This window comes from Methylorubrum sp. SL192, from assembly GCF_026672325.1.
GTDB lineage: Bacteria > Pseudomonadota > Alphaproteobacteria > Rhizobiales > Beijerinckiaceae > Methylobacterium > Methylobacterium extorquens.
The window spans coordinates 5,073,432-5,127,500 of record NZ_JAPPQV010000003.1 but is presented as its reverse complement, the minus strand read 5'-3'; the positions used below and the strand labels follow the sequence as shown (position 1 = coordinate 5,127,500).

46 protein-coding genes and 2 tRNA genes are annotated in these 54,069 nt (G+C 68.9%); 21 read left to right on the top strand and 27 right to left on the bottom strand.

Annotation, left to right across the window (positions count from 1 at the left end; all coding sequences use genetic code 11):
- Nucleotides 1-203 precede the first annotated feature (203 nt).
- The 3 genes from OVA30_RS24885 to OVA30_RS24875 form a co-directional block, all read right to left on the bottom strand.
- Nucleotides 204-2,348, bottom strand: coding sequence for a helicase-related protein (locus tag OVA30_RS24885; protein ID WP_268177322.1), 2,145 nt, complete (start codon nt 2,346-2,348; stop codon nt 204-206).
- Between the two features lie 1,072 nt (nt 2,349-3,420).
- Nucleotides 3,421-4,071: a hypothetical protein gene (locus OVA30_RS24880; RefSeq protein WP_268177320.1), complete on the bottom strand. Its 651-nt coding sequence runs from the start codon at nt 4,069-4,071 to the stop codon at nt 3,421-3,423.
- Nucleotides 4,072-4,194: 123 nt separating this feature from the next.
- Nucleotides 4,195-6,345: a methyl-accepting chemotaxis protein gene (locus tag OVA30_RS24875; protein WP_268177535.1), complete on the bottom strand. Its 2,151-nt coding sequence runs from the start codon at nt 6,343-6,345 to the stop codon at nt 4,195-4,197.
- Between the two features lie 508 nt (nt 6,346-6,853).
- On the opposite strand from OVA30_RS24875, the gene OVA30_RS24870 reads away from it, so the two are divergent.
- Entirely contained in the window at nt 6,854-7,048 is a 195-nt protein-coding gene (locus tag OVA30_RS24870) for a hypothetical protein (RefSeq protein WP_268177319.1), read from the top strand.
- Nucleotides 7,049-7,078: 30 nt separating this feature from the next.
- Here the strand turns inward: OVA30_RS24870 and OVA30_RS24865 are convergent, their stop codons facing one another.
- From OVA30_RS24865 to OVA30_RS24850, 4 genes are all read right to left on the bottom strand, one after another.
- Complete coding sequence (locus OVA30_RS24865; RefSeq protein WP_003603222.1) at nt 7,079-7,360, bottom strand: hypothetical protein; 282 nt, start codon at nt 7,358-7,360, stop codon at nt 7,079-7,081.
- A gap of 390 nt (nt 7,361-7,750) precedes the next feature.
- Nucleotides 7,751-7,840, bottom strand: a tRNA-Ser gene (locus tag OVA30_RS24860).
- Between the two features lie 158 nt (nt 7,841-7,998).
- Nucleotides 7,999-9,534: a heme biosynthesis protein HemY gene (locus OVA30_RS24855; RefSeq protein WP_268177318.1), complete on the bottom strand. Its 1,536-nt coding sequence runs from the start codon at nt 9,532-9,534 to the stop codon at nt 7,999-8,001.
- Between the two features lie 117 nt (nt 9,535-9,651).
- Nucleotides 9,652-11,322 (bottom strand): COG4223 family protein, encoded by a 1,671-nt coding sequence (locus tag OVA30_RS24850; RefSeq protein WP_268177317.1) that lies wholly within the window; start codon nt 11,320-11,322, stop codon nt 9,652-9,654.
- Here OVA30_RS24850 and OVA30_RS24845 point away from each other — a divergent pair.
- On the top strand, nt 11,273-11,968 hold the full coding sequence (locus OVA30_RS24845) for a hypothetical protein (RefSeq protein ID WP_268177316.1): 696 nt from the start codon (nt 11,273-11,275) through the stop codon (nt 11,966-11,968). The genes OVA30_RS24850 and OVA30_RS24845 overlap by 50 nt on opposite strands.
- Before the next feature lie 106 nt (nt 11,969-12,074).
- Here OVA30_RS24845 and OVA30_RS24840 read toward each other — a convergent pair whose 3' ends face one another.
- Complete coding sequence (locus tag OVA30_RS24840) at nt 12,075-12,785, bottom strand: uroporphyrinogen-III synthase (protein WP_268177314.1); 711 nt, start codon at nt 12,783-12,785, stop codon at nt 12,075-12,077.
- Between the two features lie 177 nt (nt 12,786-12,962).
- On the opposite strand from OVA30_RS24840, the gene tsaD reads away from it, so the two are divergent.
- A complete protein-coding gene (tsaD, locus tag OVA30_RS24835) occupies nt 12,963-14,006 on the top strand; it encodes a tRNA (adenosine(37)-N6)-threonylcarbamoyltransferase complex transferase subunit TsaD (protein WP_268177534.1) in 1,044 nt (347 codons plus the stop codon).
- A gap of 16 nt (nt 14,007-14,022) precedes the next feature.
- Here the strand turns inward: tsaD and OVA30_RS24830 are convergent, their stop codons facing one another.
- Nucleotides 14,023-15,498 (bottom strand): methyl-accepting chemotaxis protein, encoded by a 1,476-nt coding sequence (locus OVA30_RS24830; RefSeq protein WP_268177313.1) that lies wholly within the window; start codon nt 15,496-15,498, stop codon nt 14,023-14,025.
- A gap of 545 nt (nt 15,499-16,043) precedes the next feature.
- On the opposite strand from OVA30_RS24830, the gene OVA30_RS24825 reads away from it, so the two are divergent.
- Nucleotides 16,044-17,069: an NAD(P)H-dependent glycerol-3-phosphate dehydrogenase gene (locus OVA30_RS24825; RefSeq protein ID WP_268177312.1), complete on the top strand. Its 1,026-nt coding sequence runs from the start codon at nt 16,044-16,046 to the stop codon at nt 17,067-17,069.
- 101 nt (nt 17,070-17,170) lie between these two features.
- Nucleotides 17,171-17,593 (top strand): EVE domain-containing protein, encoded by a 423-nt coding sequence (locus tag OVA30_RS24820; RefSeq protein WP_268177311.1) that lies wholly within the window; start codon nt 17,171-17,173, stop codon nt 17,591-17,593.
- 15 nt (nt 17,594-17,608) lie between these two features.
- On the opposite strand, the gene OVA30_RS24815 is transcribed toward OVA30_RS24820, so the two are convergent.
- A complete protein-coding gene (locus tag OVA30_RS24815) occupies nt 17,609-18,799 on the bottom strand; it encodes an acyltransferase family protein (protein ID WP_268177310.1) in 1,191 nt (396 codons plus the stop codon).
- 382 nt (nt 18,800-19,181) lie between these two features.
- Between OVA30_RS24815 and OVA30_RS24810 the strand changes: the two genes are divergently transcribed.
- On the top strand, nt 19,182-19,799 hold the full coding sequence (locus tag OVA30_RS24810) for a ParB-like protein (protein WP_268177309.1): 618 nt from the start codon (nt 19,182-19,184) through the stop codon (nt 19,797-19,799).
- Here the strand turns inward: OVA30_RS24810 and OVA30_RS24805 are convergent.
- Together OVA30_RS24805 and OVA30_RS24800 are read right to left on the bottom strand one after the other, a co-directional pair.
- Nucleotides 19,763-20,275 carry a disulfide bond formation protein B gene (locus tag OVA30_RS24805; protein ID WP_253399385.1) on the bottom strand — a complete coding sequence of 171 codons (513 nt, stop codon included), beginning with the start codon at nt 20,273-20,275 and terminating at the stop codon, nt 19,763-19,765. The two genes, OVA30_RS24810 and OVA30_RS24805, sit on opposite strands and share 37 nt — an antisense overlap.
- Nucleotides 20,272-20,853 (bottom strand): YqaA family protein, encoded by a 582-nt coding sequence (locus OVA30_RS24800; RefSeq protein ID WP_003602707.1) that lies wholly within the window; start codon nt 20,851-20,853, stop codon nt 20,272-20,274. The genes OVA30_RS24805 and OVA30_RS24800 overlap by 4 nt, the downstream gene beginning before the upstream one ends.
- Before the next feature lie 210 nt (nt 20,854-21,063).
- On the opposite strand from OVA30_RS24800, the gene OVA30_RS24795 reads away from it, so the two are divergent.
- Nucleotides 21,064-22,290 carry an FAD-dependent monooxygenase gene (locus tag OVA30_RS24795; protein ID WP_268177308.1) on the top strand — a complete coding sequence of 409 codons (1,227 nt, stop codon included), beginning with the start codon at nt 21,064-21,066 and terminating at the stop codon, nt 22,288-22,290.
- Between the two features lie 147 nt (nt 22,291-22,437).
- Nucleotides 22,438-22,522: transfer RNA gene (locus OVA30_RS24790), tRNA-Leu, on the top strand.
- A gap of 20 nt (nt 22,523-22,542) precedes the next feature.
- On the opposite strand, the gene OVA30_RS24785 is transcribed toward OVA30_RS24790, so the two are convergent.
- On the bottom strand, nt 22,543-23,454 hold the full coding sequence (locus OVA30_RS24785; protein WP_268177307.1) for an AraC family transcriptional regulator: 912 nt from the start codon (nt 23,452-23,454) through the stop codon (nt 22,543-22,545).
- 148 nt (nt 23,455-23,602) lie between these two features.
- On the opposite strand from OVA30_RS24785, the gene OVA30_RS24780 reads away from it, so the two are divergent.
- Entirely contained in the window at nt 23,603-24,619 is a 1,017-nt protein-coding gene (locus OVA30_RS24780) for an aldo/keto reductase (protein ID WP_268177306.1), read from the top strand.
- A 1-nt stretch (nt 24,620) separates the two neighbouring features.
- Here OVA30_RS24780 and OVA30_RS24775 read toward each other — a convergent pair whose 3' ends face one another.
- Nucleotides 24,621-25,313, bottom strand: coding sequence for a glutamine amidotransferase-related protein (locus OVA30_RS24775; protein WP_268177305.1), 693 nt, complete (start codon nt 25,311-25,313; stop codon nt 24,621-24,623).
- A gap of 612 nt (nt 25,314-25,925) precedes the next feature.
- Nucleotides 25,926-26,246, bottom strand: coding sequence for a metalloregulator ArsR/SmtB family transcription factor (locus OVA30_RS24770; RefSeq protein ID WP_268177304.1), 321 nt, complete (start codon nt 26,244-26,246; stop codon nt 25,926-25,928).
- A gap of 90 nt (nt 26,247-26,336) precedes the next feature.
- On the opposite strand from OVA30_RS24770, the gene OVA30_RS24765 reads away from it, so the two are divergent.
- Nucleotides 26,337-27,263 (top strand): acyl-CoA desaturase, encoded by a 927-nt coding sequence (locus OVA30_RS24765; RefSeq protein ID WP_268177302.1) that lies wholly within the window; start codon nt 26,337-26,339, stop codon nt 27,261-27,263.
- A gap of 204 nt (nt 27,264-27,467) precedes the next feature.
- Here the strand turns inward: OVA30_RS24765 and eat are convergent, their stop codons facing one another.
- From eat to OVA30_RS24740, 5 genes are all read right to left on the bottom strand, one after another.
- Nucleotides 27,468-28,844, bottom strand: coding sequence for an ethanolamine permease (eat, locus tag OVA30_RS24760; protein ID WP_268177301.1), 1,377 nt, complete (start codon nt 28,842-28,844; stop codon nt 27,468-27,470).
- Nucleotides 28,845-29,074: 230 nt separating this feature from the next.
- Entirely contained in the window at nt 29,075-29,563 is a 489-nt protein-coding gene (locus tag OVA30_RS24755; RefSeq protein WP_003602697.1) for a hypothetical protein, read from the bottom strand.
- Nucleotides 29,564-29,580: 17 nt separating this feature from the next.
- Nucleotides 29,581-30,072, bottom strand: coding sequence for a hypothetical protein (locus OVA30_RS24750; protein ID WP_253399372.1), 492 nt, complete (start codon nt 30,070-30,072; stop codon nt 29,581-29,583).
- Nucleotides 30,073-30,141: 69 nt separating this feature from the next.
- The gene (locus tag OVA30_RS24745; RefSeq protein WP_244413927.1) at nt 30,142-31,761 is read right to left on the bottom strand and encodes a chromosome partitioning protein ParA; all 1,620 of its coding nucleotides are present in this window, start codon (nt 31,759-31,761) and stop codon (nt 30,142-30,144) included.
- 429 nt (nt 31,762-32,190) lie between these two features.
- A complete protein-coding gene (locus tag OVA30_RS24740) occupies nt 32,191-33,375 on the bottom strand; it encodes a ceramide glucosyltransferase (RefSeq protein ID WP_268177300.1) in 1,185 nt (394 codons plus the stop codon).
- Between the two features lie 115 nt (nt 33,376-33,490).
- On the opposite strand from OVA30_RS24740, the gene OVA30_RS24735 reads away from it, so the two are divergent.
- The 4 genes from OVA30_RS24735 to OVA30_RS24720 all read left to right on the top strand — a co-directional run bounded on the left by OVA30_RS24735 (nt 33,491) and on the right by OVA30_RS24720 (nt 37,709).
- Nucleotides 33,491-34,384 carry a histone deacetylase family protein gene (locus OVA30_RS24735; protein ID WP_268177299.1) on the top strand — a complete coding sequence of 298 codons (894 nt, stop codon included), beginning with the start codon at nt 33,491-33,493 and terminating at the stop codon, nt 34,382-34,384.
- A gap of 60 nt (nt 34,385-34,444) precedes the next feature.
- Entirely contained in the window at nt 34,445-34,876 is a 432-nt protein-coding gene (locus OVA30_RS24730) for a DUF1810 domain-containing protein (RefSeq protein WP_076641115.1), read from the top strand.
- Nucleotides 34,877-35,347: 471 nt separating this feature from the next.
- Entirely contained in the window at nt 35,348-36,190 is an 843-nt protein-coding gene (locus OVA30_RS24725; RefSeq protein ID WP_015821114.1) for an ATP-grasp domain-containing protein, read from the top strand.
- 208 nt (nt 36,191-36,398) lie between these two features.
- Nucleotides 36,399-37,709 carry a GNAT family N-acetyltransferase gene (locus OVA30_RS24720; RefSeq protein ID WP_268177298.1) on the top strand — a complete coding sequence of 437 codons (1,311 nt, stop codon included), beginning with the start codon at nt 36,399-36,401 and terminating at the stop codon, nt 37,707-37,709.
- Nucleotides 37,710-37,728: 19 nt separating this feature from the next.
- On the opposite strand, the gene tsaA is transcribed toward OVA30_RS24720, so the two are convergent.
- Entirely contained in the window at nt 37,729-38,235 is a 507-nt protein-coding gene (gene tsaA, locus OVA30_RS24715; RefSeq protein WP_268177297.1) for a tRNA (N6-threonylcarbamoyladenosine(37)-N6)-methyltransferase TrmO, read from the bottom strand.
- Nucleotides 38,236-38,399: 164 nt separating this feature from the next.
- On the opposite strand from tsaA, the gene OVA30_RS24710 reads away from it, so the two are divergent.
- On the top strand, nt 38,400-39,887 hold the full coding sequence (locus tag OVA30_RS24710) for an AMP nucleosidase (protein WP_003605238.1): 1,488 nt from the start codon (nt 38,400-38,402) through the stop codon (nt 39,885-39,887).
- Between the two features lie 113 nt (nt 39,888-40,000).
- On the opposite strand, the gene OVA30_RS24705 is transcribed toward OVA30_RS24710, so the two are convergent.
- From OVA30_RS24705 to OVA30_RS24695, 3 genes are all read right to left on the bottom strand, one after another.
- On the bottom strand, nt 40,001-41,698 hold the full coding sequence (locus OVA30_RS24705) for a methyl-accepting chemotaxis protein (RefSeq protein WP_268177296.1): 1,698 nt from the start codon (nt 41,696-41,698) through the stop codon (nt 40,001-40,003).
- A gap of 206 nt (nt 41,699-41,904) precedes the next feature.
- Nucleotides 41,905-44,397, bottom strand: a complete 2,493-nt coding sequence (locus OVA30_RS24700) for a PBP1A family penicillin-binding protein (protein ID WP_268177295.1) — start codon at nt 44,395-44,397, stop codon at nt 41,905-41,907.
- A 250-nt stretch (nt 44,398-44,647) separates the two neighbouring features.
- Nucleotides 44,648-45,148, bottom strand: coding sequence for a winged helix-turn-helix transcriptional regulator (locus tag OVA30_RS24695; protein WP_268177294.1), 501 nt, complete (start codon nt 45,146-45,148; stop codon nt 44,648-44,650).
- A 107-nt stretch (nt 45,149-45,255) separates the two neighbouring features.
- On the opposite strand from OVA30_RS24695, the gene OVA30_RS24690 reads away from it, so the two are divergent.
- The 3 genes from OVA30_RS24690 to OVA30_RS24680 are packed head-to-tail and all read left to right on the top strand — an operon-like array spanning nt 45,256 to nt 47,884.
- Nucleotides 45,256-46,473 carry an MFS transporter gene (locus tag OVA30_RS24690; RefSeq protein ID WP_442786127.1) on the top strand — a complete coding sequence of 406 codons (1,218 nt, stop codon included), beginning with the start codon at nt 45,256-45,258 and terminating at the stop codon, nt 46,471-46,473.
- A gap of 59 nt (nt 46,474-46,532) precedes the next feature.
- The gene (locus tag OVA30_RS24685; RefSeq protein WP_268177292.1) at nt 46,533-47,762 is read left to right on the top strand and encodes an MFS transporter; all 1,230 of its coding nucleotides are present in this window, start codon (nt 46,533-46,535) and stop codon (nt 47,760-47,762) included.
- On the top strand, nt 47,759-47,884 hold the full coding sequence (locus OVA30_RS24680; RefSeq protein WP_265223212.1) for a hypothetical protein: 126 nt from the start codon (nt 47,759-47,761) through the stop codon (nt 47,882-47,884). The genes OVA30_RS24685 and OVA30_RS24680 overlap by 4 nt, the downstream gene beginning before the upstream one ends.
- 108 nt (nt 47,885-47,992) lie before the next feature.
- Here OVA30_RS24680 and cydB read toward each other — a convergent pair whose 3' ends face one another.
- Together cydB and OVA30_RS24670 are read right to left on the bottom strand one after the other, a co-directional pair.
- Nucleotides 47,993-49,036: a cytochrome d ubiquinol oxidase subunit II gene (gene cydB / locus OVA30_RS24675; protein WP_268177291.1), complete on the bottom strand. Its 1,044-nt coding sequence runs from the start codon at nt 49,034-49,036 to the stop codon at nt 47,993-47,995.
- Nucleotides 49,037-49,187: 151 nt separating this feature from the next.
- Nucleotides 49,188-49,520: a hypothetical protein gene (locus OVA30_RS24670; protein ID WP_268177290.1), complete on the bottom strand. Its 333-nt coding sequence runs from the start codon at nt 49,518-49,520 to the stop codon at nt 49,188-49,190.
- 378 nt (nt 49,521-49,898) lie between these two features.
- Between OVA30_RS24670 and OVA30_RS24665 the strand changes: the two genes are divergently transcribed.
- Genes OVA30_RS24665 through OVA30_RS24655 form a run of 3 tightly spaced genes read left to right on the top strand, consistent with a single transcriptional unit; the run spans nt 49,899 to nt 53,029 of the window.
- Nucleotides 49,899-51,839: a PAS domain-containing sensor histidine kinase gene (locus OVA30_RS24665; RefSeq protein ID WP_268177289.1), complete on the top strand. Its 1,941-nt coding sequence runs from the start codon at nt 49,899-49,901 to the stop codon at nt 51,837-51,839.
- Nucleotides 51,840-51,882: 43 nt separating this feature from the next.
- Nucleotides 51,883-52,635, top strand: coding sequence for a peptidoglycan-binding domain-containing protein (locus OVA30_RS24660; protein ID WP_268177288.1), 753 nt, complete (start codon nt 51,883-51,885; stop codon nt 52,633-52,635).
- A 52-nt stretch (nt 52,636-52,687) separates the two neighbouring features.
- Nucleotides 52,688-53,029 (top strand): DUF1491 family protein, encoded by a 342-nt coding sequence (locus OVA30_RS24655; RefSeq protein WP_012252440.1) that lies wholly within the window; start codon nt 52,688-52,690, stop codon nt 53,027-53,029.
- A 15-nt stretch (nt 53,030-53,044) separates the two neighbouring features.
- Here OVA30_RS24655 and OVA30_RS24650 read toward each other — a convergent pair whose 3' ends face one another.
- Entirely contained in the window at nt 53,045-54,031 is a 987-nt protein-coding gene (locus OVA30_RS24650; protein ID WP_268177287.1) for a hypothetical protein, read from the bottom strand.
- Between the last annotated feature and the right edge of the window lie 38 nt (nt 54,032-54,069).

The window sequence follows — 54,069 nt, the reverse complement described above, 5'->3', positions numbered from 1 at the left end:
CCGCCCGACGCGGTCAGATCACCTTGCACCACGCCGCCGTCATCGGCAGGGGAGGGGGCTTCGCAGCAAGCTGGAACCCGAACAGCCGTCAGACGCAGGGAAGGGGAGAGGCCCAGAGCTCCCTCGAAACCGACGCGGATCAAATCAGCTGAGCCGCAGCTCACCCGCTCCCCCGAGCTAGGCCTGATCTCGCCAAATCGCGATCACCGCGTTCCCCCGGCCCGCCTTCCCCGACGCTCCGCCTTGCGCGTCGCCGTCTGCTGCAAGTGATGCTCGATCGCGTCGTTGGCGTAACGGCGCATATGCCGGGTCGCCTCGATATCATCGAAAGTTTCGGGAAAACGCAGCGCCAGCCATAGATAGGCGCTGGCGAGTTTCACCGTCCGCTCCTGATAATCGAGTTCGCCGGTCACGCTCGCCCGCAGGGCGGGGACGGTTGTCCCGGCCGCGCGAACTTGGCTCCAGCGCTCCAGCATACCCATCGCAATCTCGTCGCGCCGATTGATCGGACAGACAGAGAAGATGAACTTTTCCTCGATCGGCAGCCGAGCCCGGTCGATGATCCGCGCGATCTCGAGAACCTCTTCGAGCGCCGATGGCTGGAACGGCGAGCCGGCGTAGAAAGTGGCGCGCGCGAAATGCGTCATCACTTCATAGAGGCTCGGCGTCTGCATCTCCTCGGCCACGGAGCGGATCGCAGTCAGATCGGGACGCACGTAGAAGCGGGTGTCGGCCGCCGGCGCCGTTGGTGCGCCGGCCAGGGCGGTTCGGATCGGCTCGATGGCGGTCGGCTCGGTCGCCGCCACATAGCCGACATCCTGATGCCCGTAGCGCCCGGCCCGACCGGCGATCTGCCGGATCTCGGAATTGGTGAGCACGCGCTCCTGGACGCCGTCCCACTTGCGCACGGTCGAGAAGACGATCCGCTTCAGAGGCCCCAGATTGAGGCCCATGCCGATCGCATCCGTCGTCACCAGAACGTTGGCCTCGCCGGACCGGAACCGTGCCGCTTCGGCGCGGCGAACCTCCGGCGACAGAGCGCCGTAGATCGTCGCCACCCGGTGGCCCCGAGCGACGAGGATTTCACGATTCTCGTGCACGGCCCGGCGGGAGAAGGCCACCACGGCATCACCCGGCTCGACTTTCTCCAGGGGGACGGGTTCGTCGAGAAGCACGAGCGGCGATTTGCGCTCGAAGTTGATGACTTCGAGCGACTCGTTGGCCGCCTCGGCGGCGCGGCGCACGTAGGAGAGCGCGTCGTCCGATCCGCAGACGATGACGGTCCTGGCGGGAACACCGAACAGGGCGTTCGTCCAGGCCCAGCCGCGGTCCGGGTCCGAGAGCATCTGGATTTCGTCGATGACGGCGACGTCGATCGGACGGGTTAGGTCGGCGGTCTCGATCGTCCGGGCCGTGTGGGTCGGGTCGAGCTCGCCCAGCACTTCCTCGCCCGTGACCATGCCGGCCCGAAGGCCGCGCTCGCTCAGCGCCTCGTAGTTTTCCAGCGCCAGGAGCCGCAGCGGTGCGAGGTAGGCGCCGGTCGGGGCGGCGCTCAGCGCCTGGAGAGCCGCATAGGTTTTTCCCGAATTCGTGGGCCCCATGTGAAAGAGGATGCGCCGGTTCAGACGGCGGGCGGCGGCGAATTTCTCGATATAGGCACCGAACCCGACTTGATCCCGCAGGCGCCGCAGGCGCGAGCCCTCGCGTGCCACGGCTTTTGCACGCTGGCGGACCGGCGTCAGGGCATCCGCGAGGGAGCGCGCCAGCCTCGGACTGAAGTTGAACGGGCGGGAGCGCAACGAGCGGTCCAGATGCTCGAGATAGGCCGCCGCATCGGCGCCTACCTCGCGAAGATCGACGAGGATCTGAGACCTGAGCCGATCGACCGGCTTGCGCAGGTCGCGCGTGGTCTGGACCGCCAGCTCCGTCACGGCGGCGCGCAGTTCTTCCAGCCGACGCGTCGGATCGTTCCGCGCCGCCATGCCCTGGAGGATCTCGGCGATGATCGGGTCCGGCGCGGCAACGATACGCAGGTCCATGCGACCGGCATCGAGCAGCGGGATGCCGACCCGGATGGTCCACCGGATGCTTTGGTCCTTGGCCACCACCGCCCTGAGGGCAGGGACCGCTCGCTTCAGGGCCGGAATGCCGGTCTCGACGAAGGCACGCGCCGTCTTCATCTCGCGCAGAGCGTGCGCGACACGCTCGTCTTCGACCGCCGCACCGAATTCCGGCAGTTCGAGGTGGATGCGCAGAGCCTCGACATCGATCTGTGCCGGGGACAGGCCGAGACGGCCGACAGCCTCGATCAGGCTTTCGGCTGTGGGGCGGAGACGCTTGCGGGCCATGCACTCACTCTCGACGACGTCTGTCCCGAAGCCGGATCTCCCAGCCTCACCTTGCTCCGTTCATAACCCGTTTCGGCCGGGGTGTTCTCCGGAGTGACGGAAGAAGGTGCCGCGGATAGCAGGTGCCTCGAAAGAGTGATTCTCGGAAAGATCAGCTGCTCGACCGGAGCCGTATTCGTAAGCTGCCACCCGCGTGCGGAACCGCAGCCTGGAACAGGTGCTCGATCCGCCGCCAAAAGGGGGTACCGGTGACGAAGCTCGTCCTTTCGCAGAATTCAGATGGTCTCTGGACGGTTTCGACCGCGGGGCTTGTCGTCACGGGCTTGCGTCGACACGAGGCGGAGGCATTCATCGCGTCTTATGAGCGTTGTTCGGCTGTTATGAACAGCTGACATTGTTGCGGTGCTCCTGCCGATGATTTGCTTTGATTGGTCGATTTCAACCGGCGCGCCCGTGCCCTTTTGGTAACAGTGCAGTTAACCCTTTTCGCCTAAAAGGCCTGTTCACACCGATGGACAAGCCTTCATGACGAGAACCGCTCCGAAGCCGGTCGCCCGCAAATCCGACGCTGCGAAGTCTGCGTCTTGGAGCGATTACGACCCGTACTTCACGCCCCGGAAGGCGCCGGCCGGCTCACAGGGGAACCCGACCGCTCCTGCTCTGAACCGCAGCAACAGCCCGTATTTCCCGAGACTGCCAGGCGTATCACAGGGCTGAGCGTTGGCTTGAGGCGGCGGGCTGTCTCCGTGTTGTCGGAGACAGTGATGCCCATGAGCGCAGCACGTACGCATCGCCCGCGTCGTGAAGCCTCGCCACCAGGACGCTGACAGAAAAAGCCCCGCCGCGGCTGGGCCGGGCGGAGCAAAGTGGGATTTACGAAACCCGCTGGAGGCGGGCATGAGGTAGACGGGCGGTCAGCGGCGTTCAGTCCGGCGGCTCTGCCCCGCGCTCAACGCACGGCGCTCGCATCCCTCCGGAATCATGCCGCCGCCGACCAACCGGTCCATCGCCCCCACGAGCCGTATTGAGTCCGGCGATCAACGCCCGCTGCGACGCGGTCAGCGGCACCACCCTACCGGACCACGCGCCCCGGCCGAATGTCGGCCTCAGGAGCGGCCGCGTCCCATAGGCGGTCTTGCTCCCGCAGCAACTCGGCACGCTCGCGCGCACGCGTTGTCTCCGGCGTCGCGTCACCCTCGGGCGCAGCCGCAACGGAGGGCACCCGCGGCAGTTCCGGCAACAGCGCTCGGGTGAGTGCCGCGGCGATCCGTTCGAGGTCGGCCGCGGGGATATCGAGTTCAGCCCTGATATCGACGCACCGCTTCACGGCCAGATCGGCGCAGGTCTCGCCGGCCCAGCCGAATCGTTCGCCCGGCATGGCGCGCAGCCGCTCCAGGCGCCGCCGGTCGGTTGCGCTGCTGTCGTGGTCGGCTCTCGCGCCAGGGACCAGCCGCGCGAGTTCTCGGAGCAGATGGGCCCGGATTGCGGACACCCGCACCGGGCCGATCTTGCGCACTGCCATCAACTCGACCGGCGACGCGAGCGCCAGCGCGGCCATATCGGCGAAACCGGCCTTGCGCAGCCGGGCCCGGAGCGAGGCCGTCAGCAACCCGCGCCCGTAGCCGCCGGCCGCGAGGCGTTCGGCGGCTTCCTCTGACAGGCCGTCAAAGAGCGGCAGATGGGCGGAGACCGCGTCGAAGAGCGTGGGCTGGAACGTTCTCATGCCTGGGCCGGATCGTTTCACCCGCTCCTACAGCGACCGCTCGTCGATGTCTGCGGCGTTGCGCTCCGCCCGAGGCTGATGCTCGTTGCCCTTTGTCGCCCTTGGACGCGTTCGTTTGTCGCCTTATGCGGCCCGGACGTTGGCCAGGAACTTCTCGACCTCGGATCGCAGAACGGCTGACTGGTCCGCAAGGCCATCGGCGGCGGTTGCGACCGCGCGAGCGGCCTGTCCGGCGCCTTCGGCCTCCTGTGCGACCTCGGCGATGTTGGTCGTCACCTCCACGGTTCCCGTCGAGGCCTGAGACATGCTGCGTACGATCTCCTGGGTCGTCGCACCCTGCTCCTCGATGGCGGTCGCGATGTTCGTCGTCACGCTTCGCATCGCCTGAATCTGCTGTGCGATGTCCTGGATCGCCTGCGAAGCACCTTCGGTTGCGCCCTGGATCGCGGTGATCTGCTGGCCGATCTCGTCGGTGGCCCGCGCCGTCTGGCTGGCGAGTTCCTTCACTTCGGACGCCACGACCGCAAATCCGCGCCCGGCTTCGCCCGCACGCGCCGCCTCGATCGTGGCGTTGAGTGCCAGAAGGTTGGTCTGGCTGGCGATGGTCGAAACCAAACCGACGACATCCCCGATGCGGGTCGCAGCCTGGGCGAGCGCGGCCATCGTCTCCTCGGTGCGGGAAGCCGCCTGCACGGCCGCGGCGGACATCCCGGTGGCCTGCTCCACTTGCCGGCCGATCTCCTGGACGGTCGCGCCGAGTTCTTCCGCCGCCGCCGCCACGGCATTGACGTTGCTGGCCGTCTGCTGGGCGGCGCCGGCGACGCTGGTCGAGCGTTGCGCGGTCCCCGACACCGCGTTTTGCATCGTCGCGGCCGAGCCCTGCAGACCCGCGACGGCGTGTGCCACCCCGGCGACGATGCCACCCACGGAGTCCTCGAAGCGGTCGGCGAGGTCGCGCAGAAGGGTGCGGCGCGCCTGCTCTTCGCGCAGCCGTGCGGCTTCCGTCGTCTGAAGCTGCTGAGCGGCCTCTTCCAGCGACATGTCGCGGATCGTCACCACAGCGCGGGCGATGTCGCCGATCTCGTCCCGGCGTCGGCTGCCCGGCACCTCAGCCAGCGTCTCGCGAGCGGCGAGCGCGCTCAGGGCTTGGGTCAGCGCGCTGAGCGGCCGGACGATCGAGCGGGCGAGGAGCAGCCCGAGGATGGCCGTTCCCAGGAGCACGACGAGCGCGGTGAGGGCGAGGGTGCGCGAAAGGGTCTGCACCGCACCGACGGCTTCCGCCTCCGTCTGCTCCGCCACCACCGTCCACGGCGCGCCCAAGACCGAAACCGTGGCGCTCGCCGCCATGTGGCGTCCGTCCGCCGCCGGATAGGCGAAGCTTCCGCCGGAGAGTTGCGATGCGGAGAAGCCGAGATCCGAGATCGGCGCGCCGGCCTTCACGGCCGGGTTGAGGGGAGGATTCGAGCGGAGGCGGCCATCGGCGCCCGCTGCCAGGATTTGCCCGGTCTCGCCCAGACCTGCCCTTTTGGCGAGAGTCCGGTCGAACAGAGCAGGGGTCACGCGAAGGACGACGAAGCCGATCCGCTCCACCGCCTGGGCGGTGCCCATGGCGACATTGGCTCGCTTGGTCATGGCCCGGCCGATGAAGGCCGAGGGTCCGCCGACCGGATAGGATGCGAAATCCTCGAACGCCGTCGCCCCCGGATCCTGGCTCTTCAGGCGCTCGACGAGGCGCGCGAGCCCGGTTTCCTTAAGGCTCGGATCGTCGAGCGACTTGGCGAAGTCGTTGCCTTTGGTCGTCGTGTAAACAACGCGTCCGCTTTCATCGAGAAAGATCAGATCGGCATATCCCGGCTCGGCGACGATCCGGCGGGCCACTTCCTGCACCTTGACGTGCCGTCGACCGTACATCGCGGTCGCGGGCGTGCTGTCCAAAGCAATGCGCGCTTCGACCGTCGGGGGGCTCTGGAAAGCCTCGACGATGCCGGCAAAATCGGGCTTCGAAGGGTCGAGGGTCTCGACCAGATCGGGGAAGTTCGAGACGATCTGCGGGTGACCGGCGGCAGCCAGAAAATCGGCCTGCATTCTGTCTGCCACAAGCTCGATACCGTCGCGTCGAGCAGCCGCAGCAAGCTCAAGCCGAGCCCCGGCCGCTTCGATGAGGCCCGACTTGGCCGATGACCAGCTCAAACCCCCCATTGCCGCAGCGCTGAGAAGCGCGAGACCAATGGTCATTGCGGGCAGACGGACCCCAAGACGGGACGCAGCGATCATAATTCGGCAGACCAAGTTGCAGTTTTCAGCGCAAAGCAGTGCCGTGCCAAGACTTAAATTTTTATAACGGAAGGACGGCCGGCCCATTAACGGAGAAGTGGGGCGCCAAGATTTCTGTGAGTTCCGCGCGATGCCTGCAACTCAGGGTTCGGACATCCTTGTTGGAAACTTAGAAACGTACATCCCCGGAAGGCAATACGGTATCCCTGCCGCACGACCTCCAAACTGTTGGGTTCGCAGCGCCTGCTGCAACGCCACGGCGGCGTGTGTCCTGGTACTGCCTCGCTGCAGGGTGTCGCTTGATCCGTCCGACGCGGCCAGCGTCTCGGCAGGCGTCGAGGTTGTTCGAGCTGGGTCAGGTCCACTTGGCTCGGCGCTGTCCGGCATCTGCTACGGGCCGAGATGCGGGCGGGGCCTCGACAGGGCCACACTGCTGCAACAAACGCCGCCCCTCGTCAGATTGAGAGGTCGAGCATGGTGTGCGCTGGCCGCAGCGCGAGCGGATGCGGTGGACGTGCTCGTCGAGCGGTATCTCGACACGTCGAACGGCAATGCCGTGGCTGCCCTTCGACAGGCCATCTCGGACGCACTGCAGGACGCGGTCGAGTGCCGGCAGAAGCTGGAGGCCGCCGAACGGGCGGCTTCGCGCGGATTCAGGCGGCAAATGCCGATGCCGCGCATGACAGGGACGGCCTTCCAGTAGGCGGTCCGTCCCTTCGATAGGCGACGGGCGCTAGCTTGCTGCCCGGCCGAGGTTGCGGTCGTTGATCGCGGTGCCCATCACGACCTGCCCGGTTCGGCCGCCCTGCGTTCTGCCCGCCGATGCCTGTCCTCGAGCGGCGCCGAACGACAGCGCTTCGACCTTCAGACCCCGGCGCATGTTCTCCGGAAGATCGGAGTGGTCGTAGTAGCCCGCGTCATGGGCCATCGCATCCATGGCCTGGATTTCGTTGGCGGCCGCGCCGGTCCAGAGGATCGCGCCCGTTCCGCCCTGGCGAATTTGGAAAACCGACATTGTCGCGTCCTCACTGGGTGTTCCAAGATGAGACGCGCGAGTCGGGTCGTCGTTCCCCAATCGACGTGGACCGACGGCCCGTTGTGCACCGGTCGGCTGTCCCACGCTGAAGGAGCGCTGGTCGCGCCGTATCTGAGGCTGGAGTGCGGGGTTGACGGTTGGGACCCCAACAACGCGCCTTCCTCGAACAGCGCATGAGGGAACGCGGAAGCGGCGGACGCTCTCTAAGATTCGGTCTCAGAAGACGTGATCGCGGTCCGGCACGTCAGAGAATTCCCACCGACGGACGATGGCATCCAGCCGATCTGAGAAGCTGGCGGAGAGGTCGCTTGGGCAGGCAGCGCGCCGCTCCAAGAGACGAAAGCAGCTTTCATGGTTTTTTGGAATTTCTGGCGGAGGGAGCGGGATTCGAACCCGCGATACCGTTTCCGGTATACACACTTTCCAGGCGTGCGCCTTCAACCACTCGGCCACCCCTCCGGAACCGGCCGGGGACCGACGCGGGCGCGGGGCGCGGGCGGTGGTCTCTTGCGGCAGGTGCGGGTCTGTAGCCGGGGCGTGGGCGTCTGGCAAGGCGAAGAATGCCACAGACGCACGCGTTGTGCGCCGCCCGGCTCCGGTCCGGGCGGCGTGTGGGTTCAGGCGATGCGGCGCGGACGGTCCGCAGCGGCGGCCTGCGTGGCCGATGACGGGCCGGTGGGGCCATTGACCGGAGCGGGCGTCGGCGGAACCGAGGGGGTGCCTGCACCGGTCTGGAGGAAGCCGGGCGTGGACGGGGCCGGGCTGTCCGTGGTGACCGGAGCCGGTACGGACGTGGTCGGGATCGCCACCGGAGCAGCGGGCTCGGCCGGAGCCGGGGCCGGGGCGTCGTCGTCCTCGGGCCCGGCCAGGATCTCCGGCGGGGTCTTCCACACGAAGGCGTCGAGACGGCCGGAGACCGGCGAGACCGGCGCCCAGCGCTCGGAGATGATGCCGTCGGCGACCCAGGCCGGGTCGCGCGGGGCGCGGGCCGCACGGGCGAGCCACTCGCGGGAGCGTCCACTCTCGGCGCCGTGCTCGGCGGCCTCGATCCGCGCCATCATCCGGCAGACGCGCGCCGTCGGCCGGTCGTCGGTGAGCGGCGCCAGCGCCTCGCGGGCGCGACCGAAATCCTTGGCCTCGGTCGCGGCCTGGGCGATCACCAGACGCGATTCCGGCTCCCAGGACGAGAGCTTGGCCAGATTTTCGGCGCGGGCCAGCCGGTCGCGGGCGGAGTCGCCTGTGCGCAGGTTGAGGTAGACCTTGGCGAGTTCCGGATGCGGGGTCGCCTTCCACGCAGCTTCGATGATCTTGGCGGCCTTGCGCAGATCGTTGCGCCGGGCGAGCAGCCGGCCGGCAATGACGGCCGCCGGCACGAGGTCGGGGGCGAGCTTGACGGCCTTGAGGGCCTGCTCGGTGGCGGTATCGGGCTCGCCGGCCTCGTGGCGCTGGGCGGCTGCGGTGAGCAGCACCGCGCGCTGGCGGCGGGCGGCGTGCTTGTCCATCAGCCCCAGCGCCGCGCGGCGCTCCACGGTCTCGGTCGCGGCAGACCACTCGCCGTCGGCGCATTGCGCTTCCAGCACCGCTTCGTTCGCCCAGGTGACGCTCGGCGCGAGTCGGGCAGCCTCGGAGGCGTAGGCGCGGGCAGCGCCCTCGTCCTCACGGCGGCGGGCCTCGACGAACAGGCCGCGCAGACCCAGCACACGGGTCTCGGGATCGTCGGCCATGCGCTTGAACGCCTGTTCGGCCGCGTCCCGGTCTCCGGAAATCTGCGCCGCCTGGGCCTTGAGGAGGAGCGTCAGCGGCTGGCTGCCGAGCAAACGCTCGGCGTCGCCCGCATGGCGGCGGGCCGCGAGCGGGTCACCGGAGCCGACGGCGATCATGCCCCGCGAGAGCGAGGCGAGGCCCTTGTTGCGGCGGCGCTCGCGGGTCGAGCGGCTGATGCTGGCGGGCAGGCCGATCACGCCGGTCACGACCGCCCAGATCAGGCCGAGGACGATCGCCGCCACCAGCACACCGGTGAGGGCGATGGCGAGGCTCATGCCGATCTCGTAGCCGTTCCAGACGACGGTCACGGTGCCCGGATGGTCGGCGATCCACACCGCGCCGTAGGCGGCGACGGCCAGGAGGGCCAGGAAGACGAGGGCGCGCCACATGGGTCAGGGCCTCCTTGGGAGCACGGGGAGCGGGCGCACGCGGCCCGGGCAGAGTGGAAGGGGGGAACGCCGCGCGGGGCGCGGCTGGTTCGTCGTCATCGATGGCGGTCCGGGCCGTCAGCGTGCCGGCGGCAGGCCGGTGAAGGCATCGGCCAGCAGCGCCTGGGCCGCGCGGCCCGCCTCGGCGCGCGCCGAGAGCCGCGTTCCGAAATCGCCGCCCTGCGCCCGCGCCTCCTCCGGAAGGGTGGCGTAGGCCTTGGCCGCCTCGGCGAGGTCGCCACGGTCGAGTGCCGCCTGAACCTGCGCGGTCGAAGCCGAGCTGCCGGCGGCCTGGGTTCCGCCCGCGGTGGGTCCGTCGGCGCGCTTCACCTGCACCAGGGAACTCGCCATGTTCATCAGACGGTCGCCCACGCTGCCGGTCTCGGCGACGGATTTGGCCTGGGCCGCGCGCTTGGCCTCGGCGATTTTCTCCGAGATCCGACGGAACTCCGCGGCGAGGCCTGAAGCGGTCGGCGCGCCCTTGTCGGCGAAGGGGCCGAGCGCGTCGAGGCGCTTGGAATCCGCCGGTTCGAGGTTGCGCAGGCTGGCGAGCGCATCCGGGTAGGGTTGGCCCGCCTCCAGCGCCGAGGCGATCCGGTCGGCCGCGACGATGCGCAGGGCCGACTGCACGGTCGATTGCTTGGCGCTCTGATCGACCGCCTTGTCGAGGCCGGCAATCCGCTCCGACTGTTCCTGAAGCTTGCGCTCCAGGCCCTTCACGGCTTCGTCGGCGCGGGTCTGGGCGGCGTCGGCGGCCTGCTTGCTCGCCTGCGTCGCCTCCTGCACGGTCTGGGTCGCGGCGGCGATGCGCCCGTCCAGCGCCTTCTGCACCTCGTCCACGCGCTTGCCGAGGGCGGCCTCGGCCGCTTCGTCCGCCTTGGCACGGGACGCGACATCCGCCTGCAGCGCCGCGATCTTGTCGGAGAGATCGGACGCAGCACTCTTGCCGCCGTTCGTTTCGAGCGCCTTGAGCCGGTCGTCGAGGGCGGCGAGGGCGGCCGGATCCATCGTCTGGGCGGTCTTCACCTCGGCCGTGCCGTCGCGGCCGGGCTCCTCCTGCAGCGCCGAGACGCGCTGATCGAGGGCATCGAGACGTGCGGCGATGTCGGCGGGGACGGCCGGCGCGGGAGCCGAACCGTCGGCCGAGGGGGCCGTGGCGGGGGCGACGCCCGCCTTCTGCAGAGCTTCGTTGGCGCGGTCGGCGGCGGCCTTGGCCGCGGTTTCCGCGCGGGCGACGGCGTCGGGCAGGGGCTTCAGTGCCTGCTCATTGGCAGCGAGGCGCTTGTCGAGCCCGGCTACGGAATCCTTCGTGGCAAGGCTCGCCAAGGACTTGTCGAGATTTGCAAGGCGCGGATCGGCGCCCCGCTGATAGGTGGTGACGCCGTAGAGGAGGCCGGCGCCGATCAGGCCGCCGATCAAGCCCGAGGCGGCCACGGAGCCGAAGCCCGCGCCGCCGCGCGCCGGTGCCGCCTTCGCGGTGTCTTTGGGCGTTTCCTTGGCGGCGTCCTTGGCCGAAGCGGATGCGCCCGCGCTCTCCTTGCCGGCATCGGGTTTCGCGCCCGGCTTGGCGGCATCCGCCGCATCGGACAGGCGCTTGGCCTTGAGATCGAGGATCGGGCCGTCGGTCAGCGAGGCCGCCTCCGTCACCCGCGTGGCGCCCGGCGCCGCTCCCGGCTTGGCTCCCGAGGTCGCATCCGGCTTGGCGCCGCTGGAGCCAGCGCTTCCGGAGGCCGGTGTCTCCGGCTTCACCGTGCTGCTGCCGGTCGTGCCGCCCTTGGCGGACGTGTCCGGTCTGGCATCGGTCGCCTTAGCGCCGGCCGGATTCGGCGGAATTGCGCTGCTGCCGGTGGCGCCCGGCTTCGACGGTGCATTGCCTCCCGGTATGCCGGAGGCAGCGGCCGGCGCGCCGGACGGCTTTCCGGGCTCGGTGGGTTTGTTGGACATCGTTCCTGCGCTGGTCGAGGCGGCCGACGGAGGGACCGCGCTGCTGCCAGTGGCGCCGGGCTTCAACGGCGCGTCTGCTCGAGCGTCCTGCGGGCGCGCGGAAGACCCAGGCGCATTGCTACCGGCCAGGGCGCTGCTGCCGGTCGGACCCGCCTTTGCGGGCTCGGACTTGACCGGCTCCAACGCCGCTGGCCCCGACCTGGCCGGCTCGACCTTCGGGGTGGAGGCCGCTGCGGACGGCTCGCCAGGCTTGCCCATCGCCTTGTCGGCGGGCCGGGACGAATCCTTCGTCACGTCCCTGGCCGCTTCCCGGGCCTGCTCCGGCGACTTGCCTTGTTCCGAAGACTTGCCTTGCTCCGGCGACTTGGCGCCATCCCTGGCGCCGTCCTTGGGTGAAGTCACGGGCGTTCGCTCCATTCAGCCGCCGCACCGGCGCAGTGTGCTCCCATAGAAGAGCGAACCGGCGCCGTCATCCATCGGAACCGCTTCCGGGTTCCATCTCCGACGCTCCGACACGCTCTCGCGTCCCCACCGGCCCGCGGGGGCGACGAGGCCGTTCAGTCCGAAGCCGCGAGACCGGCAAGGAGAGCTTCCTCGCTCGGGCGCGCCGCTACAAAATGGGCCGCGACGCCGAGCTCGACCAGTCCCAAGGCCACGTCCGGAGACAGGCAGTAATGCGCCAGCGCCCGAAACGCTCCGCCTAGACCGGCTTTGACGGACAAATGCACCGCGATTTCGGCGCTCCGTCGCGAAAAATGCAGGGCCGCGGCGAGCGGCGCGCCGTCCCGGCCCATCAGCCCCTGCACCACCGGCTCCGGCAGGGCTGCCTCGGCCAGAGCGGCGTAGGCGGTCCAGGTCGTGACGCCGTAGCCCACGGCCGTGAGGCTCGCGGCGGGCTCGGCCTTGCGGTCCTCGCCGGCCGCGTGGAGGAGAGTGCCGCCCGGCCGCACATGCGCTGCGACGAGCCGGGCCAGGCTGACGGCGTCCCCGTCGGCGCAGTGCACGGAGCGCAGGCCCGCTCGGTCCGCCCGCTCGGTGGTGCGGGTGCCAACCGCGAAGACCGGTGCCTCGGGAAGGCCGGCCGCGGCGAGCGGCGCGGCGGCGTTGGCGCTCGTCAGGATCAGCCCGTCGAACCGGCCGGTGGGCGGCGGCCCGTCGCTCGGCGCGATCCGCAGCACGGGCGCCACCAGCGCCGCATGGCCGAGCTCGGCCAGCCGCCGTGCCGTGCGGCTCGCGCCCGGCTCGGGCCGCGACACCCAGATCCGCATGCGCCCTTCTCCCTCACGCCATCCACAGCGTCCGTCGGCGTCGAGCCTCACCTGTATCCGTCGGCGGTTTCGTCGTAGACGTGGTGTCGCGACCGGTCTGACCGAGCTTTCGCGAGATATGGAGTAGGCGGGCCGGCCCCCGGCACGCAACGGTGCGTGGACGTCAGCGTGACACTCATGAAGATCCTCGGCATCGAGACCACCTGCGACGAGACTGCCGCCGCCGTCGTAACGCTCGGTGAGGGGGAACGCGGACAGATCCTCGCCAACGAGGTGCTGAGCCAGATCGCCGAGCACGCAGCCTATGGCGGTGTCGTGCCCGAGATCGCCGCCCGCGCCCATGTCGAGGTGCTCGACCGGCTGATCGCCCGGGCACTTCAGCGGGCGGGGACGACGCTGAAGGAGATCGACGGAATCGCGGTTGCCGCCGGACCCGGCCTGATCGGCGGCGTGCTGATCGGCCTCGTCACGGCCAAGACCCTCGCCCTCGTCGCGCGCAAGCCGCTCCTCGCGGTCAACCATCTCGAGGCGCACGCGCTGACGCCGCGGCTCACTGACGGGCTCGCCTTCCCCTATCTGCTGCTGCTCGCCTCCGGCGGGCATACGCAGCTCGTCGCGGTGAAGGGGGTGGGCGATTATGTCCGGCTCGGCACCACCATTGACGACGCCATCGGCGAGGCCTTCGACAAGGTCGCCAAGCTTCTCGGCCTCGGCTATCCCGGCGGCCCCGAGGTGGAGCGGCAGGCGGAGAGTGGCAATCCGGAGCGGTTCGCGCTGCCCCGGCCGATGATCGGGCGGCGACAGGCGGATTTCTCGCTGTCGGGCCTGAAGACGGCCCTGCGCATCGAGGCCGAGCGGCTCGAACCCCTCGCCTCGCAGGACGTGGCCGATCTCTGCGCGAGTTTCCAGGCGGCGGTGGTGGATGTGGTGGTGGACCGCGTGCGCGTCGCCCTGCGCGCCTTCGCGGGCGTCGCCGGGCATCCGACAGCTCTGGTCGCGGCAGGCGGCGTGGCCGCCAACGGAGCGATCCGCCGGGCGCTCGCCGCACAGGCCGGGGAGGTGGGCTTGAGCTTCGTCGCGCCGCCGCTGCCGCTCTGCGGTGACAACGGCGCGATGATCGCCTGGGCGGGGCTGGAGCGCCTGCGCCTCGGCCTCGTCGACGATCTCACCGTGCCGGCCCGCGCCCGCTGGCCCTTCGCCGAGGTCGCGCCGGCCGCGTGAGGCCGGTGGCCTGAAATCAGGCCAGCGCGCGGGCGGAGGCGGTCACCTTCTGCACGGAGAGATCGACCTCGTTCGCCGCCTGCGCGATCCCGTTGGCGTTGCCGCGCACGGCGTCGACGCTGCGTGCGGCGGTCTGCATGTTGCTCGCGATCTCCTGCGTGACCGCGGCCTGCTCGGTGACGGCGGAGGAGACGCTCATCGAGATCTCGCTGAGATCCGTGATGGTCGAGACGATGGCGCGGATCGCCTCGACGGCCCGGGCCGAGGAATCCTGTACGGCGGCGATCTGCTGGCCGATATCCTCGGTGGCGCGCGACGACTGACTCGCCAGCGCCTTCACCTCGGTGGCAACCACGGCGAAGCCGCGGCCGGCCGCGCCCGCGCGGGCCGCCTCGATGGTGGCGTTGAGCGCGAGCAGGTTGGTCTGGTCGGCGATCGAGCGGATCACGGAGACCACCTCGCCGATCCGCTCGGCGGTGGCGGTCAGTCCGCTCACGATTCCGCCCGCCTCCTCGGCGCGGCTCACCGCCGCGTCGGCGGCGGTCTTGGCCTGCGAGGCGTGGCGGCTCAGTTCTAGGATCGAGGCCGCGAATTCCTCGGCGCCCGCGGCAACCGACTGGACGTTGTCGGAGGTGACGGCCACCGCGGCCGCCGTCTCGCTCGCCCGACGGCTGACATGCGACATCGCGCCGGTGATGGTGCCGAGATCGGATTCGATGGCGCGCTGCCCGTTCGCGCGCCGGAGGCGGTCGGCCACGGCCTGCGTGACGTCGCTGGCGAACTTCACGATGGCGCAGGGACGCCCTTCGCTGTCGAGAACTGGATTGTAGGAGCCGTAGATCCAGATTTCCCGTCCGCCCTTGGCGAGCTGCCGGAACTCGCCGGCCTGATAGGTGCCGTTCGCGAGCGACCGCCAGAACTCGGCATAGGCGGCGCTCTTCACTTCCTCGGGATCGACGAACAGGCTGTGATGCCGGCCGCGGATTTCCTCCAGCCGATAGCCTACCGCATCGAGGAAGTTTGCGTTGGCATCGGTGATCGTGCCGTCGAGGCCGAAATGGATCACCGCCTGAGACCGGTTGATCGCGGCGATCTGGCCCTCATAGCTCGCGTTGCGCTGGGTCTCGGCCGTGATGTCGGTGGCGAATTTCACCACCTTGTAAGGCTGCCCGCGCCGGTCGAGAATCGGGTTGTAGGAGGCCTGGATCCAGATTGAGCGGCCGTCCTTGGCGATGCGCCGGAACTCGCGAGCCTGGAACTCGCCACGGCGCAGAGCCTCCCAGAATGCCTTGTATTCGGGGCTCTCGCGCTGTTCGGGGGGCATCAGCATCGCGTGTGAACGTCCACGCAGCTCATCAAGGGTGTAGCCGACGAGGTCGAGGAAGTTGGCGTTCGCATTCGTGATGGTGCCGTCCATTGCGAACTCGATACGGCCTTGAGCACGATCGACGGCCGCAAGGATGGAATCTTGTTCCGAATGGAAGATCGCCACGGCTGAGGGCTCCAGGCATCATGAATTTCGATGAAAGTTGGTTTCCTGCAATATATTTAATCAACCGTTAATCTCATACCAAATGACTAGTATGGACCGTATTGGCGCGCCGAATGAACGACATTTCATCAGGATTAAAAAGTAATGCAGCTATCGAGACTTATTTTCCGAAATTTCAAACAAACCGAAAACAAAAAAAATTGAAAGGCAAGCCTGAGAGGGTATGAGGTAGGAAGGCGAAAGTTGAATTCACGCAGCCGGCGAGAAGATGTTTCCGTTTTTGCCCGAATTTGTGGCAGGTAGCGGTTTTTTGTGTCGGACCTGGTCGGAAATGCTTCGACAGGTCGACCTCACCTTGGTCCGTTCTCGCAAAATATTGCAAACAGGACAGGTGAGCACGCGCCATTGCCCGGGTTCGGGCCTCTTCGTCACAGGATCGCGGATCGGTACTCGCTCTTCTGCCGGTAGGTCGTTATCGCGAACCTGACGATGTGGCTCCGGGTCCGCACCTTGGCCGTAATGAGCCGGGCTGCACGAGGTTCCCGATGGAGGCGGACATGAAGTCAGGCACGCAGCGGCGGGACGAGGTCGTGGCCGTCGTCGGCGGCGGATCCTGGGGCACGGCTCTGGCCAACGCCGCCGCCGCGGCGGGGCGCCCGGTCACGCTCTGGATGCGCGATCCCGAGGCGGCCGCGCGGATGGAGCAGGCGCGCGCCAACGAGCGCTACCTCCCCGGTGTCGCTCTGCATCCGGGCGTGCGCGCCACGGCCGAGGCAGCCGCGCTGGCGTCGGCGGGCACGGTGCTGCTCGTCGTGCCGGCCCAGACCCTGCGCTCCGTGCTGGCGGCGCTGGCGCCCTCGCTGGCGCCCGGGGCCGCGGTGGTGCTCTGCGCCAAGGGGATCGAGCGGGGCAGCGACGCCTTCATGAGCGCGGTGGCGGCGGAAGTGCTGCCGGCCGGCTCCCCGGTGGCGGTGCTGTCGGGTCCGAGCTTCGCCTCCGACGTCGCCCGCGGCCTGCCCACGGCCGTGACCCTCGCCGCAGCGGACGGGGCGCTGGCGGCGCAACTCGCCGGGCTGCTCTCGGGGCCGGCCTTCCGGCTCTATCACACCGACGACGTGCGCGGCGTCGAGGTCGGCGGCGCGGGCAAGAACGTGCTCGCGATCGCCGCCGGCATCGTCGCGGGCCGCGGCCTCGGCGAGAGCGCCCGCGCCGCGCTGATCGCCCGCGCCTTCGCCGAGCTGATGCGCTTTGCTCGCGCCTGTGGCGGCCGGGCGGAGACGCTGATGGGGCTGTCGGGCTTAGGCGACCTCGTGCTCACCGCCTCCTCGCCGCAATCGCGCAACTTCGCCTTCGGCGAGCGTTTGGGGAAGGGCGCCTCGCCCGAGGAGGCCGCGGGCGGCAAGCTCGTGGAAGGTGCCTTCACCGCGCAGGCGCTGGTCGATCTCGCCAGGGCGAGGGAGGTCGAGATGCCGGTGGCCGAGGCCGTCGCCGCGGTCGTGGCCGGAGCGCTGACGGTCGATGCGGCGATGACCGGCCTGCTGTCGCGGCCGCTCAAGGCGGAGACGGCGTGAACACCCGTCGATGGGTTGAAAGCGGAGCGGTCCGCGCCCTTCAAGAGCGGCCGGATTTTCGATAAGCGAGGGCGCCTTTCCCGACGGAGCCGTCCCGCGCCATGGCCTACTGGCTGTTCAAGTCCGAGCCCTCGACCTGGTCGTGGGACCAGCAGGTCGAGGCCGGGGAGGGCGGCACCTTCTGGAACGGGGTGCGCAACCACCTCGCCAAGAAGCAGATGCAGGCGATGCAGGTCGGCGAGCGCGGCTTCTTCTACCATTCCAACGAGGGCAAGGCCGTCGTCGGCATCGTCGAGGTCATCAAGCCCTATTATCCCGACCACACCGACGAGAGCGGCCGTTTCGGCATGGTCGATGTGCGGGCGGTGGCGCCGATGCCGCGCCCGGTCACTCTCGAGGCGATCAAGGCGGCGACGGCGCTCAAGGACATGGCCCTCGTCACCAATTCCCGCCTCTCGGTGCAGCCGGTGACCGAGGCGGAATGGGCCACGGTCTGCGCCATGGGTGGCTACGGCGAGCGCTGAGCGGCGGCCGACCGCTCAGCGGGTGAGTGCACCGGGCGCCGGGCCGCTTCTGCGCAGCCGGGTGCCGACGCTGTGGAGAGCGCGTCCCAGACCCGCGCGCAGGGGCGGCTCGATCCGCTGCGACACCAGCAGGGATGCGGTGACGGCCGTCAGAATGCCGCCCGTCAGGCTCGCGGCCGGGGGGAGCCCGGAGACGGCCAGGAACCGCATCGCCAGGGCACCGACGAAGGTGTGCAGCAGGTAGAGTGGGTAGGTCGCGAGACCGAGATCACGGAAGCGCCGCCCGAGGCCGGGAAAAGCGTCGGTCAGCGCCGTGTTCGCGCGGATCGACAGGCAGAACAGGGCCATGAAGACGGCGTAGAGGAACCAGGCCATCGCAGGGCTCCGGTCGAGGCCGAGCAGGACGCCAACAAAGCCGGCATCGTAGCGGATCTGCAGGAAGCCCCCCGTCAGGCAGATGGCGAGGCCGGCCAGGCGCAGCGCCGTCAGACCGTTCCGCACTGCGCTCCACAGCAGCACGCCGATGGCGAAGTGGCAGCCATGGGTGAGAAGGGCGAGCTTGGCGATCCGCGTGCTGATGATCCGGTCGAGGTCGGGCCAGAACGGCGTCGCCGCGAGGCACCACGCGAGCGCGCTGATGACGCCCACCGCCAGGATCACCGGCTCCAGCCGCTCGAACCAGTTCAGAAACAGCAGGGCATAGACCAGACCGTAGAACATGATCTCGATCCCGAGCGTCCAGTAGACGCCGTCGATCCAGCGGGGGACCGGGAACAGGACGAGGGTGCGGACGTAGCGCTCGAACAGGACTCGGGTGGTCTCAGGGTCGAAGAGCAGCGCGAGCCCGAAGGAGACGGTGGCGCAGAACCAGATGCCCGGCACGAGGCGCAGGATCCGCCCGGTGAGAAAGCGCGACGCGCTCGCCTGTGAGGCGGAATAGGCGATGACGTAGCCCGAGATCACGAAGAACATCGGCACGCCGACCCAGCCTTGTGAACTGACGGGCAGCAGGATCGGAAACGGGATCGACTGCCCGACGAGGGTGGCGGCCTCGCTCGACGGGACCATCCAGGCGGTGCAGGCGAGGTGATACAGCACGACGAGGCAGGCCGCGCCGAAGCGCAGCAGGTCGAGGCCGATCAGGGGCCGGGATGCGTGCGGGCGCGGCGCGGCCGAGGTCTCGCTGGCGGTCGGGACGATTGACATGCCTGTGGTCCTGGTGCCGGGACGATGCCGTCTGTCGGACAATCATCCGGCAACGCGATGCTCGTCTGTTGTGTCTTCGGGCAAACACGCGCGCGGGACAACGGCATGAAAATACTGATGCCGCCCCTTTCTCCGTGACATTTTCCAATTGGGCTAAGAAAGCCGAAATCCAGTCTCACGGATCTGTGAGGCTCGAGCTTGTGTCCGGCACCCGGCGAAATCCGTTCCGCTTCGCATCGATTGACGTTCCGTGAGATGCCGGCCCGGTCGCCGACCGTCTGCAACGTTCCTCGAAGCCGGCTTCCGCGTTTCGGAGGGTGGATCGGACGGCATCGTTGATCCGGCGCCGTTCCGGGCGCGCTCGAAACGAACGGGAGACTTCATGGCACCGCGCGAACCCCTGCTCATCTCCGTGCCGATCGCGGAACTGCGCCCGACGCAGATCACGGTGGGCTACCGTGAGGTCGAGGAGAAGCGCCGCCGCTGGCGGGCGCACGATCCCGAGAAGAAGGCGGAGTTCCTCGGCTCGCACATGATCCCGGTGCTGCTGGGCCCCAAGAAGAAGCACTACGTGATCGACCACCACCACCTCGCCCTCGCCCTCCAGGAAGAGGGCGAGGAGAACGTGCTGGTGACCGTGGTCGCCGACCTGCACAAGCTCGACAAGGATGCCTTCTGGACGGTGGCCGACCACAAGGCCTGGGTCCATCCCTACGACGCCGCCGGTCTGCGGGTCGGCTTCGACGACATCCCGAGGGTGATCGCGGATCTTGCCGACGACCCGTTCCGCAGCCTCGCGGGCGAGCTGCGCCGGGCCGGCGGCTTCGCCAAGGATACGACGCCGTTCAGCGAGTTCCTGTGGGCCGATTATCTCCGCCGCAACCTGAAGCGAAAGCTGATCGAGAAGGATTTCACCCAGGCGCTCGAGCAGGCGCTGCGCCTCGCGAAGGCGCCGGATGCCGGCTACCTGCCCGGCTGGTGCGGGCCCCTCGACGGCTGAGCGAGCAGCGCGGCCGCGGCGGCCAGAAGGCCGAGGCCGGCTGCGATCAGCGCGTTCCAGCCGGCAAGCGAAAGGCCGAGGAAGCGCCACGCGGCGGCCGTGCAATCCACCGGCCGCACGTTCTCGAGGTTCTTCAGGAAGTCGGACACGTCCGCCGGTCCGGCTCCGGAGCCGCCGCCGCAATCGCTGGGGCCCGGCCAGAACCCCCATTCCGCGCCCGCGTGATAGACGCCGAGACCGGCGCCGTAGATCAGCACCAGCGCGACGAGCCCGAGGACGAAGCGCGCGGGCCGCGGCGGGAGCCCGGCGGCGATCAGGGCCAGCGGCGCGGCGAGGTAGTAGGGCACCCGCTCGGTCAGGCAGAGCTTGCACGGCACGTAGCCGAGGCCGTGCTCGAACACGAGGGCGCCGCCGACGGTGAGTGCGGCGCCAAGCGCCACGGCGAGCGCGGCGGCCCGCAGGGTGAACCGGCTCACAGCATCACCTTGAAGGCGACGAAGCCCAGGATCACCACGGCCGCGAACAGCCCCGCCACCACGTTGAGGTGCCGGTCGAGCACCGCGCGGATGCCGATGCCGTAGCGCCCGAGCAGCCATGCCAGCAGGAAGAAGCGCGCCCCGCGGGTGATGACCGAGAGCAGCATGAACCAGAACAGCGAGTAATGGGCGAAGCCCGAGGTGATGGTGACGAGCTTGTAGGGGATCGGGGTCAGGCCCTTTAGCAGGATCACCCAGTGCCCGTAGGTGGCGTAGGAGGCCTGGAAGGTCTCGGCCTTGTCGGCGAGCCCGTAGAGATTGAACAGCCACAGCCCGACCGAATCGAACAGCAGCGCGCCGATGGCGTAGCCGAGCAGCCCCCCGAGCACCGAGGCGACAGTGGCGATGGTGGCGTAGAGCCAGACCCGGTCCGGCCGGCTCACCGCCATCGGCACCATCATCGCGTCCGGCGGTACGGGAAAGAACGAACTCTCGGCGAAGGCCACCGCTCCGAGCGCCCAGGGCGCGGACGGCTTGGCGGCGAGCGCGAGTATCCACTCGTAGAGCCGGCGGATCATGGGGCCTCTTTGGAGTGCGGGAAGCGGTGCCCTTTCAGCACAGATGCGCCACGGAGGCGAGGGCGGAGGCGCTTGACCGCAGGCAACCGCACCGCGAGCGATGTCGTGAGCGCTTAGGGCGGGTTCGCGCTGGGCCTCTGTCCGCGGCCGCCCATATCTCCGAGGCCGGGGCGGCGAGCGCTGCGGATCGATGGGAAACGGGTTCTGCCGATGTCGCGCCGCGTCTTGATCACAGGGGCCAGCGTGGCCGGCAACGCCGCCGCGTTCTGGCTGGGACGTGCGGGCTTCGACGTCACCGTCGTCGAGCGCGCCGCCGAATTCCGCGGCGGCGGCCAGAACGTCGATGTGCGCGGTGTCGGGCGCGAGGTGATGCGGCGGATGGGCCTGGAGCGGGCAGCTCTGGAATGCGGCACCGGCGAGGAGGGGACCGCTTGGATCGACGGACGGGGGCAGGTCGCCGCCCGCTTCGCCACGGCAGACATCGACGGGGACGGCCCCACCGCCGAGATGGAGATCTTGCGCGGCGATCTGGCCCACCTGCTCTACGAGGCGGCCCGCACGCACGCCGCTTTCCGCTTCGGCGACCGCGTGAGGCGCATCGAGCAGGACGCGGACGGCGCCACGGTCGGCTTTGCCGGTGGACGGACCGAGCGCTACGACGCCGTGATCGTCGCCGAGGGCGTCGGATCGTCGACCCGCGAAAGTGTCTTCCCCGGGGAGAACGATCCGCGCTGGATGGACCTGACGATTGCCTATCTCACGATACCCAGAACTGCGGACGACGACCGGATGTGGCGCTGGTACAATGCCACGGAGGGCCGGGGCGTATCTCTGCGCCCGGATCGCCACGGCACGACGCGGGCGATGCTGATGATCCAGCAACCGCCGGGCGGCGAACAGGATTGGGCGCCCGACCGGCAGAAGGCCTTCCTGCGCACGCGGTTCGCGGATGCCGGCTGGGAGGCGCCGCGTGTGCTCGCCGCTCTGGACGAAACTGACGATTTCTACTTCGACGTTCTGCGACAGGTGCGAATGAAAACCTGGTCGAAGGGACGTGTCGTCCTGACGGGCGATGCCGCGTGGTGCGTCACGCCGCTGGCCGGCATCGGCACCACTCTGGCGCTCACCGGGCCCTACGTTTTGGCCGGCGAGATGGCCCGCAATGGCGATGTCGTCGGCGCCTTCGCAGCCTATGAGCGGGCCATGCGCCCGATGGTGAGCAAGGCCCAGGGTGTCCCGAAGATCGCGCCGCGGTTGATGAACCCGCACAGCCGCCTCGGTATCCGCCTTCTGCACACCGCCCTGCAGGTCGCGAGCAATCCGAGCCTGCGCAACCTTGCCGCTCGGGCGTTCGCCCGGCCGCCCGTGGTGCCGGATCTGTCACCCTACCGGGCGATGGAGACCGTCCGCGTCGAATCTCCGAGCCTGTCGAATTGAGTTAGGCCGACGGAGCCATGGCTCCTCACGCGGAGGGTCTGGGCGCATGCATGGCCCCGAAGCACCCTGGTCCTGGTGCAACTGGATCGTCCGGCAAAAATTCGCTCTGGCCCGTCGCCCCGGCTTGTGCCAAGAGGCGCGTGCGTCGCGGGTATGGCGGAATTGGTAGACGCGGGCGACTCAAAATCGCCAGCCGAAAGGCGTGGGGGTTCGATTCCCTCTACCCGCACCAGCTCTCCCCAACGGAAGCGATCACGGCAGCGTCGGCTCGGCGGTGAGACGCGCGCGGATCGCGGCGCCGTCCCGGCCCGGCGGAGCTCCGAACAGACGGCGATAGTCGCGGCTGAACTGCGACGGGCTCTCGTAGCCGATGGCGTAGCCCACGCCTGCCACGTCTCCGGCGGCGAGCAGCAGGCGGCGCGCCTCGTGAAGCCGGACCTGCTTCTGAAACTGGACCGGCGTCATCGTCGTCACCGCCTTGAAATGACGGTGGAAGCTCGCGGGGCTCATACGCGCCAGCGCCGCCAGATCGGCCACGCGCAGGGTTTCGGCATAGTGCTCGCGGATCCAGGCCGTCGCCCGGCCGATCCGCGCGGCATGGCTCTCGGGCAGGCCGACCTGCCGAAGGGCCGGGCCGAGCGGACCGCCGAGCAAGCGCCAGACGATTTCCCGCCCGATTAGCGGTGCCAGCACCGGCAGGTCGCGCGGGTGATCGAGCAGGGTCAGGAGGCGCGCGAGAGGATCGCACAGGTCGGGGTCGAGCGTGACAGTGCGCAGCGGCGCGAAAGCCGGGGCGGGCGCGGCTCCCTCCGCAAGGGTCTCCGCCTGGGCGCTGAGCAGATCGGCCAGAGCGTCGAGATCGATGGCGAGGCTGAGCGCGAGATAGGGCCGCGCCGGGCTCGCCTCGGTGATCCGTGCCGTGACGGCGAGATCGAGCGAGGCGAACAGCGCTTGGCCCGCGGCGTAGCGGAAGCCGGTTTCCCCGAGCAGCGTCGTCTTGGCGCCCTGCGCCACGACGCAGAAGGAGGGGCGGTAGACCGAGCGGATCGGCCCGCTCGGCGTCTCGGCACGGTTGAGGAGCAGCCCGTCGGCCGGTGTCTCCCGGCCGAAGCGATGCCATTGCCGTTCGATCAAAGCCGCGAGGCCGGAAAGGTCGGTCGTCATGGGTGAGGATCCTAGCGTGCTTGCCGTGCCCGCGCACCCGATCGCGGCAGCTTTGAGAGGATCGGGCAACGGCTTGAGAGGATCGGCCGTGCACGCGAGGCCGCGGACGCCGTAACAGGGGCTGTCCCTTCCAGACGGAGATTTCTCCATGCGCATGCGCCCCCTCGGCCGGAGCGGCCTGTTCGTGTCCGAACTCTGCCTCGGCACCATGACCTTCGGCGGAAGCGAGGGTTTCTGGGGCCAGATCGGCCGGCTCGGCCAGGACGAGGCCGATACCCTCGTGAAGACCGCGTTGGATGCCGGCATCAACTTCATCGACACCGCCAACGTCTACGCGGGCGGGATGAGCGAGCGCATCCTCGGCCAGTCGCTCAAGAATCTCGGCATTCCCCGCGACGACGTGGTGGTCGCCACCAAGGTGCTGGGTCCGATGGGCGAGGGTCCGAATGCCCGCGGCGCCTCGCGCGGGCACATCCTCAGTCAGTGCAAGGCGAGTGTGGCCCGGCTCGGCCTCGACCATATCGACCTTTACCAGATCCACGGCTTCGATCCGGCGACCCCGATCGCGGAGACGCTGGAGGCGCTCGACACCCTCGTGCGCCACGGCCATGTCCGCTACCTCGGCTTGTCGAACTGGGCGGCGTGGCAGGTGATGAAGGCGATCGGCATCGCCGAGATGCGCCGGCTCGCGCCCATCGTCTCGCTTCAGGCCTACTACACCCTGGTCGGGCGCGACCTGGAGCGCGAGATCGCACCGATGCTGACCGCCGAGGGCGTGGGGCTGATGGTGTGGAGCCCGCTCGCCGGCGGCTACCTCTCGGGCAAGTATGACGGCGAGGGCGCGGCGGCGGATGGGCGGCGCACCACTTTCGATTTCCCCCCGGTCGATCGGACCCGCGGCGGCGTCACGCTCGATGCCATGCGCGGAATCGCCGAGGCGAGAGGGTGCAGCGTGGCGCAGGTGGCGCTCGCGTGGCTTCTGCACCGGGACGTGGTCACCAGCGTCATCGTCGGCGCCAAGCGCGTCGGGCAGCTCGAGGACAATATCGCCGCGACGCGGGTGCGGCTCGACGCCGAGGAACTCGCCCGGCTCGACGCGGCCACCCGGCTGCCACCGGAATATCCCGGCTGGATGCTGGAGCGCCAGGGCGCGTACCGGACTTGATCTAGTCCCGCAGGAAGCGCCGGATCCAGCCGGCCACGCGCGCGCTGTCATGCGGCGCTTCCAGCGAGGCCAAAGCCGCCGGCACCAGCGTCGGGTCGCTTGCCCCGGCCCGGTGTCCGTCGGTGAGCGCGCGGGCATAGTCCGGCGCGAATTCCGGGTGGCACTGGAACGAGAGGGCGGGGCGATCGCTCCAGGCCAGCACGCCGTAGGGCGTGAAGGTGCTGCCCGCGAGCACCCGCGCGCCGGGCGGCAGGGCCACGACCTGATCCTGATGGCTCACGGGGATGGCGATCGTTTCGCAGCTGTCCATGAAGGGCGCGCGCTCCGCTACCGCGTAGGCGTGGAGCCCGAGGCCCCATCCGCGCTGCGAGCGCTCCACCCGCCCGCCGAAGGCCTGCGCCAGGGCCTGATGTCCGAAGCAGAGGCCGACGAGCTTCTTCGAGCGGTCGAGGCTGCGCAGGAAGGCGAGCAGGTCTTCGACCCAAGGGGTCGCGTCGTAGACCGAGGCGGGCGAGCCGGTGATGACGAAGGCGTCGAACGCCTCCGGCGCCTCGGGCCAGCGGCCAACCGTCACGTCGAAGCCGGTGAAGGCGTGGCCGTCGCCGATCAGTGCCTCCACCATCGCGCCGTAGGAGGGAAAGCGCCCGCCCAGCCGCTCGGGCGGGTGGCCGGTCTCGAGGATGGCGATGTTCATCGGGTCGAATCCAGGACTAGAACCCAGTCAGCTTGACTGCGTAAAGGGCTGTTGAGGGGGGATGCGGAAGTTCACCCATCGCCCGCAAGCGGACGTTCCGTTTCCGACCCATGCCCGCCGCCCGCACCGCTCTCGGCGCTTCCCGAAAGCGGTCGTTCGTTTGCCGCCCGGCAGCTTCAGCCCGGGGCGGGAAACGGGACGCATACGTTAGCGTTCGAGTGTTTGGCTGCGGTCCCGACAGAAACCGAGGGAGGTCGGCATCATCGATCGCTCAATCCTCCTGCAAACATCGCCATCGATACGGCAAGGTTCGGGGCGTTTGGGAGGGCAGTCTCCGTAGGCACCATGGCGTCCCACGGAGGCCGGCTCCGATGGCTTCCTATCGATTTGGTCGACAACGAAGCTCCTCCGACCCCTTGGAGGAATCATCACTGCATCAGTGGCAGAGATCATCCGATGGCGCATGCGGGCTCGCTTCATCCTCGGAGGCTTGCGCCAGCCGCCAGCTCAACAGTTCTGCGACGCGTGAATGGGATCTGCCGAATGTGCACTCTCTGAGGGCGGTCGCCGGGGATCTACCCGCAGGCTGAAGTGGAATTATCCAGCTCGGGTTCAGCGATCTTCGCGGGTAACGTCCTTTGCCAACGCTGCGCTCTCCCGCTTGAGCGGACGGCTTGTTGGGCATGCTTCCTGCGCGAAGCCATGCAGGGCGTTGATCAAACTGTCCGGCGTCTGTCGGTAGAAAATGAACTGCCCGCGGCGCTCGCTTTCTATCAGCCCGGCCGCCTCGAGGATCGACAAATGCTGGGAGATGGATGCCTTCGACATGGCGAACCGCGCAGCGATCTCGCCGGCGTTGAGTTCGGTATGAGAGAGGTAGGCTAAAATCTGGCGCCGGACGGACGATGCCAGGGCTTCGAAGACGCGCTGCATCGCAGGATGTTTAGTTGATGAGCTAACCATTGACAACTCGGAGCGATTCGTCGTTTAGGATATTTACTAAATATCTAATGACGGCTAGCAATGACCGAAGCGCCCCGATGCAGCTCGACGACTCGCATGATCGCCGACGCCCACACGTCGGCCGCTGACGGTCACTTGGAATGGGCGCCGGCCAAGTCACTTTGGATCGGTGGCATGCTGGCTGCAGCCCTGCTGCTTGGCCCCATTTTCGTGACACCCGGGGCTGTCGCGCTGTTCCTGGTGACGACTGTCATCACGCTTTGCGCAGGCCATTCGATCGGAATGCATCGGTTGCTGGTGCATCGCAGCTTCTCGGCAAAGCCCTGGGTCGAGTATGTTTTGGTCTACCTGGGGACCTTGGTTGGAATGGCGGGTCCGATCGGCATGGTCCGCCTCCATGACATGCGCGATTGGGCGCAGCGGCAGTCCGCCTGCCACGATCTCCACGCCAATCGACTTCCACTCCTGCGTGACGCTGTGCTGCAGATGCACGCTCGACTCGTACTGACTCACCCCCCTCTGTTCGTTGTGGAGCCGAGGATCGTAGGTGACCGGATCTTTCGTTGGCTGGAAGCGAGCTGGATGCTGCAGCAACTGCCATGGGCCGTCCTGTTCTATGCGATAGGCGGGCTGCCGTGGTTGGTTTGGGGGATTCCGGTCCGGGTCGCCGTATCGTTGACCGGGCACTGGCTTGTCGTGCACCTGACCCATCGTCATGGACCCCAGGGTTGGGTGGTCGATGGTGAGTCCGTTCAAGGACATGACTTACCGGCAGCGGCCTGGCTCACCTTCGGCGAAGCTTGGCATTCAACGCATCACGCATGGCCGGAGTCGGCACGCCTTGGAACGGAACCAGGTCAAGCCGATCCCGGCTGGCGGCTGCTGCAAGGCCTGGAACGTCTCGGCCTCGTCTGGGATTTGAAGCAGCCCGGCGTTCTGCAACCTCGGCCCGGCGTTCGAAAGCTTCAGGGACCAACGACCTCGTAGCGGTTGTTTCGGACCGCTCCGGGGGGAGCGCTCGCCGACACGACGTCTGCTTCGATGCCTTTTCGTGCGAAACCCGGCTGGCGGAAATCCACCCAACTCAGCCGTGGGGGTCGCCTTGATCAAAGGCCGGAAAGCGGACCTTCCCAGGGTCTGCAATGGGTCGAATGCGGCTCCTCGTATGGTCAAGCTGGTTGTATCGTGAACTTAGATCGCCGGATCGTAGGCGGAAACCGTCGCCGGAGCCGCAGGCTTGGCCTTGAGCCGCACGAGCAGAACGGCCGCACTCATCACCGCGGCGAAGATCGCGAAGATCAGCGGGTTGTAGACGATGAGCGCTATGAGGCAGACCACGGCCATGACGAGCGCGAAGGCCGGCGCGTAGGGGTAGAGCGGCGCCCGGTAGGGGCGGGCGAGGTCCGGCTCGCTGGCGCGCAGGCGGAACAGCGCGGCCATGCTCATGACGTACATGGTGAGCGCGCCGAACACCGCCATCGTCACGATGCTGGCGGTGAGCGACTGCCCGGCGACGCTGATCAGGTTGTCGCTGTAGATCGCGGCGATGCCGACGATCCCGCCCGCCAGCGTCGCCACGTGCGGCGTCTGGAAACGCGGATGCACCCGCGCGAACATGATGGGCAGGAAGCCGGCGCGGGCGAGCGCGAAGATCTGGCGGGCATAGCCCATGATGATGCCGTGGAACGAGGCGACGAGGCCGAACAGGCCGAGCCACACCAGCATGTGCAGCCAGCCGCTCGACTCGCCCACCACCCGCTTCATCGCCTGGGGCAGGGGATCGTTGAGGTCGGACAGGCTCTTCCAGTCCCCGGCGGCGCCGGCGAACAGCATCACCCCGAAGGCGAGCGCGGTCAGCGTCAGCACGCCGGTGATGTAGGCGATGGGGATGGTGCGCTTGGGATCTTTCGCTTCCTCCGCGGCCATGGCCACACCCTCGATGGCGAGGAAGAACCAGATCGCGAAGGGGATCGCGGCAAAGATGCCGCCGATGGCCGCCGGACCGAAGCTGTCCCCTCCGGCCCAGCCGCCGGCCGTGAAGTTGTCGAGGCGGAAGGCCGGGGCGACGACGCCCATGAAGACCAGAAGCTCGGCCACGGCCAGCACGGTGACGAACAGTTCGAAGGTGGCGGCGATGCGCACGCCGACGATGTTGAGGCCCATGAACAGCAGGTAGGCGCCGAGCGCCGCGTGTTTCGGGTCAAGCCCCGGATACTGGACATTGAGATAGGCGCCGATGGCGAGCGAGATCGCGGGCGGCGCGAACACGAATTCGATCAGCGTGGCGTAGCCGGCCACCGCCGCCCCCGTGGGCCCGAAGGCCCGGAGCGCATAGGCGAAGGGGCCGCCCGCCTGCGGGATCGCGGTGGTGAGTTCGGTGAAGCTGAAGATGAAGGCCACATACATCGCGGCCACGCACAGGGTGGTGACGAGGAAGCCGAGGGTGCCTCCTTTCGCCCAGCCGTAGCTCCAGCCGAAATACTCGCCCGAGATCACGAGCCCGACGGCAATGCCCCAGAGATGGAAGGCGTTGAGGCTCTTGTCGAGCGTGGTCGAAGGCGTCGGCATCGTGCAACTCCGCAGTCCCGGCCCAACCGGCTTCGGCCCGAGAGGCGGCGTCCGAACGGGGCCATGGGGCGGAAAGGCCAAGCAAGAGCGTTGCCGCTTTCCGTGGTTGCGGTGCTCGTCAGGCGCGGGGCCGTAAGGCCTTCTCGGGAGGGCCGCCGCATGCCGGCGCCGCTCAACCCCTCTGGACCGGCAGCGGGGCGAGTTGGCAGCGGTCACTCGGGCGAGGGCCGTTAGCCGGCCGGATCGAACGGGATTTGAGCGATACGTCCCGTTGCCGGATGTTCGCTCAGCTCGACATTGAAGGTCTTGTAGATGAAGGCGAGCAACTCCTCCGCCGCGCAGGCGCGCGTCTCGGACGAGGCCGCCGCCGCTTTCGCCTCATGATAGCGACGCGACAGGATCTCTTTTTCCGAAAGCGCCGTTCGCAGCGCCATCTTCGTCGCGGTGATCGTCAGCCGGCACTCGCTGATTTCGTTCATCAGCGCCGATCGTTCCGATTGCCATCGGACGCGCTCCTGCTGGACGCTTTGAATCAGGTTCAGCGCCTGCGGCTCGATCATCTCCTTCCAGCGCTGCAAGTCGTGGATCGTGTCCGCGGCTTGCTTCACCAAACCCAATGCGTCGTCGAGCCTGACTTCGACGCCGAACATGGCCCATTCGGAGGGCTGGACCGGAAGGCCGCTCTCGCTGGTGATCGGGCATGGGCTGTCGAGGTCCATCGGAGCGCGTTCACGCCTTACGGCGCGTCCTGTCCGATGTCGCCGGTCTCCGCGGGGACGGGCTTGTTCTTCGAGCCGAAGGCCGTGAACACGGCGTCATAGATGCGGACCAGCCAGGTTTCCGCCTCCTTGGCACGCGCTTCGGCGCGGCGGGCACGGTCCTCCGCTTGGCTCAGCAGAACCTGGTTCGAGGCGAGCGTCTTCTGGAGCTGCCGCACCTCGTCCTCAGCTTGGCTGATGACGCTTCGGAGCTGGTTCTCGAGATCGACGGCGCGCTCTTCGCTGATCCGGATCGCTTCGGCGGCCTCCTGCACGAGGTCGATCGCGGAGACCCAGTCGCGCTGCGGCGGCGTGGCCGTGCCCCCGTCGGAGGCGGATGCGGTGTCGGAGGTGGCGGGCGAGAAATTGATGATCTTGTCTCCCGGTCGCGTCACGTTGGCCTGCCAAGCCCGCATGAGAATGGAATTGCCGGAGGAAGGGGCGGCGTCTTTCACGGCCTGTTCTGACATTCAAACATCCTTCCGAGTCTTTTTTGCCAGGTCTTTTTTGTCAGGTCTTCTTTGCCGAGGAACGGCGAATTAGGCCGACTTGCCCGTGGAGCTGAACGGCCGAACGTTGCTGACCTCGTCGGCCGAGGCATGCGCGGTCTCTTCGTCGAGCTCGTCGTTCACCTGCTCCCGCCACGGGCGGCCCGAGCGTTTCAGGGCATCGTGCTGCTTCTGCAGCGTGACCCGGCTTTCGCGCGCGATGTCGAGGGCACCTTGCAGCAACGCGCGCTCCGAGCGCTCGTTCTGCAGCTCTTCCATCAATCTGCGGTTGGAGGCTTCGAGATCGGCGCGGGCGGCTTCGTGCCGGTGGGTCAGGTGCTCGATGCGGTCGTTCAGAACCGCGTTGCGGTTCGTCGTCTGCTCGATCGCCGCATCCTTGGCGGCCAGAGCCTTGTTGAGCATGTCGCAACGGCTATCGAGTTCGCCGCGAATGCGCTGGATTTCCAGGAACCGCTCGGTCTGGCGCGAAAGGTCGGCTTGCAGGGCTTCGAGACGGCGTTCCAGCGTGCTGCGCGCGATGGTCGCTTCCTTGAAATTGCGATCGACCGAACGGAATTCCTCGTCCTTGTCCCGCAACTGGTTGCGCGCCTGCACCAGCAACTGTTCCGTCGAGGTCGCCCGGTTCAGCGCGGCTTCGAGTTTCATCGCGAGGCTGGCGCGGTCGTTTCGAAGCGCGGACAGCTCCGTTTCGTGCTGCGCTTCGTTCCGCTCCCTGACGGAGATTTCCGTCGCGAGTTGGGTCTCGACGATGCGCAGGCGCTGCCGGTCAGCCTCGGCTGTGGTCGTCAGGTCGCGATGGCGGGCATCCAGATCCGCGAGCTGGGTCGCCTGCTCCTCGCTCAGAAGCTGGAGACGGCGTCCCTCGACCTCCAGCAGACTGTTCCGCTCGCGGACGTTGTTCAGCTCGTGCTCGGACCGCGCCAGGGCGCTGTCGGCGGCCTGGGCTTCCTGCCGCAGCGCCCGGCTCTCGCTCGTCAGAGCTTTGTTCTGCTCGACCTCGGAAAAGAGCTGGCGCTCCAGGTTCTCGATGGCCGACACCTTGTCGCGCAGATCGATCTGATGCGCCTCGACCGCTGCATCGCGCTCGCGCAGGCTTTCCAGGGTTCGCTTCGCGTGAACCTGGGAATCCGCCAGCTCGCTGTTCATCCGCGACAGCTTCGTGGAGAGATCCGCCACCTCGTCGCGCAGGCTGCCGTTGGCGCTGACTTCCTGCGTCAGCGTGTTCTCAAGCTCGGCGATCCGCACGCTGGCCTTGGACAGCTCGCTGCTGATGCTCGCCAGCGGCTGCAGGATCAGCACGAAATCGTCTTGGAGGCTTCGCAGGTCGTCCAGGCGGCCGACCATCGCGTCGATGCGCTGCCGGACGACCTCGTCCCGTTGACCGATGGCGTCGAGGTTCGTCGGAGCCGGCTCGGGGGCCGAACGGGAGCGTCTTCCGCCCTCCATCAGGTCGGGGAGAACCGCCTTCGGCAGCCGCGGCGAGGGGGGCGGCTCCGGGTTGCGCGGCCGTTGCTCCGCGTCGCGGTCGCGTGAGGCGGATGACGTCGGCAGCACGTTTCGGAACGGCATCCAAGCCATCGCGGTGTGTTTTCCCATAACGACACGGCGAATTCGCGTGCTTACTGCTTTTTTAACAGATTTGTCACGCAACGCGAGTCGCCGGACCCGTTGGCAACAGGCTTCTTCCTGATGGGATGCGTATCGATCTTTTGATAACTAAATCGTGATTGCGGAATATTTCTTAGTATATCCATATTTTATTGCTGTGTTTATATCAACAATTTGGTGATTTGATAAGAATTGCCTCTCATGGCGTCGGGTTGCTGGCGCCAGTGATCGTGATGGCCGTCAGGTTGCGCGGATTTCTGTTGCCGGGGATGCTCCGGCAAAGAACGCCTCTGCAAAGAACGCTTCGGCGTGGGTTGTTGCGATACGCGCGGAATTCGCTCAGGGCGAATAATGCCCAGTTATTACAATCTAAGGACGCATGAGGTTCGGGCGCCTCCGCTCGCCAACGTAAACCGCGTCACGTCGGCGCGGAGGCTGCTTCGGGCCGTACCCTCATGAGGGTCGCGGCGGTCAGGCGGCGCTCGGACCTGTTTCCAGTGCGGTCCCGTCGCGGGTGCGGATGTCCATGGCGTTTCCGCGCCAGACGATGGCGGTGCGCGCCCAGGCGCTCGCCCAGATCGCCGGAAGAAGGGCGTCGCGGACCAGGAGGGCCGCGAGCATCCGCGGCGAGCGGTGCCAGCCGACGCGCGCGGCCAGCGCGATCTCCGACCCGTACCAGAGGGCGCCGGCGCCGACGAGCCAGAGCGTGGCGTCGAGGCTTCCCGCCACGAGACCCGTCAGCACCAGCGGCAGCAGGGCGCCGATGCCGATCTCGGGGGCGAAGAACAGCGGGAAGGTGACCCGTCGCAGTCGCGCCCAGCGCACCTGCCGCGACCAGACCTCCGACAAGGCGCGGTGCCCGAGCGGCTGCTGGAAGGGCGAGGCGACGAGATGCACCTGCCTGCCCGCCGCGCGCACGAGCTTGGTCGCGGCGGCATCCTCGGCGATCTCGGCGTTCAAGGCGCGGATGCCGCCCTGCGCTTCGAGGAAGGGCTTGTTCCAGAGCATGCTCTTGCCCTGGGCGAAGCCGAGGCCCAGCGCCTCGCCAGCATATTGCCAGCGGGCCTGCAGGGTGTTGAGGAAGGCGCATTCCACTTCGGCGAAGAAGTTCGCCGGACGTGCGCCGATCGGCGTCGAGCAGACGAGGCCGCTGCTCGTCCGCCACGCCGCCTGCATCTGCTGGATGTAATCGGGCGGCATCAGGACGTTCGAATCGGCCAGGATCACCCAATCGTGCCGGGCGGCATCCCAGCCGCGCACGCAATTGTTGAGCTTCGGGTTGCCGCCGATGCGCTCGTCGCCGAGGATCAGCCGAGACGGGATCTGCGGGTGCGCCGCCCGCATCCGCTCCAGCAGCGGCAGGATCGGGTCGCCGGCCTCCGCCACGCAGAAGATCAGCTCGTAGGCCGGATAATCGAGCCGGAAGCTCGCGAGCAGCGTCTCCTCGCTGAATGCTTCCAGGCCGCACAGGGGCCGCACCACCGAGACGGGGGCGCTCGCGGGGAAGGCGGATGCCTTGCTGAGGTCGCCGCCTTTGTCGCGACGTTTGCGCCCGATGCGCAGGGCCGCCACCGCGAGGCTCGCGAGGTTGACGGCGACGAGAACCGCGCAGAGCGCAAGGGCGGCGAGCGCGCCGCTCTCCGGCAGGGCGATCATGCGCGGCGTCTCCCGTCGAGGGTTTCTTCGGACGCGACGGCGCGTCTCATCACGCCCCTAGCAGCGCCGCCTTATCAGGCGTGTGACACTTCAAACGCCGTCCCAGGCCGTTCCCTTGATCCCGATCGTGTTCCACCCGGCCTACGAGGCCGAACTGCCGGAAGGCCACCGCTTTCCGATGCGCAAATACGGCCGGCTCGCCGAAATTCTGCGCGCCCGCGGCCTCGTGCCGGACGGCTTCGTCACGCCGGAGCCCGCCGACGCGGCGCTGCTCTCGGGCGCGCATGATCCGGCCTATGTCGCCGCGGTGCTCGCCGCGCAGGTGCCGCGGGCGATCGAGCGGGCGATCGGCCTGCCCGTGACGGAGGCGGTCGCCGCCCGCGCCTGCGCCTCGGCCGGCGGAACGCTGCGCGCCGCGCGCCTCGCACTCAGCCACGGGCTCGCCGGCAGCACGGCCGGCGGCAGCCACCACGCGCGGCGGGCCGGCGGCGCAGGGTTCTGCGTGCTCAACGACGTGGCGGTGGCCGCCCTCGCCCTGAGACGCGAGGGCGCGATCACCCGAGCGCTGATCGTCGATCTCGACGTGCATCAGGGCGACGGCACCGCCGACTGTCTCGCCCGCGAGCCCGACCTGTTCACGCTCTCGATCCACTGCGAGCGCAACTATCCGCACGACAAGGTGCCGGGCGACCTCGATATCGGCCTGCCCGACGGGCTCGACGATGCGGAATATTGCGCGGTGCTGGAGGCGCGCCTGCCGGCGCTGGTCCAGAATTTCGCGCCGGACCTGATCTTCTACAATGCCGGCGTCGATCCGCATCGCGACGACCGGCTCGGCCGCCTCTGCCTCACCGATGCGGGACTGCTCGCCCGCGATCGATACGTGGTCGGCCTCGCGCAGTCGCAGCGGATTCCGCTCTGCGCCGTGATCGGCGGCGGCTATGGCAGCGACGTCGACGCCCTGGCTGCGCGCCATGCCCTCGTCTTCGAAGCGATGGCCGCAGCCTGAGGAACGCCGGTCTGCGCGCCCGGTTTGCCAGTCACGGCGATAGCGCGACAGGAAGAGACGATGCCGGATGACGCGTTCGATCTGAACCGGTTCGTGGAGGCACAGGACGGCCTCTACGCGGACGCGCTCGCGGAAATGCGGAACGGGCGCAAGCAGAGCCACTGGATGTGGTTCATCTTCCCCCAGATCGCCGGGCTCGGCTCCAGCGCGATGGCCCGGCGCTACGCGATCCGCTCGCTGGCCGAGGCGCAGGCCTATCTCGCCCACCCGCTGCTCGGCGAACGGCTGCGGACCTGCACCCGTGCCGCGAACGCCTGGGAGGGCCGCTCGGCCCACGCCCTGTTCGGCGCGCCCGACGACGTGAAGTTCCGTTCCTCCATGACGCTGTTCGCGCAGGCCGATCCGGACGACCCGGATTTCGCCCGTGCGCTCTCGATATACTTCGAAGGACGGCCCGACCCGCTGACCTTGGAGAGGCTGGAACAGCGTTGACCCAGGAGCGTCGCGCCGCCGTCCTTCGGCTTCGAGCAGACTCCAAAGCCGCAATTGAGTTCTAACCCGATTTTTCCGGGTCGCGCATCAGTATAGAAGTATTATAAAAAGTTGAGAGTGCTGATGATTGGTTGTTGACGTTACATTGCGCGGAAACATAAAAGTTTCAAGACCGCCGATCTAAGATCAAATATTAGTCCGTTCTCTGAGGGTTCGGGGATTGGTCGGACATGAGGCTCTACGATGAAGCGCGCGCTTGTCTTAGCCAATGGCCCGCGCATCCAATACCGAGTTTTGCGATGTGCAGGCGAATGCTTTGATGAAGTCTACGTCCTGGGTGCAAACGATGCATATCTCCTGAAGCGTTCGCGCTTTTGTGAAAGATACATCGATTTTACCGGAGATTTTGCTAATATTCGGCAATCGGATCTTGCCGATATTCGCCGGCTCTGCGCCGTCCACAAGATCGATATGGTGCTCCCGAGTTGCAGCCGGACGACGCGTCTCCTGGCGGCCCATGGGGCCGAGATCGGGGCGCCGTACTATCCCGTGCCGGATCAGGAAACCTTCGACGCGCTCGACGACAAGTGGCGCTTCGCCGGCGTCTGCGCCGACCTCGGTCTTCCCGTCCCGCTGACGCGGCGGTTCGAGACGATGGCGGATCTGCGCCGCGACCCGGACTGTGCCCACCTCGAATTCCCGCTGATCCTGAAGCCGGCGGCCATGTCGGGCGGCTACGGCGTGCGGCGGATCGATTCCGCCGACGCGCTCCCCGAGCATCTCAGTTACACACCGATCATCTGTCAGGCTTACGTGCCGGGCGAGGAGTTGAGTGCGTTCTATCTGTGTGAAGCCGGAAAGATCTTCGCCTCGTTCTCCTATCGCCGGACCCTGACAAAGCTGGAGGAGATCCGCGTTCCGGCCATTGATGCGCATGCGAGCCGGCTCGTCGCGCATTTCCGCTATGACGGGGTGATCGGGTTCGACGTCCGGCGCCGGCCCGATGGCGAGATCGCCTTCATCGAGTGCAACCCGCGCTTCTGGTACCACATGGAAGTGGCGATGCTGGCGGGCCTGAACTTCGTCACCCTCGGCTGCCGCCTGCGTGAGGGGGAGAGCGGCCCTCCGGATTCCGATACGCTCAAGATCCGCTCGCCGCGACGCCTGTGCGGAAACCTGCTCACGCCCTGGCGCCTGAACCGCGCCGAGCGGGCCTATCTCCGCTACATCGTCCGCGATCCGGCGATCTCCGGCTGGGCCGCCTTCCAGAGCGCGATCGGCCGCTACCGTCTCGCCGGCGGACAGCTCCTGTGAGGCACGCGCGTCGATGCGCGGGAGAGCGGCGCCGCTTCCGGCCGGTTCACGCCGAGCCGGTCTGCGCATCGGGATATCCCCCTCAAGAGCGCGTGCTTTAAGCGCGGCTTTGTCGTCGTTCTCGACCGGCAGAGATGTCACGACGTCGTGAGCCGGCCCGCGGATGCAGGACCGGTGGAGCGACGCGACCGAGGGAGAGGGGCCGTCCATGGATTCGAGCGGCGACTTCGCGAGCCTGCCTTTAGCCGAGCCGGCGCCCCCGTCTTTGGTGCCCGATGCGGTCTCGCACCGGCCGGTCTTTTCCGTCGAGGTCGCGACCGCGCCGCGCTTTCGCTCGCTTGCCGCGGAATGGCGCCGGCTGGTCCGGCGCTGCGCCGAGCCGAACGTGTTCATGGAGCCCGCCGTCGCGGGTGCGATGTACACCGCGACCGAGACGCCGCTGCACGTTCTCCTCGCCTGGTCCCGCCGCGGCGGGGGAGAGGCCGAGCTGGTCGGTGTCTGGCTCCTCGTGGTCGGCCGGCCCTCGTCGCGCCTGCCGATCCGGACGCTCGAAGCCCCGTGCAATTCGCTGACCTTCCTCGGCTCGCCGGTGCTCGATCGCGACCATGCGGTCGAGGCCCTGTCGGCGATGCTCGATGCCGTCGCCGGGAATCCCACCCTGCCGAAGCTGATCTGTGCCAACCAGATCGCGATGGACGGGGCGGTCTACGCCGCCCTCGTCGGCGCGGCCGGCCGTCGGGGCTTCCGAATCGTCGAGATCGAGCGCCGGCAGCGCGCCCGGCTCGATGCGCCGGTTGCGGGACAGGCTGCGCCGGCCTCTCCCGTCTCCTCGAAGCGGCGGGCCGAGTTACGGCGCCATCGCAAGCGGCTCGCGGAGCAGGGCGAACTGCGCCAGATCAGCTCTCGCAAGCCGGAGGACGTCAGCGCGGCGTTCCAGGAATTCCTCGATCTGGAGGCGGCGGGATGGAAGGGCCGCAAAAGCCGGCGCGGACGGGCGATCCGCAACGCGCCGCCGCTCTGCGCCTTCGCCCAGACCATGATCGTGGGGTTGGCGCGGGACGGCTGCGCCGGCATCGAGACCCTGCGCCTCGACGGCCGGGCCATCGCGATGAACATCTGGCTGCGCTCCGGCCGCACGGCCTTCGGCTGGAAGATGGCGTATGACGAGCGTTACGCGAAATGGGGGCCCGGCTCGCTGCTGATGGAGGCGACGACCGAGACGGCGTTCGCGGATGGGACCATCGACACCATCGATTCCTGCAACCGCGACACCTCGGCGGCGCTGGCGCAGATCTGGCCGGAGCGCCGCGAGATCGCGGATCTCCTGATCGACGTCTCCCCCGGCGGCTCCCTGCGCGGCCGGTTGACGGCCCTGTCGGAGACGCTGTTCCGGCACGGTCGCGGCGTCGCCCGCCGGACCTACAAGACCCACGTCAAGCCGGTCTACTTGCGGGCCCTGGCCCGGCTGACCGCGGAGCCGCGATCCGGAGCGGGCAAGCAGGGGAAGACCGACGGGTAGGAGGTCCGATCCTGCCGGATCAGGGCGTGGCCGGCTTCTCCGTGCCGGCGCGATCGACCCGCGCCTCCGGCCGGCTATCGGTCGAGGCGAAGTAAGGCTTGATGTCGAGCAGCGGCGTGCCGTCGATGCAGTCGAGCCCGCGCACGCGGACGATGCCGTTGGCGATGTCGAGCCGCTCGACCACGGACAGGGCGATGGGGTTCGGCCGCGCCGGCGAGCGGAGCGAGAAGGTGCCGCGGCTGCCCGGTGCGTGGCGCGGCTGCTGGCGCACGAGGTCGCGGGCGGCCCGGTCCATCCAGTAGAGCACGATCAGGTGGGTGGCGCCCTCCAGGTTCTGGAGCGCGGGCCGGTAGGCGGCATCGACTTCGAGGGTGCAGACCGCGTCCGTCTGCTTGCCGTTCTTCGGGCACTCGCCCCGGTTCTGCCACGGCGTGCGCACGCGGCCGATGAAGTAGAGCCCGGCATCGTAGTCGGCGGGCAGCGGGATCGCCTCCTCGCCGGGGCGCCGCTCGACATCCTCGTTCATCCGCTCTCGCTTCCCCGTTTGGCGACGCATGCCTTGTCGCCCCGGTGTGCGGCTGCCGCAAGGTGGGCAGGTCGTTTGCAAGGCAAGCCTCTTGCTCGTCTCGCTGCCAACTCGTCTCGCTGCCAACAGCGGTGTAGACGTCTTGGGGTCAGCGGGGAGAGCACATGGTCATCGACGAGTTGCGGCCGATGGAGGCCGTTGCCGACGCGGAGACGGCCGTGGATCGGCTCGAGGCGCTGCATGCGGGCGCGACCCAGGCGCTCCAGGCGGCCCTGGCGCGCTACCTCGAACATCGCATCGCCCCAGACGCGACCGAACGGCTCCAGTTCCGCTACCCCGAGCTGCGCCTGACCTACCAGCCCGCGGGGCCGCTGCCGCGGCTCAACCGGGCCACCGCCAAGTTCCAGGCGCCCGGGCTCTACGCCACCACGGTGACGCAGCCCGGCTATTTCCGCGCCTATCTCTTGGAGCAATTGCGGCCGCTCGTGCGCGATTACGGCGCCAGCATCGAGGTCGGGCTGTCGGCCCAGGAGATTCCCTATCCCTACATCGTCGAGCCCGGCACCGATCTCGGTGGCAGCGGCGTCAGCACCAGCGATCTCGCCACCCTGTTCCCGACACCGCTCCTCTCGGTGGTGGGCGACGAGGTCGCCGATGGCCTGTGGCTGGAGAATGCGGGCGATCCGCGCCCGCTCGCGTTGTTCGACGGGGTGCGCACCGATTACTCACTGCGCCGGCTGGTGCATTACACCGGCTCGGACTGGCGCGAGATCCAGCCCTGGATCCTGCTGACTAATTATCACCGTTACGTCGACGGCTTCGTCCGCCACGGGCTGGAGCGTCTGGCGGCGGGGGAGGGGGAGCGGCTTGTGCTGCCCGGCGGGATCGTCGTGGAGCAGGCGGAGGCCGCCTCGGCCGATCCGGCGGCGCTGATCGCCGCTTCGCCCTGGCACAAGTATCAGATGCCGGCCTACCACCTCGTCGGCCGCGGGCCGGACGGGGCGCCGCAGGGCACGACGCTGGTCAATATCGGCGTCGGCCCCTCCAACGCGAAGACCATCACCGATCATCTCGCGGTGCTGCGCCCGCATTGCTGGCTGATGGTCGGGCATTGCGGTGGATTGCGTCAGTCCCAGACCATCGGCGACTACGTGCTCGCCCACGGGTACCTGCGCCGCGACCGCATCCTCGACGACCTCGTGCCGCCGGAGATTCCGGTGCCGGCTTTGGCCGAGGTGCAGATCGCCCTGCAAGCGGCGGCGGCCGCCGTCACCGGCGAGCGGGCGGACGCGCTGAAGCAGCGCCTGCGCACCGGCACGGTCGTGACCTACGACGATCGCAACTGGGAGCTTCGCTTCAGCCAGGAGCGGCGGCGCATCAACCTCTCGCGGGCGATCGCGGTGGACATGGAGAGCGGCACCATCGCTGCGCAGGGCTATCGCCTGCGGGTACCCTACGGCACGCTGCTCTGCGTCTCCGACAAGCCGCTGCACGGCGAGATCAAGCTGCCGGGCGCGGCCAACGCCTTCTACGAGCGGGCGGTGGCCGAGCATCTCAAGATCGGGCTCGCCACGCTCGACACCCTGCGCGCCGACCGGGCCGGCCTGCACTCGCGCAAGCTCCGCAGCTTCGACGAGCCGCCGTTCCGTTGAGGGTTCGGGGTTTCGAAAGGGCAAGCCCTTTCGCGGGTCCATGGCGGAGCCCTGGTGGTGCGTGAGCCGGGGCGCTGCCCCGGCGCCCCGGCAATTGAGATCCCGGTGCGAACCTACGCTGCCCGCACCGTGGCGAGGAACTGCGAGACCTGGGCGCGCAGGGCCTCGGACTGGCGTGACAACTCGCCCGCGGCGCCGAGCACTTGGCTGGCCGCCGCGCCCGTCTCCTCGGCGGCGTTGGCCACGCCCACGATGGTGCCCGTCACCTGCGACGTGCCGGTCGAGGCCTGGGTGACGTTGCGGACGATCTCCTGCGCCGCCGCGCCCTGCTGCTCCACCGCCGCGGCGATGGCGGTCGCCGTCGTGTCGATGTCGCGGATACGGCCGGCGATGTCGCCGATCGCCGCGACCGCCTCACCGGTCACGCCCTGGATCTGCCCGATCTGGCCGGAGATTTCCCCGGTCGCCCGGGCAGTCTGGTTGGCGAGTTCCTTGACCTCCGCCGCGACCACCGCGAAGCCGCGGCCGGCCTCCCCGGCGCGGGCCGCCTCGATGGTGGCGTTCAGCGCCAGAAGGTTGGTCTGTCCGGCGATGGAAGAGATCAGCCCAACCACGTCACCGATGCGGCCCATGGCAGCGTTCAGTTCTTGGACGAGATGCGCGGTCCGGTCCGATTGCGTAACGGCGGCCCGCGCCAGATCGGTGGAGCCCGCGACCTGCCGGCCGATCTCGGCGACCGAGCTGCCGAGTTCCTCGGCGGCGGACGCCACGGTGTTGACGTTGGTCGCCGCCTCTTCCGCGGCCGCGGCGACGGTGGTCGCCTGGGTGGCGGTCTCGACTGCCGTCGCGGTCATGGTCGATGCGGTGGCCTGAAGCTCGGTCGCCGAGGAGGAGACCATGCCGACGATGCCGCCCACGGCCGTCTCGAAGCGGTCGGCCAGCTCGATCATCGTGCGCTTGCGCTCGGCGGCCGCCGCCTCGTCGGCAATGCGGCGCATCTCGGCCTGCTCGGTGGCTTTCTGCGCGACCATCTCGCGGATGCCTTCGACGGCACGGCCGACCGCGCCGATCTCGTCGCCCCGCTTCGCCTCGGCGATGCTGGCGTCGATGTCGCCCTGCGCCATCCGCCGCAGCACCGACACCAGACGGCTGAGCGGGCGAACGATGCCGGAGACGACGATCAGGCCGGCCAGCCCGAGCGCGACAAGCAGAGCCAGGGCGGACCCTGCGATCAGGATGTTCGTCGCGAAGCGGGCATTCTCGAAGACCGCCTGTTTCTCCGCCTGCATTTCCTGGCCGATGCGATCGATGCGGGCCTGCACCTGTCCCCGAAGCTTGGCGCGCACGGGAGCCGCCTCCTCCTGCGCGACCTTCATCGCGGCGACGCTCTCGTTCTTCAAACCCAGTTCGGTCGAGCGCCCCAGGATGTTGAAATATGTCTTCGCCGATTCGCGAAGCGCTTCGCTGGCGGCGCGATGCTCCGGCTCTCCCGCAAGTTCGGCCAACTTGTCGAGGGACGCATGGCTCGCCGCAATCGCCGCATCCTGGCGGCTCTTGTAGCCTGCCACCTTCTCGCTGGCCGTTTCGATGATGATGTTGCGATTCTGAATCGTCGCTTCGGTGATGTTGATCTGGGCCTTGAGGATATGCTCCTGCCGCGCGGCCTGTACATCGGTGACGCGCTGCGTCTGATTAGCGATGCTGTCGAGTGAATACTTGGCATAGACGATCGAACCGACCGACGTTGCGGTCAGCAAGGCGAGCGGTATCGAGAGCTTGAGGGCGATCCGCGTGTTGTCGATGATGTTCACGGTGGCGGCCTCTGAATCAGAACTCCACCATACTGTTATTTGATCTACATTAATTTTCGATTGCAAATGGTGCGCCTCATCTGCCCTCGCAGCAAATTCGGCGGGGCTTGCCAGTGCAGAGGTGGTTCACAGCGCCGCACAAAACTCTCGATCTCTGACCGTTCTCTCTGGCTATGACAGAGCAGCGGGCGGTTTGTGAGGGAGACTCAGCGCTCGCGCTGCCACAGTCCGGCACGCTCGGCGCGCGCCTGATCCTCGGCCTCGATGAGATCGCTCGGCGCGTCCTCGGCAGCCCGCGCCCCGCCCGCCGTCACGATCAGCGAGGCGAGGTCGTCGCCGTCCAGGCGGCAGCGTGAGGAGGCCGGATCGCCGGAGCAGATAATCTCCCGGCGGCGAAGATAGCGCGCGAGCTGGCGGGCGAGCGCGCCGCCCTCGCCGACGACGCCGAGCAGCCGCACCTTGCGCCCGCGGATCGTCAGCGTGCCGGTATCGACCACCTCGGGTACGCCGCGCACTTCGCCCGTGGCCGGGGTTGGCGCCGGGGCCGGGGCCACGGCGTTGGCCGGCGTCGGCTCCGCCCGTGCGGCGGAGGGGGCCGGGCGCTTTCGGCCCTTCAGCACCTTCTGAGCCCGTTCCACGAAGTCGTGGAAGACGCGGGCCGGGATATCGCCGCCGGTCACCTTGTTCATCGGCGTGTTGTCGTCGTTGCCGACCCAGACGCCGACGATCATGTCCGGGGTCAGCCCGACGAACCACGCGTCGCGGTAGTCCTGGCTGGTGCCGGTCTTGCCGCCGACCGCGAGGCCGTTGACCCGTGCAGCCTTGCCGGTTCCGGATTCCACCACCGCCTGAAGCGAATCGAGCATCATCGTCTGGACCTGCGCGTCCATCGCCGCGCCGGGCTTCGGCGCCGGGCGCTGGTAGAACGGCTGCGGCGTGTTTCCCCGGATCGTGCGGACGAGATAGGGCTCCACCGGCACGCCGGGGCCGAGAACGCCGGCATAGGCGCGGGTCATTTCCAGCAGCGAGACGTCGGCCGAGCCGAGGGCGAGACTCGGCACCTCCGGCAGGTCCGACTGCACCCCGAGGCGGCGCGCCTCGGCGACGATCGCGGGCAGGCCGACCTCCTCGCCGAGCTGCGCCGCGATGGTGTTGACCGAGAGCGCGAAGGCCGAGCGCAGCGGCAGGGCGCCGCGGAAGCGGTTGTTGGAGTTCTGCGGCTCCCACTCGCCGATCTGGGTCGGGCGGTCCACGAGCACGCTGTCGGGGAAGAAGCCCTTCCCATAGGCGGCTAGATACACGAACAGCTTGAACAGCGAGCCCGCCTGCCGCTTGGCCTGGGTCGCGCGGTTGAACTGGCTGTCCTCGTAGTCCCGGCCCCCCACCATGGCGAGGATCGCCCCGTCGGGCGCCATCGCCACGAGCGCGCCCTGGCCGACCTTCTTCTTTCCGCCCTCGCTGTCGAGGCGGCGGGCGAGCACGCCTTCGGCGAGGCTCTGGAGGTCGAGGTTGAGGGTCGAGCGCACGGTGACGTCGCCGGCCGCCTCGGTCAGCCGCTTCACGTCGCCCGACACCGCGTCGAGGAAGTAGTTGGTGCCCGGCGGCGTCTCGGGCGGCGTGTGCAGGTTGAGCTTCTCCGCCCGCGCCTTGTCGGCCTCGGGTTGGCTGATCGCGCCGGTCTCGACCATGGCCTGGAGCACGAGGTCGGCCCGCTCCTTGGCGCCGCCGAAGTTGCGGGTCGGCGCGAGCTGCGAGGGCGCGCGCACGAGGCCGGCCAGCATCGCCGCCTCCGGCAGGGTCAAACCCGCCGCCCCGTGCCCGAAATAGCGCCGCGCCGCCGCATCCGCTCCGTAGGCGCCGGCGCCGAAATAGGCGGTGTTGAGATAGCCGACGAGGATCTCGGGCTTCGTCAGCGTGCTCTCGAGGCGCAGCGCCAGGAAGGCCTCCTGGATCTTGCGCTTGAGCGTCTTCTCCTGGGTGAGCGAGGTGAGCCGGGCATATTGCTGGGTGATGGTCGAGCCGCCCTCGCGCACGCCGCCGCCGGTCGCGTTGCGCCAGACCGCACGCGCCATGCCGCGCAGGTCGATGCCCCAGTGGCTGTAGAAGCGCCGATCCTCGATCGCGACGATCGCTTGGGCGAGGCGGGGCGGCAGGGTCTTCTCGGTGAGCCGCTCGCCCTGGAACGCGCCGCGGGTGGCGAAGGCACGCCCGCTCTCAGCCTCGACCACGAGGGCACGCTGGTTTGCCTCCGGCGCCACCCCGCCGAGCGGCGGCAGGGAGGCGAAGGCGACAAAGACGTATCCGGCCAGGATGACCAGCGGCAGGCCGATCACGACGGCCAATCCGATCACCCAGGGCCGACGGCGGCGGGGAGGGCGCGCGGAGGGATCGTCGACGGGATCGCTCCGTGTGTCCGGCTGATCGACCGGGGCCGCGACGGGCGCCGTCGGTGCGGTGCGCGGCCCGGTCGAGCGGAGGCGGTCCGCGGTGCGAGCGAAGACCGGCTTGGCCCCGTTGGCTGCCCCTTTGGCCGCATCCCTGGCGGCAGCGGTTCCGCTGCGCCAAGCGCTGCGTCCCGCGCTCCCGGCGAGGCGGCCGAGCTGGCGCGCCAGCAAGGCGGCCGCCCGCGCGGCTTCGCGCGCTGCGGCCCGCGTCTCGGTCCCGTCCTCGCCCGGCCTATCCGGTCCCTGCGCCGTCATTGCGAACCGTTCGCCGCCCGCCGGAAATCACGCATCATGGGGCGGACCTTAGCGGAGCGGGGGGCGGCAAGGCTACGCGCCCGAAGGGGGGCGCGAAGAAGGGCGCCGATGGGTGGCCCCGGCGACACGCTCGGTCACCGCCCCTCTCGCGGCCGTCACATGATCCGACATGGGGCCGGGGCTCGGATCGAAGGCCGATCGGCTTGACCCTGCTCAGGGCTGGTGAGCGTGGAAACCGAACCCTGCCCCGTTACCTGGAAGCGGGTATTCCGGCACCCGGCGCCTTTCCAGCGCCCACTCGATCGTCGCCCGCTTTCCTCACGCGAGTCTCGGCCCAGGTCAGGGAGCGTCCCTCGGCCGAGTGCAACGCCATCCGTGCGACCGGGATGCCCGTTGCCGTGTCCACAAGGGCGGATCGGTTCTCGTCGGGACGATAGAGGTAATCCTCGCCCCACTGCCGAAGCGCGACGATGACGAGGAAGAGGCCGCGGCCCTTCTCCGTCAGAACGTATTCGCGGTAGGCGCTCCCGTCCGAAGCCGGCGCGGTCTCCAGGACGCCGCGCTCCGTGAGGTCGCGGAGCCGGGTCGCCAGCATGCCCTTCGCGATGCCGAGGCCTGCCTGGAACTCGCTGAAGCGCCGCACACCCTCGAAGGCGTCGCGGATGATGAGGAGCGACCACCAGTCGCCGATGACGTCGAGGGCCCGCGCCACCGGGCATGCCGCTTTGCCGAAGCCGACCCGCTTCACCATCTACCCTGCTCCTGCCCGAGCAATCTGGTTCTAAGTTAGAACTGGATCATGGTGCGCACAAGTGGTCTCAACATGGAACCAAAATGGGCTCATGCAGGACAGGACCGATGCCGCAGACGGGCGATTGCCGAACCCCAAACCGGATGAACGCCGGCTTGGAACGGGTCACGACACTGATCCTGGCCGTGGCCGCCGGCCTCAGCGTCGCGAACGTCTACTACGCACAGCCCCTCCTCGACGCGATGGCGCGCGATTTCAGGATCTCACCCGGTGCCATCGGTCTCGTGGTGACGCTGACCCAGGTCGGCTACGGGCTGGGCCTGATCCTGATCGTGCCGCTCGGCGACCGCGTCGATCGCCGCCGTCTCGTGCTCATACAGGGTGCACTATCAGTGATAGCGCTGATCGTTGTGGCCACGGCCGAGATGGAGGCCATGCTGTTTGCCGGTATGGCGGCGGTGGGCCTGCTGGCGGTCGTGGTCCAGGTGCTGGTGGCTTTCGCCGCGACGCTGGCGAGGCCGGCCGAGCAGGGCCGGGCGATCGGGACGGTGACGAGCGGCATCGTCGCCGGCATCCTCGCCGCCCGCTTCGTGGCGGGGACGGTGGCGGACCTCGGCGGGTGGCGGGCCGTCTACCTGACCTCCGCCGGGCTGACGATCATGATGCTCGGTCTCCTCGCCCTCACCCTGCCGCGGCATCCGACTCCCGACCGCGCGGGCAGCTATGCCGCCGCGCTCCGCTCCATTCCCACCCTGTTCCTGCAGGACCCGATCCTGCTCGTGCGGGGCATCCTGGCACTCCTCGTCTTCGCGGCCTTCAGCGCCTTCTGGACGGCGATGGTGCTGCCCCTCAGCGCTGCACCCTTCGCCTACTCCCACACGCAGATTGGCCTGTTCGGCCTCCTCGGTATGGCGGGCGCGTTCGCTGCCACCGCTGCCGGCCGGCTCGCGGATCGCGGCCTCGGCCAGTGGACGACGGGCTTGGCCCTGGTCCTCCTGCTGGGCTCATGGGGACCAATCGCGCTGCTGGCGCAGTCGATCCCCCTGCTTCTCGTCGGCGTCGTCTTGCTCGACCTCGCGGTGCAGGCTGTGCACGTCACCAATCAAAGCATCCTCTTCGCCCGGCACCCCGAGGCCCGCAGCCGTCTCGTGGGCGGCTACATGGTGTTCTACGCGGTCGGCAGCGCCATCGGTGCGATCGGCGCGACCACGGCCTACGTTCATGCCGGCTGGCTCGGGGTCTCGGGTTTGGGGGCGGCGTTCAGCGTGATCGCGTTGGGCGTATGGGCCTCGAGTTCCAGCCTGCATCGATCGATCCAGGGCTAACTCGGCACCTCCATGCGTCTGCGACTATAATCCCGGCCCGCTTTCCCGGATCGACGATCGTGACCTCCCCTCCGCTTCTCCGCCGTCCCTCTCCCTGGATCGCGCTCGCCTGCGGCGCGGTCATCGTGACCATCGCCCTGGGCCTCCGCCAGGGGTTCGGCCTGTTCATGCGGCCGGTGGAGTTGGATCTCGGCGTCGGCCGCGAGAGCTTCGGCCTCGCCATGGCCGTGCAGAACCTGATCTTCGGGCTCGCCCAGCCCTTCGTCGGGGCGTTGGCGGACCGGTACGGGCCCGGCCGCGTCGCCGCAGGCGGTGGCCTCCTCTACGCCCTCGGTCTCGCCCTGGCAGCCTTCGTGTCCTCGGCCCTTGGCCTCACCGTCACGCTCGGCTTCCTGCTCGGGCTGGCCATGACCGGCGTCACCTTCGTCGTCGTGCTCGGCGCGGTCGTGCCGATGATGCCGGCCGGACGCCGGGGCGCGGCCGCGGGCATCGTCACGGCGGGCGGCTCGGTCGGGCAGTTCCTGCTCGTGCCGGCCACCCAGATCGCGGTGGACGGCCTCGGCTGGCGCGGGGCGCTGCTGGCCGGCGCCGGGCTGGCCGCCCTGATGGTGCCGCTCGCCCTCGGCATCGCCCGGAAGGCTGCCTCCGGCGCGGTGCGGACGGCCGCCTCCGCCGACGCGATCCCGCTCGGCGCCGCCCTGCGGCAGGCGGCGGGCCATCGCGGCTACTGGCTTCTCAATGCCGGGTTCTTCGTCTGCGGCTTCCACATCGCCTTCGTTTCGACCCACCTGCCGGCCGTGTTGAGCGATGCCGGCCTCGATCCGGGAATCGGCGCCCGTGCGCTGGCCCTGATCGGCCTGTTCAACATCCTCGGCTCCTACGCCTTCGGCGTCGCCGCGGACCGGCTGCGCAAGAAATACGTGCTGTCGTGGATCTACTTCGCCCGCGCGGCGGTGATGGCTTTGTTCGTCGTCCTTCCCTTCACCCCGCTGACCGCGACGCTGTTTGCCTGCGCCATCGGCTTCCTCTGGCTCGGCACCGTCCCGCTGACGAGTGGCCTCGTCGGGCAGATCTTCGGCGTGCGCTATCTCTCGACCCTGTTCGGCATCGTCTTCATGAGCCATCAGGTCGGCGCCTTCTTCGGCGCGTGGGGTGCAGGCTTCATCTTCGCCCAGACCGGTTCCTACCACGCCGCCTGGACCCTCTCCATCGGCATCGCGCTCCTGGCCGGTCTCCTCAACCTGCCGATCCGCGACGTGCCCCTGGCGCAGCAGGCGAGGCCGGCATGAGCGTTCGGGACGAACTCGTCGTCCTCGCCTTTCTCGGCGCGCTGACCGGGGCCGGCGCGCTCCTGTGGGCCCGCGAGGGGGTGGGGCTCTGGCTGCGCGCTGCCATTCCCCTCTGCTTCTAAGCCGGCGCCGGTCTCACCGCGCGATGGCGCGGATGAAATAGACGAGCGCCGTGAAGGCGAGGAGGCTCAGGCCGTAGAGGGCGGCGAACCAGAGGATGCGGCGGGCGCTCAATGGTAGCTCGCCGCGTTCGGGTTCTCCTCGATCTTCCCTCGGAAGACCCAGTAGGCATAGGCCGTGTAGGCGAGCGTCAGCGGCATCACCACCGCGTAGCCGACGAGGGCGAATTGCAGCGCCGAGGTCGCGTTGGCCGCCTGCCAGATCGTGAGCTTGGGCGGCACGATGTAGGGAAACAGGCTGATCGCGAGCCCGAGGAAGCCGAGCAGGAACAGGGCGATCGAGAGAAGGAACGGCGCGACATCGCGCCCGTCCTCGATCGCCTTCCAGATGCGCCAGCAGACGAAGGCCGTCAGCAGCGGCACGGGGGCCACGAACAGCACGTTCGGCCAGGAGAACCAGCGCCAGTGGATATGCAGGCCGAGGAACGGCACCCAGGCGCTGACGACCGCCATCGAGACGACGGTGCCGATCAGGAACTGTTTGGCCTTGATCCGCGACCAGATCTCCAGCTCGCCCGAGGTCTTCATCACGCACCACGTCGCGCCGAGCAGGCCGTAGCCGCAGACGAGTCCGATGCCGGTCATGACGCTGAAGGGCGTGAGCCAGTCGAGCGTCCCGCCGGAGAATCCCCTTCCTTCGGTCTGGAAGCCCTGGACGAAGGCGCCGAGAACCATGCCCTGCGCGAAGGTGGCGATCAGCGAGCCGTAATGGAACGCGTTGTCCCACACCACCTGAGACCGCTCGGCCTTGAAGCGGAACTCGAAGGCGACGCCGCGGAAGATCAGCGCGATCAGCATGAGGATGATCGGCAGGTAGAGCGCCGGAAGCAGGATCGCGTAGGCGACCGAGAAGACCGCGAACAGCCCGCCGCCGCCGAGCACGAGCCAGGTCTCGTTGCCGTCCCAGATCGGCGCCACCGAGAGCATCATCCGGTCGCGCCAGTTGCCGGGCCGCGCGGCGGTGAAGAGGATGCCGACGCCGAGGTCGAACCCGTCGATGACGACGTACATCGCTACCGCCAGCGCCAGCAGGCCGGCCCAGACCAGCGGCAGCCAGAAGGCCAAGCCTTCGTATTCGCTTCCGAAGCCGAACATCCTTGTTCCCTCCCGGCTCATGGCACCGGTGCGTGACACGAGCACCGCCCGAGTGACGGTCGCAAAACGCCCGCTGCGCCGCCGTGCTCAGAGAGGAGCGGAGCGGCGGTCAGGCGTTTCGCGAGGCCCTCACATCAGGCCAGAACCGCGCTTAGGGCGAAGTTGCTCCCCGCCAGGGCGGCTGTCGATCGCTGGCGGACAAGGTGTCGGCGGACGGTTGGGTCGGATGTTCTCGTCCGCCGACATGGCGGACGAGGGCGTTCGCCCCGGCCCGCGCCATGTCCTCGCGCGCCTCGGGCGGCAGGGCGTTCACGGCCTCCACCAGCGCGCCGATGCCGCCCGTGGTTAGGCGATCCATGACATCGCCCGAAGCGATCCCCGCCCCGGCGGCGTGCGGCCGGGCCGGATCGGCGCCGCCCTGGCGCTGAAGCGCGAGATAGGAGAGGGCGCCGATCACCAGGGCGGCGCGTAGAAGAAACGACATCGTTCCGGTTCCAGAGGGCACTGCATCGCCGGCGCGGCCGACGCAGGTCGATCGCCCGATCCTGCCATCCTCGCGCCACCGCCGGATGAACCGGAAGAGGCGAAAGCGCCGACGTGGTGAACGAAGTGTTTTTCCGCGAGCCCGCGCCCTCCCAGCCCCCTGTTTACCCTCTGTGGAGCGGCGGTCCAGCCCCGCTCGGACCTTGTGAAAAGCGGGGATCGGCGGCGCCTCCGGGTCCGGTCGTCGCCGCACTCGGCGGCAAGTGAGCGACCCTTTTCATCCTCGCTTAAACCGCCTCTGCGACGGTTTGCCTGAGATCGTAACGAGCAGTCGAGGGGCGCAAGACACCCGTGTTCCGGGTCAAGGCTTGCGTTGTGCGTGGTGGTGTTGCGTAAAGACGGTACCCTTGCCTCTCTGTTCGATTCCCGCCTGGCCGGGCTGGTCCATGCCTCCGCGCTGGCCGAGCCGAGCGTGCGCTTCCGCCATGAGCGGTTCCTGATCTCGCGGCTTGCCACCGGCGCCGTGATGATGGCGGGCCTGCCGCCCTATCTCGTCTGGCGCGGTGTCCCGAGCGGCCTTGAGGCGATCGCCATCGCGAGCCTGTTCCTGCCGCTGCTGGCCGCCGTGGTCCTGTCGCGCACCGGCTCGCTCTGGGTCGCGCATGCCCTGTCCTCGCTCGGCCTGACCGGCATCGTCGTCTGCCTCGCCGCCCTGACCGGCGGCGCGAGTTCGGCCGCGGCCATCTGGCTCGTGGCGGTGCCGCTGGAGGCGATGGTCTCCGGCTCGCGCCGGGCGACGATCGCCGCCTCCGTCATCGCCGTCGTCGGCGCCTTTGCGGTCGCGCTGAGCGGTTACCTGCCGGTCGGCGCCCTCGCGCTCGATTGGCCCAACGCGATCGTCATGCCGGTCTTTGCCGTGACCGCCATCGGCCACATCGCGGCCCAGGCGATGGAGCACATGCGCCGCGAGGGCGAGTGGCGCGCCCGGATGCAGGACAACGAGGCCCGCGACCGCCTGCTGCTCTCGGCCATCGACGACCTCGTGACCTGGCACGACGCCAACGGCCGCGTGCTGGAGGCGAGCGGCTCGGCCGCCCGCTTCGTCGGCGCCGAGGCGAGCCGCCTGCGCGGCCACGGCCTGCTCGACCGGGTGCATATCGGCGATCGTCCGGCCCTGCTCCAGGCGATCAGCGACGTCGCCGCCCACGGCGCGCCGGCCACGGTGCCGTTCCGCCTGCATCTCGACGCCGCCCGCGGCGACGGCAGCCGCACGATCTTCGCCGAGATGCGCGCCCACCGGATCGAGGCGGGGCTCGCCGGCGCCAACGGCTCGACCGTCGTCGCCGTGACCCGCGACGTGTCCGAGCATCGCCGCCACGCGCAGGAACTCGACCGCGCCCGCGCCGAGGCCGAGCGCGCCGACGAGGTGAAGACCCACTTCCTCGCGACCGTCAGCCACGAGCTGCGCACGCCGCTCAACGCCATCATCGGTTTCTCGGACGTGCTGGGCGGTGAGGGCGCGGTAAGCCTCTCGCCGGAGCGGTCGCGCGAATATGCCGGCATCATCGCCCAGTCCGGGCGCCACCTGCTCGACGTGGTGAACACGCTGCTCGACATCTCGCGCATCCGCGGCGGGCATTTCGACTTCCAGCCGGAGCCGGTCGATGTCGAGGCGCTGATCCGCGGCTGCTGCGACCTGATGCGGCTCAAGGCCGATGCCTCGGGCATTACCCTGACCAGCGCGCCCGTGCCCGCCGGCTGCGCCCTCGTGGCCGATGCCCGCGCCTGCCGCCAGATGCTCATCAACCTGATCTCCAACGCCGTGAAGTTCACGCCGCGCGGCGGGCGGGTGGAGGTGATGGTGCGCCGGGGCGGGGCCTATCTCGACATCGTGGTGAGCGACGACGGCATCGGCATCACCGAGGCCGACCTGCCGCGACTCGGCGACCCCTTCTTCCAGGTCGGCGGCGGCTACGGCCGGAGCCACGAGGGCACAGGGCTCGGCCTCTCGGTGGTGCGCGGCCTCGCGGGGCTGCATGGCGGCGCCGTCTCGGTCGAGAGCGCCCCCGGCAAGGGCACCGCCGTAACCGTGACCCTGCCGCTCGATTGCAGCCGCGCCAAAACCGCCACGGCCGGTGCGCGGGACGCTTCCGGCAACGGTGCCAAGGCTGCCGTCGCGCAGGCCCAGCCGGCGCCGATCCGGACCTCGGTGCGGGTCGCGGCGATGCCGGAGCCAGTCCCTGAGCCGATCCGTCGGCCGGCCGGCCTGTTCGATCCCGCCCCGCTCTCTACCAACCCGCCGATGCGCCGCGCCGGATGATCCGACCGAACGAGGCGCCATTCCCACGTAAAGGAGCGAATTGATGCGCGAGCCGCCCGCCAGACGGGACCAGCGCGAGATCGTCGTCCCCGGTGACATGCGCGTCGCCCGAGGCCCGGCCAAATCCGCGCCGCGCCGCAAGCCGGCCCCGCGCAGGCCCGCGGCGGCCGGCTGGAAGGCCGCTCTCCTCTCCGCCGCGACGGGGGCCGGGCAGGTCTGCCGGCGCTATCCCGGCGGCGTGTTCGGGACGTTCCTCGGGGTCGGCGCGGCGGTCTATGTCTGCGTCAACGCCATGGGCCTCCAGGCCGGGCCGCACCCGGCCCCGATCCTGCCGACCGTCGAGCCGAAGCCCGTAGCCGCGCGGCCCGCAGCCGCACCGGTTCGGGAGGTGCGCGCGGTGGAGGCGCCGAAGCCCGCCCCCGTGCGTGAGGTGCCTGTGCCCGCCCGCGACAGCATCGCCGACATGATCCGCTCCGGCGAGACGACCGCCTCCGTCACCCCCAGGGCCGAGCGCAAGCCCGCGCCCAAGCCCGCCGCGACTGAACCGAAGGCCGAGACGAAGGCGGATGCGGGCAAGTCCGAGGGGCCAAAGCCGGACCCGACCGTGATCCGGGCGCAGCGCGCCCTGACGAAGCTCGGCTACGGTCCGCTCAAGGATGACGGCCTGATGGGACCCGGCACGAAGGCGGCGATCGAGAAGTTCGAGCGCGACCGCAAGATGCCGGTGAAGGGCGAGGCGGCCGGGCCGACCTTGCGCGCGCTGACCCGCGAGATGACCGCCAAGGCGGGCGGGTAAAGCGCCTCGCCGCGCCATCGACGCGGCGGCCATCCGCGCCTATGAACCGGGCATGCCACGCCTTCGCTCGGATTTCTGGGTCTCCGCGCATCTGCGCCGCCTCAACGGCGAGAACATCCCCGCGGTGCAGCGGCGCCGCGGTTCGGCGGAGGCGGGGGCGATTTTCGTCAAGATCGACCGGCTCGACGGCACCGCCGACCTCTACGGCCCGGCGCCCCAGGCGCTGATCGATGCGGATGACGCGGGCGATCGCCGGTTCACGCCGATCCTCACCGCTGTCCCGTCGCCGGATGTCGAGGAACGCCTCGCGCGGGAGATCCGCTTCGATTCCGATCTCTGGATTGTCGAGATCGATGACCGCGAGGGCCGGCACGGCCTCCTGCTCGCGGAGTAGCTTCCAAAGGCGACGTCAGCTCGTCCGGCGCAGGCGCATCGGGAGCACGGTGCGCAGGCGCTCGGCCGCGGTGCTGCCGCGCTTGGCTTCGGGGCCGTGCAGCGGCTGGTGCTCGCCCGCGGCGCGCTCCATCACGGGAACGCCGAAGATCGCGCAGAGCAGGTCGCGGGCGGTGGCCCGGCTGGTCTCGCGAAACAGCGTGACCAGGGAAAACACCCGATCGACCGAGCGCGCGACGCTGTCGTTGAGGGTGAGGAAGACGAAGACCGCTTCGCCCTCGCGCAGATCCGCGGCGCGCAGCGCAAGTGTCAGCAGGTCGTAGCGGGCGACCGGATCGACGGCGGCGCCGAGATAGTTCGGCGGCAGGCCGAGTCCGCGGCCGAGCGCGGTGATGAAGGCCTGCACGTCGCGGGCATGGGAATGCTCGACGAGGCTCGTCGCGAGCGCGCGGGGGGCCGGCGGGCAGGGGCGTAGGGCGGCGGTGGCCTCCACGGCCTGGGTGATCGCGCTGCGTTGCTCCGGACCGGCATAGAGCCAGAGCGGCGCGAGGTCGGCGGGCGGAATGTCGGGCCGGCCGAGCAGGATATGGGCGAGATCAGCGTCGGTCCGGGCGCGGGCGAGGAGGCGGTCCAGCACGCGGGTGCCGATCAGCGCACCGGGATTCTCGGCGAGCGCCCGGTCGGCTTCCGCTTCCGTCTCGGGCTGAGGCGGCAACGCGACGGGAAAGCCGCGGGCTTCGAGCGCGGCGCGCACGCCGGCCGGGACGTCGGGGCATCCTTTGAGCTTCTCGGCGACGACGCGCGCCGTTTCCTCATCCACCGTCGGGATCAGACCCGCGGCGAGGGACTCGAACTCCCTGAGGATCGCCCGATCATGGACCGGAGCGGCCAGGAACAGGTCGGTCTGCACCCGCAGAATCACGGGTTTCAGGTCCAGCGCGGGATCGCGCGAGAGCTCGATGAGGCCGGACAGGTCCGGCGCGCCGGCGACCGATGGGGGCATGGCACTCGATTACGCAGAACTTACTCTGAAGGTGAGTC

Coding starts and splice junctions, on each gene's coding strand:
- OVA30_RS24885 (WP_268177322.1), bottom strand. CDS start 2,348: ATGGCCCGCAAGCGTCTCCGCCCCACAGCCGAAAGCCTGATCGAGGCT.
- OVA30_RS24880 (WP_268177320.1), bottom strand. CDS start 4,071: ATGAGAACGTTCCAGCCCACGCTCTTCGACGCGGTCTCCGCCCATCTG.
- OVA30_RS24875 (WP_268177535.1), bottom strand. CDS start 6,345: ATGATCGCTGCGTCCCGTCTTGGGGTCCGTCTGCCCGCAATGACCATT.
- OVA30_RS24865 (WP_003603222.1), bottom strand. CDS start 7,360: ATGTCGGTTTTCCAAATTCGCCAGGGCGGAACGGGCGCGATCCTCTGG.
- OVA30_RS24855 (WP_268177318.1), bottom strand. CDS start 9,534: ATGTGGCGCGCCCTCGTCTTCCTGGCCCTCCTGGCCGTCGCCGCCTAC.
- OVA30_RS24840 (WP_268177314.1), bottom strand. CDS start 12,785: ATGCGGATCTGGGTGTCGCGGCCCGAGCCGGGCGCGAGCCGCACGGCA.
- tsaD (WP_268177534.1), top strand. CDS start 12,963: ATGAAGATCCTCGGCATCGAGACCACCTGCGACGAGACTGCCGCCGCC.
- OVA30_RS24825 (WP_268177312.1), top strand. CDS start 16,044: ATGGAGGCGGACATGAAGTCAGGCACGCAGCGGCGGGACGAGGTCGTG.
- OVA30_RS24820 (WP_268177311.1), top strand. CDS start 17,171: ATGGCCTACTGGCTGTTCAAGTCCGAGCCCTCGACCTGGTCGTGGGAC.
- OVA30_RS24815 (WP_268177310.1), bottom strand. CDS start 18,799: ATGTCAATCGTCCCGACCGCCAGCGAGACCTCGGCCGCGCCGCGCCCG.
- OVA30_RS24810 (WP_268177309.1), top strand. CDS start 19,182: ATGGCACCGCGCGAACCCCTGCTCATCTCCGTGCCGATCGCGGAACTG.
- OVA30_RS24800 (WP_003602707.1), bottom strand. CDS start 20,853: ATGATCCGCCGGCTCTACGAGTGGATACTCGCGCTCGCCGCCAAGCCG.
- OVA30_RS24795 (WP_268177308.1), top strand. CDS start 21,064: ATGTCGCGCCGCGTCTTGATCACAGGGGCCAGCGTGGCCGGCAACGCC.
- OVA30_RS24785 (WP_268177307.1), bottom strand. CDS start 23,454: ATGACGACCGACCTTTCCGGCCTCGCGGCTTTGATCGAACGGCAATGG.
- OVA30_RS24780 (WP_268177306.1), top strand. CDS start 23,603: ATGCGCATGCGCCCCCTCGGCCGGAGCGGCCTGTTCGTGTCCGAACTC.
- OVA30_RS24775 (WP_268177305.1), bottom strand. CDS start 25,313: ATGAACATCGCCATCCTCGAGACCGGCCACCCGCCCGAGCGGCTGGGC.
- OVA30_RS24770 (WP_268177304.1), bottom strand. CDS start 26,246: ATGCAGCGCGTCTTCGAAGCCCTGGCATCGTCCGTCCGGCGCCAGATT.
- OVA30_RS24765 (WP_268177302.1), top strand. CDS start 26,337: ATGACCGAAGCGCCCCGATGCAGCTCGACGACTCGCATGATCGCCGAC.
- eat (WP_268177301.1), bottom strand. CDS start 28,844: ATGCCGACGCCTTCGACCACGCTCGACAAGAGCCTCAACGCCTTCCAT.
- OVA30_RS24755 (WP_003602697.1), bottom strand. CDS start 29,563: ATGGACCTCGACAGCCCATGCCCGATCACCAGCGAGAGCGGCCTTCCG.
- OVA30_RS24750 (WP_253399372.1), bottom strand. CDS start 30,072: ATGTCAGAACAGGCCGTGAAAGACGCCGCCCCTTCCTCCGGCAATTCC.
- OVA30_RS24740 (WP_268177300.1), bottom strand. CDS start 33,375: ATGATCGCCCTGCCGGAGAGCGGCGCGCTCGCCGCCCTTGCGCTCTGC.
- OVA30_RS24730 (WP_076641115.1), top strand. CDS start 34,445: ATGCCGGATGACGCGTTCGATCTGAACCGGTTCGTGGAGGCACAGGAC.
- OVA30_RS24725 (WP_015821114.1), top strand. CDS start 35,348: ATGGTGCTCCCGAGTTGCAGCCGGACGACGCGTCTCCTGGCGGCCCAT.
- OVA30_RS24720 (WP_268177298.1), top strand. CDS start 36,399: ATGGATTCGAGCGGCGACTTCGCGAGCCTGCCTTTAGCCGAGCCGGCG.
- tsaA (WP_268177297.1), bottom strand. CDS start 38,235: ATGAACGAGGATGTCGAGCGGCGCCCCGGCGAGGAGGCGATCCCGCTG.
- OVA30_RS24710 (WP_003605238.1), top strand. CDS start 38,400: ATGGTCATCGACGAGTTGCGGCCGATGGAGGCCGTTGCCGACGCGGAG.
- OVA30_RS24700 (WP_268177295.1), bottom strand. CDS start 44,397: ATGACGGCGCAGGGACCGGATAGGCCGGGCGAGGACGGGACCGAGACG.
- OVA30_RS24695 (WP_268177294.1), bottom strand. CDS start 45,148: ATGGTGAAGCGGGTCGGCTTCGGCAAAGCGGCATGCCCGGTGGCGCGG.
- OVA30_RS24690 (WP_442786127.1), top strand. CDS start 45,256: ATGCCGCAGACGGGCGATTGCCGAACCCCAAACCGGATGAACGCCGGC.
- OVA30_RS24680 (WP_265223212.1), top strand. CDS start 47,759: ATGAGCGTTCGGGACGAACTCGTCGTCCTCGCCTTTCTCGGCGCGCTG.
- cydB (WP_268177291.1), bottom strand. CDS start 49,036: ATGTTCGGCTTCGGAAGCGAATACGAAGGCTTGGCCTTCTGGCTGCCG.
- OVA30_RS24670 (WP_268177290.1), bottom strand. CDS start 49,520: ATGTCGTTTCTTCTACGCGCCGCCCTGGTGATCGGCGCCCTCTCCTAT.
- OVA30_RS24660 (WP_268177288.1), top strand. CDS start 51,883: ATGCGCGAGCCGCCCGCCAGACGGGACCAGCGCGAGATCGTCGTCCCC.
- OVA30_RS24655 (WP_012252440.1), top strand. CDS start 52,688: ATGCCACGCCTTCGCTCGGATTTCTGGGTCTCCGCGCATCTGCGCCGC.
- OVA30_RS24650 (WP_268177287.1), bottom strand. CDS start 54,031: ATGCCCCCATCGGTCGCCGGCGCGCCGGACCTGTCCGGCCTCATCGAG.